We start from the raw sequence: 57,023 nt of genomic DNA, 5'->3' as shown, positions 1-57,023 counted from the left end.
CTGACTGGAACTGGAAACGATTCTTCACGGCAGCCTCCTCGGATGGAATGTGCCGTGATTATATGAACCACCTACGACGTAATATGTCGCGCTTGTCTTCCAGCGGAAGATTGGCGCTAATCAGGAAAGGCTTTGGGGGAAAGGCCAAGGCTTTTAGGCACGGGTAACGTCTTGAGGGAGAGGCTAAAGGAACACCGGTGGGGGAGTTAGTCATGAAGAGGACGATTTCGGTAGTGGTGGTGTTGTTGCTGGCAGTGGCGTCGGGTCTTGCGGTCCGCGCCCTTATCTTTGGCGAAGGGGCCTCGCCGGTCCCGTCGGCGGCGGAAGCCTCCGGGATCAGGGTGTATTCGGCCGAGAAAAAGGGGTACGTAATGAGCCAGGAGGTCGTCAAAACCAAGGAAGAATGGAAAAAAAGCCTTACAGCTGAGCAGTATCACGTGCTGAGGGAGAAGGGGACCGAGCGCCCCTTCACCAACAAGTACGCGAACAACCACGAGCACGGCATCTACCGCTGCGCCGGGTGCGGCCTCGATCTCTTCCGCTCCGAGGATAAGTTCGAGTCCGGGACCGGATGGCCGAGCTTCACCGCCCCGATCGCGAAGGAGAACATCAAGACGGCGGTGGACCGGAGCTTCTTCACCACCAGGACGGAGGTGATGTGCCGGCGCTGCGGCGGTCACCTGGGGCATGTCTTCGATGATGGGCCGAAACCGACTGGACTGCGCTACTGCATGAATTCGGCGGCGCTTCAGTTCGTGGCGACCAAGTAGGTAGATATCTCCCATATCCCCCCGCCCCTTTAGGAGAGAGGGGCAGGGGGGAGGGAGGTTTTAAAGGCTTCCCTCACCCGGCCTTCGGCCACCCTCTCCCCCAATGGGGGCGAGGGTATAATGAAGGGCCTTTGGCCACGCGGGCTCATGCGGGCTCATGCGGGCTCATGCGGGCTCATGCTGGCTCATGCTGGCTCATGCGGGCTCATGCTGGCGGCGGGGAATGACGGGACAGGGAGGAGTGGGGTATGAGACGAGCTTGGTGGCCACTTTTGGCCGTTTGCGTTTTTGCTCTTTCGGTCGCGGGAACCGCTTTCGGCGCCACCGCGGCTAAAACGGGGGGGCAGCTTCAAAAGGCCACCTTTGCCGGTGGCTGCTTCTGGTGCATGGAACATCCTTTTGACGAGCTTCCCGGCGTGGTGTCGGTTACCTCCGGCTACACCGGGGGGAGCACGAAGAATCCCACCTACGAGGAGGTCTCGGCAGGGGGCACCGGCCACGCGGAGTCGGTCGAGGTGCTCTACGATCCGACGAAGATCAGCTACCAGCAGCTTTTGACCCGCTACTGGCACAACATCGATCCCACGACGAAGGACGCGGAGTTCTGCGATCACGGACACCAGTACCGGAGCGCGATCTTCTACCACAACGAAGAGCAGCACCGCCTGGCCCTGAAGTCCAAGCAGGATCTCGAACGGGGCAAGCCGTTCAAAGGGGAGATCGTCACCGAGATCGTGCCGGCGGGGCCCTTCTACCCCGCCGAGGAGTACCACCAGCACTACTACAAGAAGAACCCGATCCGCTATCACTACTACCGTTTCGCCTGCGGCAGGGACCAGCGGCTGAAGGCGTTGTGGGGTGATTTGGCCGGAAAATGACCTCCACTTCGGAGAGGTGACATGAAGAACAGGGAGATCGCCCGCATCTTTGCCGACATCGCCAACATCATGGAGGTACAGGAGGGGAATCCCTTCAAGGTGAGGGCCTACCGAAAGGCTTCCCTGAACCTGGAGGGGCTGAACCGCGACCTGGCCGAGATGTCGCACAAGGAGATCCTGGAGATCCCCGGGGTGGGAAAGGACCTGGCCTCCCTCATCGAGGAATACCTCTCCGTCGGCTCCATCGCCGCGTACGAGCGGCTGAAGGAGAGTATCCCCGCCGGGGTTTTCTCGCTGCTCGCCGTTCCCGACCTCGGACCCAAAACCGCCCGGCATATCTACGACACCCTGGGGATCACCAGCCTCGAGGAATTGGAGGAGGCCGCCCGCGAGCACCGGCTGGCGGGAATCCGTGGTATCGGCCCGAAGAGCGAGGAGAATATCCTGAAAGGGATCGACTCGGTCCGCCGCGGGCGTGAACGCCAGCCGCTGGGGAAGATGCTGCCGGCCGCCCAGGACCTGGTGGCCGCCTTGAGGGAAAGGGCACCTTTCGGGCGCCTGGAGATCGCCGGCAGTATCCGACGTCGCCGGGACACTGTGAAGGATATCGACCTGGTGGCGACCTCCCCGGAACCTCTCAAAGCCATGGACGCTTTCGTGGACCTTCCCCAGGTTCGCGAGGTGTTGATGAAAGGGGGGACGCGGGCCAGCGTGGTGATCCGGGACGGGGTGCAGGTGGACCTCCGGATCGTGGAGCCCGAGTCTTTCGGCGCGCTGCTTGGACACCTGACCGGGAGCAAGCCGCATAACGTCCACTTGAGGGAGATGGCGGTCAAGCGCGGCCTGAAGATCAACGAGTACGGTGTCTTCCGGGAGAGCGACAACGTGCGGCTGGGGGGGGAGAGCGAGGAGGACGTCTACCGGATCCTAAAGATCCCCGTCATCCCGCCGGTGTTGCGCGAGGACCAGGGGGAGATCGAGGCGGCGCTGGCCGGGACGCTCCCGCGACTGGTCACCTTGGAGGATCTCAAGGGGGATCTTCACGTCCACTCCAAGTGGAGCGACGGCGGCCACACGATCAGGGAGTTGGCGGAGGCCGCCCGGGAGGCGGGGCTTAGCTACTTCGCGGTAACCGACCACTCGCAGACGCTGGGGATAGCCCGCGGGCTCACGTTGGAACGGCTGGCCGACCAGTCCCGGGAGGTCCGGGCGGTGAACGAGGAACTGGCGGGCTTCCGGGTGCTGCAAGGGACCGAGATGGATATCCTCCCGGACGGCTCGCTGGACTTTCCGGACGGGGTCCTCAAAGAGCTCGACCTGGTGGTCGCCTCGGTACACTCCGCCTTCGGGCTTCCCAAGGACAAGATGACTGCCCGCATCACCGCCGCCATGCGAAACCCCTACGTCTCGATTATCGCCCACCCCACCGGCAGGATCCTGGGGGAGCGGGAGGCGTACCAGGTGGACATGGAGGAGCTGTTGAAGGTGGCGGCCGAGACGGGGACCGCGCTGGAGATCAATTCGTACCCTTTGAGGCTGGATCTCGCCGACCGGTACGTGCGGCGGGCGAAGGAGCTTGGGGTGGCGATTGCCATCAACAGCGATACCCACGTGAAGAACCAGTTCGATACCCTCTCCTACGGGATTTCGGTTGCCCAGCGGGGGTGGCTGGAGAAGAAGGATGTGCTGAATACGCTGGAGGCTTCGGCGCTGATTAAAAGGCTGGCGGAGAAGAGGAAAAGGACCCCATCCTCACCCTGACCCCAAAACCACATTCCCCCTCCCTCCGGGAGAGGGGCAGGGGTGAGGGAGGTTTTAAAATCTGCCCTCACCTGGCCTCCGGCCACCATCTCCCGGGTGGAGAGGGGATGACTATACAAGGGGCAGGGGTTAGGGGGGCATCTACCCTCACCCGGCCTTCGGCCACCCTCTCCCGGGGGGCGAGGGTATGACTACCGAAGGAGGAACGATGTCCATGCGTAACTATTGGCTCTTCAAGACGGAGCCGTCGGCTTTCTCGTTGGAGGATCTCAAGGGGCGGCCTGACGCCACCGAGCATTGGGACGGGGTGCGGAACTTCCAGGCGAGAAACTTCATGCGCCACGAGATGAAGGTGGGGGATCTCGGGTTCTTCTACCACTCCAATATCGCCGAACCGGCCATCGTCGGGATCGTGGAGGTGGTGAAGGAAGGGTACCCGGACTTCACGGCGTTCGATCCGCAGAGTAAGTACTTCGATCCCAAGAGCAATCCTGAAAAGCCGCTCTGGTTCATGGTGGATGTGCGCTTCGTGCGGGAGCTTGCGAGGCCGGTTACCCTGGCGGAACTCAAGGGGGTGGCGGAGCTCAATGGGATGGTGCTGTTGAGCAGGGGAAGATTGTCGGTCCAGCCGGTGCGGGAGGAGGAGTGGAAGATCATCCTGGGGCTGTCGGGGACGGCGGAGGTAAAGTAACGGCTAGAACCATAGAACGCGGATGACGCGGATTTTGCGGATGTACGCGGATAAAGAATTTTAGAGGAACGGATAGCGGTAGGGTGGGCTGCCCTCTGCCCACCGGCCGGACCGCTAAAGGCACCCTCACCCGGCATTCGGCCACCCTCTCCCCCAATGGGGGCGAGGGTATACTGGGAGCGGCCTTCGGCCACCCACTCTCACACCCGTAACGGTGCGAGAGTAATAGGGAGCGGCCTGCGGGCGTCATCCGTAAATAGGGAGGAGAGCCGGCAAAGGCTACAGGATGTTGACGGCGCGGGCGGCGAGGAGGGCGATGACCAGCAGGGAGATGAGGGATTGGGTCATCATCAGCACCTTTGCCCACCGCGAGAGGACCGGGACGTCGGTCGGGGAAAAGGCGGTCGAGGTGTTGAAGGCCAGAAACAGGTAGTCTACGAAGTTTGGCGTCCACTCGTGCAGCCCGGCGGCGTGACGCTTTTCGGTCGGCATGGTCATCTGGGGGAAAAGGAAGGCGCCGTGGGAGTGATCCCCGCGCTGGGCGCGTTTGTGCGGACCGCCGGCATCGAGCCTCCAGTACCAGGAGGCGAAGACGAGGATGTTGGAGAGCCACAGTGCCGCCGCTGACCTGAGGAGCTCTTCGGGCTTTTCTGTATGCAGGGGGAGCGCCTTGATGAGGAGCACCAGCGAGGCGATCATGGCCAGGGTCACTACGCCGTTCAGCACGTAACCGAAGAACTGGTTCACGGTATGGGCTCCCCTGAGGTAGCTGACCACGATGGGAACCAGCAACACGCAGATTACCACCAGCGGCAGCCACCGGGAGCCACCGATCAGCAGGCTCGGCGGGAGGGCGGCATAGAGCCCGCCGAGCGACAGGAGCGCGAAAAGCGCGGGCCAGCGGATCTTGTTCCGGGGGGGAGTGGTTGCCGGTGCGGGGGTCGTGGTTGTCAACTGCGCCCTCCTTTGCGGGGATCTTTTATTGGCTAGCGAAGGTGATACGGGGGGCGAACCGGAAGGGGCGCCCCCTTTCGTCATTTGGGTGCACAAGGTAGCAGGATTAGGGCGTATTTCGAAGGAAAAAATGACGGGGGAATCAACCTCTCCCTCACCCGGCCTTCGGCCATCCTCCCCCCTAAAGGGGCGAGGGTATATTGGGGGCGAGGGGGTGTGCGGTGTTTTAACGGAACGGGGTCGTTGTTTCCCGAAATGGGGCGGAAACGGGGGGCCAGGGGTGTGCTGGCGGCCCGGTGGGAGATCGGTAAAGGCCCGCTGAAAGCCGCTTCACGGGTGGATGACGTTTGCATCGTCCTTTTACTTCCCCTGCTGCACGCGGGCTGTGGGGATGGCTTCGCGCCGGTGGCGACCGTTCCCGCCGGTGATTTAACGGAACCGCCACTACCGGAACGGCGCACTGGTTTAATGCGGCTCATGCCTAGTTTCTAAGGGAATCTCTTATTATCCGCCCGGTTGCCTTAATTTTTCGAGTGACGGGCTGGATACGTGGCACCAGCAGGGCGCACGGGAAATCCAGGTAAATAGAGGGATTCCACCTCGAGCGGGTGAATCCTGTGTCGAAACTTCCTCTATACTTCATTAAACCGTCAGTTTTGCCCGCCCAATTGTCGCTAAAAAAGTAACTGCGGCACCGATTCTGGCACAAAACGGGCAATATGTCTCATTAGACGCACGATTTTGAGGGCAACCTTAACACGCACTGGAGGAAAAAGAGATGCTTACGTTCGTTATCGCTTTCGCCGTCGTCACCATCGCCGTGGTCGCTTATCAGTTCTCCTGCTTCCTGGAGTACCAGGACAACAAGGAAGGGGCTGCCACCCTTTCCATCTCGTCCGAAGTTTGCACCGAGCAGTAAGCGGTTCCAGACGGCTTTTCATAGGCTTTAGCTCATCTCGTGAGAGAGATGTCGTCATGTAATGCAATTCGCCGTCTGTAATGTTCTTTGTGATGATCGCTTTGATACGGCATGTAATTGAAACGGCGGCCCTGGGGGCCGCCGTTTGTTTTTTCGACCGCACTGTTTCGTCAGGCGAGGCTCTTGGCCGCCACCTCGTAGACGTCCCGGGCCAGATCGGGTGCCGCCAGGATCCGGTTCAGCTCCTTTTTCATCTGTTCCTGCCGTCCGGTGTCGAAGCGGCGCCAGCGGCTGAACGGGGTCACCATGCGGGCGGCGATCTGCGGGTTGATGCTGTTGAGCCTCAGCACCTGGTCGGCGAGGAAACGGTAGCCGGCGCCTCCCGCCTCGTGGAAGCGGACCTGGTTCGCCTGGCTGAAGGCTCCCACCAGCGAGCGGACCCGGTTCGGATTGGTGATGTCGAAATCGGGATGCTCGAGGAGCTCCATCACCCGGGAGAGGGTACCTTCCAGCCGGGAGGTCGCCTGCAGCATGAACCACTTGTCGATCACCCCGCGGTCCTCCCGCCATTTAAGGTAGAAGGAATCCAGCGATTCCCCCCGCTCGGGACAGTCGCAGCCGGCCAGAGGCCCCAGCGCCCCGAGGGTGTCCGTCATGTTGTCCGCCCCGCCGAACTGGGCCATGGCCAGGCCTATCGCCTCCCGGTCTCCCGGCGCCATCAGGTAGGCGAGGCAGAGGTTCTTGAGCTTTCGGCAGCCGGCCAGTCCGTCGTCCGGGGCGTAGGGGCCTTTGGGGGCGCAGGCGTCCCGCACCGCCACCAGTTCCCCCCGCAGCCTCCTTCCCACCTCGGCACGCACGAATTCACGGGCGGCGTGGATGGCGGGCGGGTCGATCACCTCCATCTGCTCGGCCAGGTAGCTCTCGCTGGGAAGGGTCAGCATCTCGGCCAGGAAGGCGCGATCCTGGCGGTCGTCCCCCAAGAGTGCCCGGAAGGAGTCGATGAGCCCCTCCCCGAGTTTCAGCTCCCTTCCCTCCTGGTAATCCCCGATCAGTCCCATGATCAGCTTGACCGCCTGGACCTGCCCCGCCTCCCATCTGACGAAGGGATCGCTGTCGTGGGTCATCAGCAGCATCAGGTCGCCGTCGCTGTACGGGTAGTAGAGCTTCACCGGGGCCGAGAAGTTTCGCAGCAGCGACGGTACCGGCCGCGAGGTGAGGCCGGTGAAGCGGAAGGTCTGGGTCGCCTCGGTGATCTCCAGCACCCGCGAGGTCCCCGCCGGGGCCGGTTCCCCTTCCAGCTGGAGCGGGAGCTCGCGGCCGCTTCTGTCCAGAAGCCCCATGGCGAGCGGGAGGTGGAAGGGCTCCTTCTCCGGCTGTCCCGGGGTCGCCGGGCAGCTCTGGCTCACCGTCAGCTTGTACACCCCGCTCTCCTCGAGGTAGGCGTCGCTGACCTCGATAACGGGGGTGCCGGCCTGGCCGTACCAGCGCATGAACTGGGAGAAGTCGCGGCGGTTGGCGTCGGCCATCGCCTGCACGAACTCGTCCACCCGCACCGCCTGCCCGTCGTGGCGCTGGAAGTAGAGGTCCATCCCGGCCCGGAATCCTTCCCTGCCGAGGATGGTCTGCAGCATCCGGATCACCTCGCCCCCCTTGTGGTAGACGGTCATGCTGTAGAAGTTGTTGATCTCCACGTAGGAGTCGGGGCGTACCGGGTGGGCCAGGGGGCCCGCGTCCTCGGGGAACTGCGAGGACCTCAGGAGCTTCACGTCGGCGATCCGCTTGACCGGGCGGGACTGCATGTCGGCCGAGAACTCCTGGTCGCGGAAGATGGTCAGCCCCTCCTTGAGGGAGAGCTGGAACCAGTCGCGGCAGGTGATCCGGTTGCCGGTCCAGTTGTGGAAGTACTCGTGGCCGATCACCTCCTCGATGGCCTGGTAATCGTCGTCGGTGGCGGTCTCGGGGCTCGCCAGCACGTACTTGGAGTTGAAGATGTTGAGCCCCTTGTTCTCCATGGCCCCCATGTTGAAGGCGTCGACCGCCACCACCATGTAGGTGTCCAGGTCGTACTCCCTCCCGAAGGTCTCCTCGTCCCAGCGCATCGCCTCGCCAAGCGAGCGGAGCGCGTGGTGGCACATCCCGAGGTTCTTCTTCTCGACGTAGATCTCCAGGTTGACCTCCCGCCCGCTCATGGTCGTGTAGCGGTCGGAGATGTGCTCGAGGTCGCCGGCCACCACCGCGAAGAGGTAGCTCGGTTTCTTGAAGGGGTCGCGCCAGGTGGCGTAGTGGCGCCCGTCGGGAAGCGCCCCCTGGGCCACCCGGTTGCCGTTGGCCAGAAGGACCGGGAGGGTGGTGCGGTCTCCCTTGAGGGTCACCGTGTAGACCGCCATCACGTCGGGGCGGTCGATGAAGTAGGTGATCCTGCGGAACCCTTCCGCCTCGCACTGGGTACAGAGCATGGGGCCGGAGATGTAGAGCCCGGAGAGGGAGGTATTGGCGGCCGGATTGATCCGGGTGGCGATCTCGAGGGTGAAGGCGGCCGGGACCGAGGGGATGGTGAGGTGGCGGCTGTCCACCAGGAAGCGGTCGGGAGGAAGCTCCTGGCCGTCCAGCTTGAGCGAGAGGAGGGTGAGCTCCTCGCCGTCCAGGACCAGCGGGAGCGATCCCTCGCTGTCGGGGTAGTTGCGGCGGACCGCCAGGCGGGAGACCACCCGGGTCTCGTCGGGGTCAAGGTCGAAGGTAAGGTCCACGCTCTCGATCAGGTAGTCGGGCGGGGCGTACTCCTTGCGGTAAACCGTCTGGTGCAGATTTTCCGGCATGGGCTCTTCCTTTCATCGGGGAGTGACCACAGAAAGGCGCCGGGGCGTGGGAGCTCGCAGCACTCTGTAGAAGAGCCAATTGTACCGGCTGGCGTACCGATTTTCAATCTCTCATGAGTGCTTGGGCGGCCAGGGCGCCCGTCGAGGGCCGTCGGCCGCGGATCCGCGGGATCATTGACTTTGGCGGGAAGTAAAGATATAAACTCCCCGTTATGAAAATATTCTCTCTCTTACTGGTCCTGCTCGCCCTTTCCCTGTATCCGGCTCTCTCCGGCGCCACCGAGGTCTACGCCAGGCAGACGGGAAAGAACTGTTCCTTCTGCCACCTCGATCCCGCCGGCGGCGGCGAGCTGACCGCGGCCGGCAAGGAGTTCTCGGTCACCAAGCGGCTGCCGGCCGCCCCGGGCCCGTCGGCCGCTCCCGGCGTCCCCGCTTCCCCGCAGACGGGAGGCTTCAGCGCCCCTTCACCGGCTCTGCGCGCCCTCCACCTGGTGGTCGGCTACCTTCACCTGTTGACCGCCTTCCTCTGGTTCGGGACCATCCTCTACGTGCACCTGGTGCTCAAACCCGCCTATGCCGCCGGGGGGCTCCCCAAGGGGGAGGTCCGGGTCGGCCTCTTGTCCATGGCGGTGATGGGGGTGACCGGCGTCATCCTGACCAAGTTCCGCCTTGGCCACCCGGCCATGATGCTCGAGAGCCGTTTCGGGCTCCTGCTCCTCACCAAGATCATCCTCTACCTGGTGATGGTGGTCTCGGCCCTGGTGGTGGTGCTGGTGATCGGGCCCCGGCTGAAGGGGAAGAAGAAGGGGGGGGCGCCGCTTCCCTCCGGGGGAGAGCTGAGCGCCGAGGAGCTCGCCTTTTTCGACGGCAAGGAGGGGCATCCCGCCTATTTGGCTTTCGAGGGGAAGGTCTACGAGGCGACCGCGAGCCGGCTTTGGAAGGGGGGGCTGCACATGGGGAGGCACCAGGCCGGCCAGGACCTGACCGAGGCGCTCAAAGGGGCACCCCACGGGGCCGAAAAGGTGCTGGCGCTCCCCGCGGTGGGGACCCTCGTCCGCCAGGGGGCCGCCAAGGCGCCGCTGCACGAGCGGGTCTTCTTCTTCATGGCCTACATGAACCTCACCATCGTCTTCCTGATCACCCTGGTGATCTCGCTCTGGCGCTGGGGGTAGGGGAGCGGCCTCAGTAGCGGTTGCAGCGGTCGACGACCTCGGCGAGCTCCTCGTCCGAGAGCTCCAGGTCGAGGTCGAGGTGGATGGCGTTATCGGCGTCCCTCCTGATGGTCGAGATCCCGGGGTAGGACCTTTCCAGGTACCTGAGCTCCTGAGATTGCCGGCGCACGGTCTTCAGCAGGCGGCGGTTCTCCTCCTCGAGGTCGTATTTCTCCACTGCGCTCCTCAGGGACATCTTCAGCTCCGCCTCGTTCCACGGCTTGGTGAAGAAGCGGTAGATCTCCCCGCTGTTCACCGCCCTCATGGCCGACTGCAGGCTCGCGTGTCCGGTCAGCATGATCCTCACCGTCTCCGGGTAGAGCTTCTTCACCCGGGAGAGGAACTCCGCCCCCTCCATCCCCGGCATCATCTCGTCCGAGATCACCACCTTGAAGCGGCGGTGCTCCATCATGCGGAGCGCCTCGGCTCCCCCTCCCGAACCCTGCAGCTGGTACGGTTCCTCTGCCAACTCGCGGCCAAGGGCCGAGATGACGTGCGGCTCGTCGTCGACGATCAGGATGGTGCTCTCTATGTTCATCGTGCTGCCTCCAGATTAGCTGCCGGCCCCGGGCGCATCAGCTCCCGGCCGGCATGGGGACGATGGGGAGTTTTCCCCAGGATTCACTCCTGCGGCGGTGTGATGTAGACCCCGCCGGAGGGGGGATCGATCCGGAAGTACCTCTTTACGGCCTCGATGCTCCCGCTGTCGAGGACGGTTCCCGCGGTGAGGAGGAGCAGGCCGGTGCCGCTGTAGAGGCTGCGGGAGATCCGCATCCCCTCGCGGAGCCTTTCCGGGGGGAGTTCCCGCTCGCCGGTCCCGACGCCCTTCTCCTCGCGCCCGTCGGAGGCGAGGCGGAGCCCGACGTGGATCCCGCCGGCCGGGGGATCGACCTTGTAGTGGCGCTGGATGACGGCGATGCTGCCGGCGTCGAGCACGGTCCCCTCGCTGACGAGGAGCAGGCCCGAGCCGCTGTAGACGGTGCGGGTGAGCACCATCCCCTCGATGAGCTGGCGGGGGCGCACCTCCATCTCCTCGGCGGGGGAGGAGGCCGCCGCCGCGGTGGCGAGGTAGAGGGCGCGGACGTGCGGCTCCATGACCGGGTAGAGCTCGGGGTCGAGCTCCCTTCCCAGGGCGTCGGCCGCCTTGGCCAGCACCCGGGCCACCGGCGCCTCTCCCCGCTGCCCGTCGAGCTCGCGGTCGATGAAGTCGGCGAAGGCGATGATGCGTGCGCCGAGCGGGATGTCGCCGCCGGCCAGCCGGTCCGGGACCCCGGCGCCGTCGTAACGCTCGTGGTGGTGCCTGATGAATCCCCCCGCCTTCCTGAGCTCCGCCACCGCGTCGATGGCCGTCTGTCCCCGTACCGCGTGCTGGAGGAAGATCTCCTGCTCCTCGCCGGTCATGTTGGAGAGCCTTTTCTGGACGATCTTGGGGGCGATCCCGATCACCCCGATGTCGTGGAGCAGGGCGGCGCTCCTCAGGGTCTCGGTCTCCTCGGCGTCCAGCCCGAGTGCCGCGGCGGTCCGCTCGCAGAGCTCGGTGACGTTTCTCGTGTGTTCCTGGAGGGTGCTCGAGTGGAGCTCCACCAGCCGGGAGAAGGCGACGATGGTCTGGCGGAACGATTCGCTCACCTGGCGGTTTCTCTCCCTGAGCTCCTCGTTTTGCCTCCGGATGGTGGCCGTCTGCTCGAGGACCCTCCCCTTGAGCCCCGCGTTCCACTCGGCGAGCTCCCGGTTCTGTTTCTCCACCAGCGCGTTTAGCTCCCGGTTCTCCTGGATGAGCCGGAACTGCCGGACCCCCTCCCGGATGCTGGTGAGGAGCAGTCCGTCGTCCCACGGCTTGGTGAGGTAGCGCGAGGCGCCCCCCTTGTTGATGGCGTCGATGGTGGCGGTCACGTCGGCGTAGCCGGTCAGCACCATCCGGACCGCCTCCGGTGCGATCTCCCGCGCCTTCTGCAAAAACTCCGCCCCCGACATCCCGGGCATCCTCTGGTCGGAGAGGATGAGCGCCACGTCCGGGTGCGCCTCGAGCACCTTGAGCCCTTCGGGGCCGGAGTTGGCGCTCAGCACCTCCAGCGAGCTCTCCTCATCGAGCAGCAGCCGCGTGATGGCGCGGACGATGTTTTCCTCGTCGTCCACCAGCAGTACCTTGGACATTTCGCCGCTCATGCGCTCTTACTCCCTTCGCGGCCGTCCTCGGCCCACATCATGGCGATCAGCACCATCGGCTCCCCGTCCCGGACCGCCTCGCTCCGCCCGACCAGGAGCTCGTTGGCGCCCACCGTGGTCCGCCAGCGGTCGGCCCCCTCTCCCGGCGGCAGCAGGTACGGGAAGTGGGTGGCGAGCCGGCAGGTGGCGGCCTCCTCCCTGGTCACGCCGAGCATCGCCGCGGCCGCCCGGTTGATCTCCCGCACCGAGCCACCCCGGTCGACGGAGAGGATCCCCACCGGGAGGTCGTCCAGCGCCGGGGCTCTCCCCCCCGCCTCCCCCTTGAGCCGCGCCAGCTCCTCGTCCCTGCGCCTGAGTTCCTCGGCGAGCTCCTGGTTGTGGCGGTGGATGTCGAAGGTCTCCAGCGCCTTGTCCACCGTGAGCCTCAGCTCGTCGTCGTTCCACGGCTTGGGAATGAACTTGTAGATCTTCCCCTCGTTGATGGCGGAGACCACGGCGGCGGTGTCGGCGTAGCCGGAGAGGACGATCCGGATGGTCTCCGGGCGCTGGGCGCAGACCTCCTTGAGGAACTCGACGCCGTTCATCCCCGGCATCCGGTAGTCCGAGATGACCACCCGCACCACGGGTGCTTCGGCCAGCAACCGGAGCGCCTCCTCCCCCGAGGAGGCGGTGAGGATCTCGTAGTCGCAGTCCATGAAGATCCTTTCCAGGGCGCGGAGCACGTTGCGCTCGTCGTCGACGCAGAGGATCCTGATCTTGTTCATGGCGTATCTCCTCCTACCGGCAGCCTGATGGTGAAGGTGGTCCCCACCCCGGGGGTGCTCTCCACTTCGATGGTGCCGTTGTGGTTCTTGATGATGTCGTAGCTGATCGACAGGCCGAGCCCGGTCCCCTTGCCGATCTCCTTGGTGGTGAAAAACGGTTCGAAGATCCGGTTGACCACCTCCGGCGGGATGCCGCACCCGGTGTCCCCGATGGCGACGGAGACCTGGTCCGCCTCGTGACGGGTGGTGACGGTGATGTCTCCCTGCTTCTCGATGGCGTGCGCCGCGTTCACCAGGATGTTCAGGAAGACCTGGTTGAGCTGCTGCGGGAGGCATTTGACCTGCGGGAGCTGCCCGTAGTCCCGCTTGAGGGTGGTCTTGTACTTGAGCTCGTTCCAGGCGATGGTGATGGTGCTCTCCAGGCATTCGTTGAGATCGACCCAGCTTGACTGGGAGTCGTCGATGCGGGAGAAGCTCTTCAGGTTCTGCACGATGGTGCGGACCCGCTCGGTTCCGTCCTGGGACTCCTCGATCAGGCTGTGGGCGTCGGTCAGGACGTGGTCGATCTTCAGCTCGCGCCTCGCCTTGGCCACCTCCTCCCTCTTCTCGGCGGGGGCGTACTCCTCCACCCCGGCCGACTGCAGCGCGAGGAAATTCTCCAGCCGCCCGAGGTATTTCCCCATGGTGGTGAGGTTACTGGAGATGAACCCGATCGGGTTGTTGATCTCGTGGGCGACCCCCGCCGCCAGCTGGCCGATGGAGGCCATCTTCTCCTGCTGCAGCAGCTGGGAGTGGGTCTCCTTGAGTTCCCGGTAGGCGGCGTTCAGCTGGTCGGAGACCTCCTTGATGCCGGTCAGGTCGTGCAGGGTGATCACTTCGCCGCTGCCGTTTCCGTAGGTGTAGCTCTTGAGCGAAAGCCAGCGCCGGCTCGCCTCGTGGTAGATCTCCCCCGTTTCGCTTTCCACCGCCTCCGGGTCGAGCCCCCTCTCCCGCAAAAGGACGCGCCAGTCGTGGTTGAGGACCTCCGGGTAGGCGCGCCCCGCCAGGGCGGCGAAGGCCCGGTTGCAGCGCCTGATCCTCCCCCGGCTGTCGGCCAGGGCGAGCATGTCGTCGATGCAGTCCATGGTCTGCTCCCACTCGAGCTTGGCATGCTCCATCTGCCTGAACAGCGAGGTGAGCTGCTCGTGCTGCAGCACCAGCTCGGCCTGCTTCTTGATCAGCTCGCGCTCGGCATGCTTCTTGGCGGTGATGTCCTCGGTGATCCCGAGGTAGTGGGTGACGTGGCCCCCTTGGTCGCAGATCGGGGAGATGAAGGCGTTGACCCAGAAGACGGTACCGTCCTTGCGCCGGTTGTTGAACTCGCCGTGCCACTCGTGCCCCGCCGCGATGGTTTCCCAGAGTTCCCGGTAGACCTCCGGCGGCTGCCGCCCCGACTTCAGGATCTTGGGGGTCTGGCCGAGGACCTCCCCGGCCGTGTAGCCGGTCACCTCGCAGAACTTCCGGTTCACGTACTGGATGGTCCCGGTCCGGTCGGTGATGAGGATCGAGCTGGCGCTCTGGTCGACGGCCCGCGAGAAGAGGCGGAGCGACTCCTGGGCCCGGACCCGCGGGGTGATGTCGTGCAGGGTCTCCACCACCGCGATCGGTTCCCCGTCCCGGATCACCGGGGCGGCGTCGAAGAAGAGGTAGCGGGTCTCGCCGTTTAAGCGGTGAAACCAGGCTTCCGCCCTCACCATCCCCTCTTTGGCGGGGTCGATGGTGAAGGTGTCGTAGTAGCTTCCCGCGTGGGAGAGCTCGCCGTCCATCACCAGGTCGGCGAGCGTCGGCCGGCTGGTCGGGTAAAACGGCGCCCACTGCCGGGTGGTCCCCATCATCTCTTCCGCGGATACCCCGCACAGCTCGGTCATGGCGCGGTTCCAGGCGATGATCCGGTGCTCGCGGTCGATGGCGAAGAGCGGGGAGGTGGTGCTCTCGAGGATCGCCTCCGCGAGCCTGCGCTGCTCGTCGAGGGTGCGGTAGAGGTGGCATAGCTCCTCCTTCCGCCTGGCCTCGTTCACCAGCTGCTCCATCCCGCACCTGAGCGTCTCCACCTCGGCCCCCACGCCGGCCGCGCCCCCCGGCGGGGCGGCGCCGCCTTCCTCCGCGGCCGCTTCCTCGGGGGAGGCGGTGTCCCTGCCGGTCTCGGCCCGCACCCGCCCGGCCAGCTCGCGCAGCGGCCCGCTGACGTCGCGGCGGAGAAGGCGCACCACCATTAGCCACACCCCCACCAGCGCAGCCAGGTTGACGGTGCAGAAGATGCGGGCCCCGGTCAGGATGACGGCAACCTGGCGCGGCGCAACCGCCCCCTCCAGGTTTACCAGCAGGAACCGGTAGCCGGCCAGCTCCACCAGGGCCAGCAGCGCCATCACGAGGAGGACGGGGGCGGCGATCTTCGCCGTGATGCTTTTGGTTGGTCGAACGGGCAAGTGATATCCTCCGCTACGGCCGGTCCGGTGGCAGGCGCCCCGGGGGCCGATCCTTGCTCTTCACGGGAAGCGGCCGGAGGGTGTCGATGGCTTCTCGCGAGGACTACGCTACTGCACGACCATCGCCCCCTCCCGGGGGAGCCTCACCTTCACCCTGGTCCCGCCTGCACCGCTCGCCAGGGAGAGGTGCCCGCCGTGGGCGGCGATGAACCGCTGAGCTATGGTCAGGCCGAGCCCCACGTGGCTTTCGGGGGTCTTGGTGGTGAAGAAGGGCTCGAACAGGGAGGGGAGATCCTCCGCCGGGATGCCGGACCCGTCGTTGACGATGGTGATCTCGGCGCTGTGCGGGTGGGAGTCGACGGTCACCGAGATGGTCCCGGGGGCGGTGCCGAGCGCCTCGCAGGCATTTTTCAAGAGCGCGACCAGCGCGGTGTTCAGCTGGACCTGGGAGCCGCGCACCATGACCACCTCGTCCGGGGCCCTCCACTGCACCTTGGTGCCGGGGGGGGCGAGCACCGTCAGCATCTCCACCAGCGGTTTCAGGAGCCGGACCAGGTCGAGATCGGTGGTGGCGTGGCCGGCCAGCCCGAGCTCCAGCTGGGCCATCTGCTGGATGATCAGCGCGATCCGCTGCCCCCCGCCCCGGGTCTCCTGCAGGAGGGAGGGGAGGTCGTCCCGGATCTGCTGGAAGCGGTGCACGCGCTCCAATTCGGCGATGATGGCGTCCCCCTGCCGGCTGGCCTGGCGGAGCTCGGCCGAGAGCGCATCGGCATGCTTCAAGAGGGAGCCCACGTACCGCTCGAGGGCGGAGATGTTGCTCATCAGGAACCCGAGGGGGTTGTTGATGTGATGGGCGGCACCGGCCGCAAGCCTCGCCACCGCGGACACCGTTTCCTGCTCGACGAGCTTTTGCTGGGCGCTGGTCAGCTCCGCCAGGGCGGCCTCGGTCTCGTGGCGGGCCTGGGAAAGCGCCCGCTTTTGCTGCACGTTCCTGACCGCCGCGTGGACCCTGGCCAAAAGCTCCACCTCGGTGATCGGCTTGGCGATGTAATCGTCGGCCCCGAGGTTCAGCCCGGCGGCCACCTCCTCCTGCGAGGTGGAGGTGGTGAAGAGGATGATCGAGAAGAGGTGGGGGCTCGCCGCGGCGATCTTCACCACCTCCAGCCCCGACATCCCCGGCATCTCCATGTCGAGCAGCACCACGTCCGGATTATCGCTCTCGATCATCTTGAGGCAGGTGGCGCCGTCGGCGGCCTCGAGCACGCGGCATCCCGCCTCGCGCAGGAGCGTCTTCACGTAGCTGCGGATCGACCTGCTGTCGTCCACCACCAAAACGGTCGGTTTGTCGTTTTCTTTATTCATCGGTCAGCCGCAGTCACCCCGGGGGGTGCTTCATGAAGCAGGAGGCCAAGAGGTCTTAACTATCTATCGGCAGGAGCGGGAGGAGGCTCAAGGACTTTTTGAGGGGGGCGAAGGGCGCTCATTAGTTGATGACACCGGGGCGAGTTAATTGTAATATCGGCCTTTCCACCCATCGTATCCGCCGGGTCGCCCCCCGGCTTGTCACCAAGGAGTCTTCATGCAGATTGACAGGCAGAACCTGCGGCTGGAGGGGATCTACCCCCAGCGTCAGAAAGACCGTTTCATGCAGCGGATCAAGCTCCCCGCCGGTATCATCTCCGCCGAGCAGGCGCTCACGGTGGCGGAGGTGGCTAAGCGCGTGGCCCGCGGCATGGTGCACCTCACCACCCGCGGGAGCATCGAGCTCCACTGGCTTACCGAGGACGACCTGATCGCGGTGGCGGCCCAGCTCGCCCGGGTGGGGCTCGTCAACCGGGGGGCCTGCGGCGGCGCCGTCCGCGGGGTGGTCTGCGGGAGCCTGGGAGCGGCCGGAGCCCCGCGGCTGGAGTCGCTGGTCAGAAAGATCCACCGGTACTTCTCCGGCAACCCCCGCTTCGAAAAGCTCCCCAAGAAGTTCAAGATCGCCGTCGAGGCCGATACCGCCACCGGGCGCCACCTGATCCAGGACCTGGGCTTCGTGGCGGCGCCGGATGCCGACGGGGTCTCCCGTTTCGACGTCTGGGCCGCCGGCGGGCTGGGCCGCGAGCCGTCTCCGGGGTTCCTCCTGGCGAGGGCGCTCCCCGAGGATTCCCTGATCCCGCTCGTGGAGACGGTGCTCAGGGTGTACGAGGCCAACACCCCGCCGGGCAAGCGTCTCAAGCACCTGGTCCGGGAGATCGGGGTCGAGGAGTTCCGCCGCCGGGTGCTGGAAGATCCCGCCACCGCCGAGCTCCTTCCCACCGTGCCGAGCCTGACCGGTGCGCTGGTCCGTCCCCCCGAGCAGCCGGCCGGCCGCCTGGAGGCCCACGTCTTCTCCGGCGAGCTCCCGGCCGCCTCCCTGGCCGCTCTCGCCGAAGTGGCCGCCCGCTTCTGCGGCGGGGTCCTCATGATCACCGGCGACCAGAACGTGGTGCTGCACGTCGCCCCCGGCAGCGACCCCGGTGAGGCCCGCGCGGCGCTCGCCGACGCCGGCTTCGCCGGAGCCGACCCCCGGGAACGGGTCGTCATCCGGGTCTGCCCCGGTACCCACGAGTGCATGATGGGGCTCGCCCCCACCCGCGAGGTGGCCCGGGCCATCGCCGACGCGATGTCCGAGGCGGGGATGGCCCTGAGCTGGGCCATCTCCGGCTGCCCCAACTCCTGCGCCCAGCCGCAACTCTCCGAGGTGGGGATCATCGCCTCCCGGCTGGTGAACGACCCTGCCGGGCGGACCCCCCGCTTCGACCTCTACCGCAAGGGGGACCGCCCCTTCGGCATCCCGGTCCACCAGGGGCTCACCCTGAACGAGCTCTTGGACGAGATCCGGCGCATCGGGTGACGGCCCCTCCTCCTCGCCGCCTTGGAACCGGCAAGGGGAGGCGCAACGCGGAAGAAAAGGGAAGGAAACGGAAGCAAAACGAAGAAGGGCGGTCCCGCTACGGGTACTGCCCTTTTTTGTGCCCTCAGTAAGAAGCCCCCATTGAGGTCGGGGACAGGCACCTACGGTGCCAGTCCCCTCTGCCATTGACTAACGCCCCCTCCCCCGAAGGTGGGGGACTGGCTCCGCCAGGTGCCTGTCCCCTCTGCCACTAACGCCGCTCAATCGGGCTTTTAATGTGGGTGCTTCCCGGCTGGTCCACATTAAACCCCTTGCCGAAGCGGTGGATTTTCTGCCACCAGCGGGGAGGGGGTGTCAGAAAAACCGTCACAAAATTGTCGATGCTGCATCGCGCGGGGTAAAAGTGGACAAAATCGGAAGTTTAGCGGGCGCCTGGTCCTAGAGGTCAGCCAATGCAGGCGCTTCTATCCACGGGTGCTGTGGATAACCATGTGGAAAAGGGCGGGGCAACCGGGAAAATTATCGCCTGCGAGGGGACTTTCTAGCGAAATGCCTGTTTTTTAGGCAAGTGGAGGGGCGCAAAAACGGGGGGCGTCACATTATTGGCGTTCCCCCCGGAGAGTGAAAAAGAGGGGGGCGGTCCCGCGCAAGGAGCCGCCCCCGGTTGGTCTAGGCCATCACGAAGAGGAGGTCTTCCTTCTCGACTTTCTCCCCTTCCTTGCAGCGTACCTCGGCCACGGTACCGTCTTCCTTGGCCTTGATGTTGGTCTCCATCTTCATCGCCTCGGTGACGGCGAGGATGTCGCCGGCCTTGACGGTGTCGCCCGGCTTCACGTTGACCTTGAGCACCTTGCCCGGCATGGGGGCGCCGACCTGCTTGGGGTTGTTCTTGTCGGCCCGCTCACGGGAGGCGGTGTCGCTCTGGACCGACTGGTCGCGGACGGTGACGCTCCTCGCGTTGCCGTTCAACTCGAAGTAGACCTTCCTGGTGCCGTCGGCCTGGATGCCGCCGATGGCGTTGAGCTTGACGATGAGGGTCTTGCCCGGCTGGATCTCGATGGAGGTCTCCTGCCCCGGCTCGAGGCCGTAGAAGAAGATCGGGGTCGGGATCACCGAGATGTCGGAGAACTCCTGGCGGTGCTTGTCGAACTCGACGTAGACGTTCGGGTACATGATGTAGGACATCAGGTCCTTGTCGTTGACCGGGTGGCCGACCTTGGCGGCCGCGGCGGCCCTTTCCTTCTCGAAGTCGCCCGGCTCGAGGAGCTCGCCCGGACGGCAGGTGATCGGCTGCTCGCCTTTGAGGATGATCTTCTGGAGCTCCTGCGGGAAGCCCTGGTACGGCTGCCCGATCATCCCCTTGAAGAAGCCGACGACCGATTCGGGGAAGGCGAAGTCGGCGCCCGGGACGAAGAGGTCCTCCGGCTGGAGGTTGTTCTTCACCATGAACATCGCCATGTCGCCGACGATCTTGGAGGAGGGGGTGACCTTGACCAGGTCGCCGAACAGCATGTTCACCTGGTGGAACATCTCCTTGCACTCTTCCCAGCGGTCGATGAGCCCCAAGCCCGCCACCTGCGGCTTGAAGTTGGAGTACTGGCCGCCCGGGATCTCGTGGTGGTAGACCTCGGCGGTGCCGCTTTTCAGCCCCGACTCGAAGGGTGCGTAGTAGTCGCGCACGGAATCCCAGTAGTTGGCGAGCTGCTGGAGGCCGCGCTCGTTGACCAGCGGGTCGCGCTCGGTCCCCTTGAGGGTGGCCACCAGGCCGTTCAGGTTCGGCTGCGAGGTGAGCCCGGAGATGGAGGAAAGCGCGGCGTCGACGATGTCGACCCCGGCCTGGGCCGCCATGAGGAGGAGCGCGCCGCCGTTGCCGGAGGTGTCGTGGGTGTGCAGGTGGATCGGGATGCCGATCTCTTCCTTCAAGGCCTTGACCAGCTGGTAGCCGGCGTACGGCTTCAAGAGGCCCGCCATGTCCTTGATGGCGAGGATGTGGGCACCCATCTTCTCCAGCTCTTTCGCCATGGAGACGTAGTAGGAGAGCGGGTACTTGGTGCGGGTCGGATCGGAGATGTCGCCGGTGTAGCAGATGGCGGCCTCGCAGATCTTGCCGGATTTCCGGACGGCATCCATGGCGGTGGTCATGCCGCGGGTCCAGTTCAGGGAGTCGAAGACGCGGAAGACGTCGACGCCGGAAGCGGCCGCCTCGGCCACGAAACGCTCGACGATGTTGTCCGGGTAGTTGGTGTAGCCGACCGCGTTGGCGCCGCGCAGGAGCATCTGGAAGAGGACGTTGGGGACCGCCTCGGAAAGGTCGTGCAGCCGCTGCCAGGGATCTTCCTTCAAAAAGCGCATGGAGACGTCGAAGGTGGCGCCACCCCAGCACTCGAGCGAGAAGAGGTCGCTCCCCAGGTGCGCGGTCGCGTCGGCGATCTTGAGGATGTCGTAGCTCCTCACCCGGGTGGCCAAAAGCGACTGGTGGGCGTCGCGCATGGTGGTATCGGTGATGAGGAGCTTCTTCTGCTCCAGCACCCACTTGGCGAGCCCTTCGGCGCCCTGCTCGCGCAGGATGTCCTTGGTCCCCTTCGGCTTGTTGGTGGAGAAATCACCGGCCGGGACCTGGGCTTCCAGGAGCTGGGAGGATTTCAGCGGGACGGCGACCCCCGGCGAGCCGTTGACGATCACCTCGCCCAGGAAGTTCAGCACCTTGTTGGCGCGGTCCTTCTTCTCCTTGATGACGAGGAGCTCCGGGTGCTGGTCGATGAAGGAGGTGTTGCACTCGCCGGCCTCGAAGACCGGGTGGTTGATGACGTTTTCCAGGAAGCCGATGTTGGTCTTCACGCCGCGGATGCGGAACTCCTGCAGGGCGCGGTTCATCACGTGGGCGGCGGCCTGGAAGGAAAGGCCCCAGGAGCTCACCTTGACCAGCAGCGAATCGTAGTGCGGGGTGATCTGGGCGCCGGTGAAGGCGTTGCCGGCGTCGAGACGGACGCCGCACCCTGCCGAGGAGCGGTAGGTGGTGAGCACGCCGAAGTCGGGGGCGAAGTTGTTGCCGGGGTCCTCGGTGGTGATGCGGCACTGGATGGCGTAGCCGCGCATCTCGATGGAGCCCTGGTTGGGGATGTTGATCTCCGGGTCGGCCAGACGCTTCCCTTCGGCGATCAGGATCTGGGCCTGGACGAGGTTTCTGCCGGTGATCATCTCGGTGACCGTGTGCTCGACCTGTATCCTCGGGTTCATCTCGATGAAGTAGTAGCGCCCTTCCTCGTCGAGGAGGAATTCCACGGTGCCGGCGTTACGGTAGGCGACCTGCTTGGCGATCTTCAGGGCGTCGGTGCAGAGGGCGCGGCGGGTGTCGCCGTGGAGTGCGAGCGACGGGGCGAACTCGACCACCTTCTGGTGACGACGCTGGATGGAGCAGTCGCGCTCGTAGAAGTGGACCAGGTTCCCGTAGGAGTCGCCCAGCACCTGCACCTCGATGTGCTTGGGGTTTTTCAGGTAGCGCTCGAGGAAGACCGAGGCGTCGCCGAAGGCGGCTTTGGCCTCGGAGGAGGCCGACTGGAGACCTTCGAGGAGCTCCTTCTTGTCGTTGGCCACCCTCATCCCGCGCCCGCCGCCGCCGGCGGCCGCCTTGATGATGATCGGATAGCCGTGGTTCTTGGCGAAGATCAGGGCGTCCTCTTCGTGCTGGATCGGTTCCTCGGTGCCGGGGACGGTCGGGACGCCGGCGGCCTTGGCCACCTTGCGGGCCGCCACCTTGTCGCCCAGCGCGCGCTGCATCTCGGCGGTCGGTCCGATGAAGGCGATGCCGTTAGCCTCGCACTTCTCGGCGAACTCGGCGTTCTCGGCCAAAAAGCCGTAGCCGGGGTGGATGGCGTCTACCTCGACCTTCTTGGCGAGCGCGATGATCTCGTCGATCCCGAGGTACGCGTCGATCGGGCTCTTCCCCTTGCCGACCTGGTAGGCCTCGTCGGCCTTGTAGCGGTGCAGCGAAAGCTTGTCCTCTTCCGAGTAGATCGCTACCGTGCTGATCCCCAGTTCGGTGCAGGCGCGGAAGATCCTGATTGCGATCTCGCCGCGGTTGGCCGCCATGACCTTCTTGAATTTCCTTGCCTCCATTGCCTCTCCTTTGATGATGTGAACTGCTTTTTTCGTGGTAATAAAACAGGTATGACACCGATAAAACAGTTGGAACAGGAAAAACTATCGTAAAATCAAATACTTATAAACTATAGAAAATGCGCTATATGAAAGCATGTTCGTATGCATTTGTCAACCCCGCAATGGTGTTATAATGACAATGGGAAACCGTTGATTTGACTGCTCTTTTCTGGGCGCCCTGCCGCGGTTTTCGTAAGGGTAAACCATGTTTTGATCACCGTAGAACGGGCTGCCTGGGTACCTCGATGGGGATTGCTCGGTTTATCGGGGGGGAAGGGGGGACTCGCCGGGGAGCCGGGGGTGGAAAAACCCGGCAAAGAGCGCCCTTTTAAGGGGATGAAACCTTGACAATTCCACTAGCCATCAAATAACATAGCCTCTTTAGCGCCGGGGTCAAGCCACGGCTGAACCTTTTGGAAATTGGATCAGCGGTAAAATGGCCATCTATTAGCCAGCCCTTATCCACAGGGTAGGTCGCGTCGAGGGACGAAACGCGACGCCTTAAGAGGAAATGTTGCGTCTCACGATGAAACCGTTCAACGCAACCTACGTGTCTAGCTCAATGTAGCATCCGGTAGGTCGCGTCGAGGAACGAAACGCGGCGCCTTTGAGAGGCAATCGCCGTATTTCACGACTCCAAGATAGAGCAGGGAGAGCGGTTAAGTTGAACTGGAAAGCAATCGGCATTTTCGACTCCGGGGTAGGCGGACTGACGGTTCTCAAGGAGATCGTCCGGGTCCTTCCCCAGGAGGATACCATCTACCTGGGGGACACCGCCCGGGTTCCCTACGGAACCAAATCGCCCGAGACGGTGATCCGCTACTCGCATCAGATCGCCCATTACCTGCAGAGCCAGGACATCAAGCTCCTGGTGGTCGCCTGCAACACCGCCTCCGCGGTGGCGCTCGCCTCGCTCAGCGCCGAGCTCCCGTTCCCGGTGGTGGGGGTGATCGAGCCGGGGGCGAAAGCGGCGGTCGCGGCGACCAGGACCGGGAAGGTCGGGGTCATCGGCACCGCGGGGACCATCGGATCGAGCGCCTACACCAAGGCCATCAAGAGGATCAACCCGGACATCGAGGTGGTGACCCGCGCCTGCCCGCTCTTCGTGCCGCTGGCCGAGGAAGGGTGGGTGGACAACGAGGTGGCGAGGCTGACCGCCAGGATCTACCTGGGCGACCTCAGGGAGCAGGGGGCCGATACCCTGGTGCTCGGCTGCACCCACTATCCGATCCTCAAGAAGGTGATCGCCGAGGTCATGGGACCCGGGGTCACCCTGGTCGATTCCGCCGAGGAGACCACCCTGACCGTGGCGGGGATCCTGGGGGAGCAGGACCTCCTTCGCCCGAAGGGGGAGCTGGGGAATCATCATTACTACGTCACCGACGTCCCCGCCGGCTTCATCAGGGTCGGCAACCGCTTCCTGGGGGGGAACCTCGGCGACGTCTACCAGGTCGACCTGGAGCAGGATCTCCAGTCCGGAGGCAGCCTTGAAGAAGCGTACTAGCAAAGCCAAGGGCATCCTGCTGATCTCCTTTCTGCTGTTCGCGGTGGTGATCGGCGGGCTGCTGGCCAGGAAGTACCAGGCCACCACCCATACCGCTCCGCCGGCCGCCGCGCAGGAGGAGCCTGCGGGGAGCGTGGTGGCGACCCTTTTCTTCGCCTCCCCGGACGGCAAGAGCCTGGTCCGCGAGGGGCGCGAGATCGAGATCGAGGAGGGGGTCGAGGACGGCATCGAGAGTGTGGTCGACGAGCTCATCAGCGGTCCCCTCGGTGGACTCTCCGCGACCCTCCCCTCCAACGTAAGGGTGATCGGGGTGAAGCTCAACGGGCCGGTGGCCCAGGTGGATTTCACCGGCGAGCTCAAGGAATTCATGGCCCAGCCCGGGCAGGCGGTTCCCACCGTCTATTCAATAGTGGATTCGGTGACCGCCAACTTCCCGCAGGTGAAGGCGGTGCAGATCCTGGTCGACGGGGCACCGCTCGACGCGGTCGGCAAGCTCGACCTGAAAGGGCCGGTGGCGCCGGAGTACGAAAAGAAGTTCTAAACAAGAACAAGTTCTAGGTTCTACGTTCTATGTTCTACGTTGGAACCAGGGACTCTGTGAATATTTAATGCCGGCCTCTCACGGTCACGGCAGGGCTCCCTGCCTCGACAAAGAGAGTGCCGGTTTCGCTTTATCCGCACGTACCACATGATGCAACAGTCAATCGGGTTTCTAACTTAGAACCTAGAACATAGAACTTGGTTTAGAACTTGTTTCTTTGGAGGTTTACATGATGCCGTTCATGAAGGCGTTGGAAGAGCGGGTGCTGGTGCTGGACGGGGCGATGGGTACCATGCTGCAGGCGCGCGGCCTGAAGCCGGGGCAGTCCCCCGAAGAAATGAACCTGGCCGCACCGGAGGTGGTGGCCGGGGTGCACGCGGCCTACCTGGAGGCGGGCGCCGACATCATCGTGACCAACACCTTCGGCGGCTCTTCCGCCAAGCTCGAGCACTACGGCCTGGGCGACCGGGTGGCGGAGATCAACAAGGCGGCGGTGAAGCTCGCCCGCGAGGTGGCGGGGGAGAAGGCCTACGTGGCCGGCTCCATCGGACCGACGGGGCGCTTCGTGGAGCCGGTGGGGGATCTCTCCTTCGACGCCATGGCCGGCATCTTCCGCGAGCAGGCGGCCGCCCTCATCGAGGCGGGCTGCGACCTGATCACCCTGGAGACCTTCCTCGACATCAAGGAGATCCGGGCGGCGGTGATCGCCATCCGCGAGATCGATGCCGACATCCCGGTCATCGCCATGCTCACCTTCGAGGAGAAGGGGAGAAGCGTGCTCGGCTCCCCTCCCGAGGCGGCCGCCATCACCCTGGAGGCCGCGGGTGCCTCCATCATCGGCTCCAACTGCGGCCTCGGGGTGGACGGGATGTACGACATCCTGACCGCCATGCGCAAGGTCACCACGCTGCCGCTCATCTGCCAGGCCAATGCCGGTCTCCCGATCCTCAAGGAGGGCGTCACCGTCTTCCCGGCTACCCCGGAGGAGATGACCGCCTACCACGCCCGCTTCGTCGAGCTCGGTGTCCGGATCATCGGCGGCTGCTGCGGCACCACTCCCGCCCATATCTCCGCCATGAAGAAGGCGCTTTCGGGAAGGGAGGGACGCTTCGAGCGCGCTCCCGGTAACGGCACCACCTGGATCTCCAGCCGCGGCTCCTTCGCCCCCATCGGGCGCGACTTCCCGCTGGCGGTCATCGGCGAGCGGATCAACCCGACCGGCAAGAAACTCTATTCCCAGGAGCTCAGGGAAGGGAAGGTGAGCTACATCCGGCGCGAGGCGCTGGAGCAGACCACCCTGGGTGCTACCCTTCTGGACGTCAACGTCGGGGCCCCCGGCGTCGACGAGCCCGCCTGCATGGAGCGGGCGGTCTTCTGCATCACCGGTGCCGTCCAGACCCCGCTGGTTCTCGACTCCTCATCGCCGGTGGCGCTCGAGGCGGGACTCAAGGCCGCCGACGGCAAGGTCCTCATCAACTCGGTGAACGGTGAGGAGAAGAGCCTTGCCGCCGTCCTCCCGCTCGCCAAGAAATACGGCGCCGCCCTGGTCTGCCTGACCCTCGACGAATCCGGGATCCCGGCCACCGCCGACGGCCGGGTGGCCGTCGCCGCTAAAATCGCCGCCCGCGCGGCCGAGTACGGGATTCCCAAGAGCGACCTCGTGGTCGACTGCCTGACCCTCACCGTGAGCGCCGAGCAGAAGGGTGCCCTGGTGACCCTGGAGGCGATCAGGCGCGTGCGCGAGGAGCTCGGTCTCAACACCGTGCTGGGCGTGAGCAACATCTCCTTCGGCCTTCCCTGCCGTCCGCTCATCTCCTCCACCTTCTTCTCGATGGCCATGCTCTCCGGGCTCACCGCCGCCATCGTGAACCCGAAGGAGGAGGCGATGATGGCTGCCTGGCGAAGCGCCATGGTCCTTTTGGGGAAGGACGTGAACGCCGTCCGCTACATCGACGCCTACAAGGGAACCCAGCTTCAGGCTGCCGCCGCCCCGGCGGTCGCCGAGCCGGAAGGGATCCGCGGCCGGCTCGCCCGCGCCATCATCGAAGGGGAGCTGGAAGGGGTGAGCGCCCTGGTGGAGGAGGCGCTCGCCGAGGGGCTTACCCCGATGGAGATCAGCACCGAGGGGCTCTTGAAGGGGCTCGAGGAAGTCGGGCGCCGCTTCGGGAGCGGGATCTTCTTCCTCCCGCAGGTGATGGTCTCCGCCGACACCATGAAGGCCGCCTTCGTAAGGCTCAAGAAGGAGATGAAGGCCGGCTCGATGGTGAGCCTAGGGAAGATCATTATGGCCACCGTCGAGGGGGACATCCACGACATCGGCAAGAACATCGTCTGCACCCTGCTGGAAAACCACGGCTTCGAGGTGATCGACCTCGGCAAGAACGTCTCCTCGGGGCGCATCCTCGAGGAGGCCCGCCGCCACCAGGTGGACGCGGTGGGGCTCTCCGCCCTGATGACCACCACCATGGCCCAGATGGAAGTGGTGGTGAAGCTCCTGAGGGAAGAAGGGGTGAAGACCTTCACCATGGTCGGGGGCGCGGTGGTGACGCAGGAATACGCCAACGAGATCGGCGCCGACCTCTACGCCAAGGACGCCATGGAGGCGGTGGAGCGGATCAAGAAACTGCTGGCAAAATAAACGGTTTTGGGAAAAGGCAACGAAGTTTTCCACATCGAATATCGCTTGCAACACCGCGTGCGCTGTGCTAACTTGCGCTCGGTACGCCATTTGGCGTAGAGGGTAGAGTGATGGTGTTAGGATTCAACCACAACATCGGCTACAAAGGGGAGGTTTTCCACGTCCAGACCGAGGACAGTGGCAAGGCCAATCCGCATATCATCACCCTGCTATATCGCAAAGGGACCATCATCGCCTCGTCCAAGACCAGCTACGCGGACATCATCAAGGTGGACCAGTTGGAAACCGTGGTCGAGTCGATCATGAAGGAGCAGCACAAGGACATGATGCGCCGCCTTAAAAGCGGCGAGTTCGATGCCCGCATCTTCGGACAGGCAGCGCAAAATGCCGGTGAGGCGCCGGCCGCGGCCGAGGCCCCTGCCGCCCAGGCTCCTGCCGCAAAGCCGGAGGCCGCACCCGCTGCCCAGCCGGCCGCCGTGCAGGAGAAGGGCGCTCCCCATGCCCATCACGCGCCGCACCTGACCAGGTCGGCATCCGCTCCCGCCGCTTCCGCCGGCCAGGGAGCAGCTCCGGGCCATCTGGCCGCTTCCCAGCCGCCCGCCGGAGCCCGGACGGCGGCAACCCCTCAGCAGACCACTCCCTCGCCTTCCCCCTCCAAACGCAGCCTCGATGAGGTGATCCTCGATTACCTGATCACCGGCGAGGAAAAATAAAGCCATCCTGAAAGGAATCTTCGTGAAAGAAAAGATTGCAGAGCTGGAAGAGAAGGCGAGGCGGCTGCGGGTCGCCATCGTGAAAACCCTGCACAAGTCGCAGTCCGGCCACACCGGCGGATCGCTCTCCGCGATCGACATGGTGTGCGCCCTCTATTTCCACAAGATGCGCCACAACCCCGCCGACCCCGCCTGGGACGGCAGGGATCGCTTCGTGCTCTCCAAGGGGCATGCCGCCCCGGCCCTCTACGTCACCCTGGCCGAGTGCGGGTACTTCCCGAGCGAGGACCTGATGATGCTCCGCCGCCTGGGGAGCCATCTCCAGGGGCACCCGGATTCCAAGGGGACCCCGGGGGTCGACGTCTGCACCGGCTCGCTCGGGCAGGGTCTCTCCATGGCCAACGGCATGGCGCTGGGACTTAAGCTGGACGGCAAGGAGAACCGGGTCTACGCGGTCCTGGGCGACGGTGAGCTCCAGGAAGGGCAGATCTGGGAGGCCGCCATGGCCGCCGCCCACTACGGCAGCGACAACCTCTGCGCCATGATCGACGCCAACGGGCTGCAGATCGACGGCCAGGTCTCCAAGGTGATGAACGTCGAGTCCATCGCCGCCAAGTTCGCCGCCTTCGGCTGGAACGTGATCGAGATCGACGGCCACGACATGGGGCAGATCCTCTCGGCGCTGGACGAGGCCGAGGCCTTCAAGGGTGCCCCCACCGCCATCGTGGCCAAGACCGTCAAGGGCAAGGGTGTCCATCTCTTCGAGAACAAGGCCTCCTACCACGGTGTCACCCCCAACGACGAAGAGCTTCCCGAGGCCCTCAAGTGCCTTGGCTGCTTTGACTAGAGAAAGGATACGACGACATGATTGCAACTAGGGACGCTTACGGCGAGGCTCTCGCGGAGCTCGGCGCCGAGAACGAGAATATAGTGGCACTGGACGCCGACCTTTCCGGCTCCACCAAGACCGGGGTCTTCGCCAAGAAATTCCCCAACCGCTTCTTCAACATGGGGATCGCCGAGGCCAACATGGTCGGGACCGCCGCCGGGCTCGCCTCGGTCGGCAAGATCCCCTTCCTCTCCACCTTCGCCATCTTCGCGGCCGGCCGCGCCTGGGAGCAGATCCGCCAGTCGGTCTGCTACCCGAAGGCCAACGTGAAGATCGTCGCCACCCACGGCGGGGTCACCGTCGGCGAGGACGGCGGGAGCCACCAGTCGGTCGAGGACGTCGCCATCATGCGCGCCATCCCGAACATGACCGTCATCGTGCCGGCCGACGGCGAGGAGACCAAGGGGGCCATCCGGGCCGCCGCCCAGTACAAGGGGCCGGTCTACGTCCGCCTGGGGCGCAACAAGGTCCCCAACGTCTTCCCGGCCGGCCACCAGTTCGAGATCGGCAAGGGGGTCCAGCTGGTCGACGGCAGCGACGTCACCTTGGTGACCACCGGCCTCATGACCGCCCAGGCGGTGATCGCCGCCGAAAAGCTCCAGGCCGACGGCATCTCCGCCCGCGTGGTGCACATCGGCACCGTGAAGCCGCTCGACAAGGAGCTCGTCCTCAAGGCCGCCCGCGAGACCGGCGCCATCGTCACCGCCGAGGAGCATTCCGTGGTGGGTGGCCTGGGCGGCGCGGTGGCCGAGCTTTTGGGCGAGGAGTGCCCGACCCTCATGAAGCGGGTCGGCATCCACGACCGCTTCGGCATCTCCGGCAAGTCGGACGAACTCCTCAAGTACTTCGGCCTCAACGCCGAGACGCTGGTCGAGGAAGCCAGGGAGATCGTTTCGAGGAAGAAATGATCCGGCGTACGCTGGCATCCTCTTCCGGTGTGACCTACATCGGCGCCTTGGTCATGGTGGTGATCCTGGCGCTGATGGCGTCCCGCACGGCGATGGTCTGGAAGACGCAGATGCAGCGTGAAAGGGAGACCGAGCTCCTGTGGCGCGGTCACCAGTACATGGAGGCCCTCAGGCGCTGGTACTGGCCCAACGGCGTCCCGAGCACGCCGACCGGCACCGCGGGACAGCCCCAGGGGACCTCGTCCACCACCGGCTATCCCGTCTACCCCCAGACCATCCCCAACGATGCGCCGCGCCTGACCGACCTGAAGGATCTCCTGAAGGGAACCGGCCTCAAGCCCAAGCCGTGCATCCGGAAGCTCTACAAGGATCCGATGTTCCCGGGGAAGGACAAGGAGTTCGACGTCATCAAGGACGCCAACCAGCGGATCATCGGCGTGAAGAGCACCTCCGCGGAAAAGCCGATCAGGCAGGGGCGGGAGAACTTCTGGCTCGACTTCGACTTCGCCGATTTCGAGGGGAAGAAGAGCTACAGCGAGTGGGAGTTCATCTGCATCCACTGGCCCAAGCCGATCGGCGCCGGCGGCCAGATCAAGGGGCTTTCCACCAGCAGTCCCGGCGGGCTGCCGACCGGCTCCGACTCCACCGGGTCCCAGCCTAACGGCCCCGGATCCCAGAACAGACCGTGACCGGCGGGGCCGGTCGTTTTCATGCCGCCTGACGCGCGGACAATCCGAGACTCTTTCCGGAGGCATCACTGATCTTCAAGAGCCTGACAACTCGCGTCATCGTGCTATCGATCTGCCTTTTGGTCTTCGGTATCAGCACCTTCGCCTTCCTCACCCTGCGGCGTGAGCAGCGGCAGCTGTTGAACTCCGCCCGGGAGTCCAGCGAACTCCTCCTCAACACCATCGAGCGCAGCGTCTACAACTCCATGCGGATCGGCAACACCGAGGACGTCCAGGTCATCCTGGAGATGGTGGGGCAAAACGAGAAGCTGGTCGGCGTCCGTATCTTCCATCCCCACGGGGTGATCCTCAAGTCCTCCCAGCCCGGCGAGGTCGGGCACATGGTGGACGAGCGCGACTTCAAGCTCTTCCTCGAGAACAAGCGGGAGGGGGTCTTCAACCTGGACGGGCACGGCGAGGTGCTCGGGATGGTGAAGCCGATCTACAACGACCGCCAGTGCAACCTCTGCCACGGCGACAAGAGCCGTATCATCGGCCTTCTGAACGTCAACTACTCGCTGGTGGAGACCCGCAAGAGGATCGTGGAGCTCACCAACCTCTTCATCCTTTCCACCCTGGCCATCATCTCCTTCCTCTCGCTCGCCATCTCGTTCGTCATGGTGAAGTTCATCAAGAGGCCGCTGGTCCGGATGAGCGACAACATGGCCAAGGTCGAGGCGGGAGACCTCTCGGTCCGCATGACCTCCCACGGCAAGGACGAGATCGGGCAGCTGATCAAGAGCTTCGACTCCATGGTGGGGAGGCTCGACAGCGCCAAGAAGGAGCTGGAGGCGTTCCACTTCCAGCAGATGGAGCGCGCCGACCGGCTCGCCTCGGTGGGGGAGATGGCGGCCGGCATCGCCCACGAGATCAAGAACCCCCTGACCGGGATCGCCGCCGCCATCACGGTCTTGAAGGACGACTTCACCTCCGACGATCCGCGGGCCATGATCATCAACGAGGTGCTGGAGCAGATCTCCCGGCTGGACAAGACGGTCAACGACCTCCTCTTCTTCGGGAAGCCGACCGCCCCCGAGCCGTCCTGCACCGACCTCAACCACACCATCCAGAAGACCCTGGTCTTCGCCGCCCAGCACCGCGGGGGGAAGAACATCGAGAAGGTCCTCCAGCTCGATCCCGACCTCCCGCCGGTCTACGTCGATCCCAAGCAGATGCAGCAGGTCTTCCTGAACCTCTTTTTGAACGCGGTGCAGGCGATGCAGCAGGGGGGGACCCTGACCGTGAAGAGCGGGATCACCCGGGTGGACGGCGTCGACATGGTGCAGATCCTGGTGACCGACACCGGGCAGGGGATCCCTCCCCAGATCCTGGAAAAGATCTTCACCCCTTTCTTCACCACCAAGGCGCAGGGAACCGGCCTTGGGCTGCCGATCTGCCACCGGCTGATCGACCAGCACGGGGGGCGCCTGTCGGTGGTGAGCGAGGACGGCAAGGGGACCACCTTCACCGTAGAACTTCCCGCCTTCCACCCGGAAGGAAAGTGCGGCATTACTCCCGTCAAGGAGCTTCCCCCCGGGGAGGATGCCATCGACCCGGCAACTGCCGGGCGTCCCGACACCTCGGCGACGACTCCAACCTGACCAAGATCAAGCCAAGGAGCATCAATGCGCAAGACGAAGATCATGGTAGTTGACGACGAACACCTCATCCGGTGGTCGTTGGAGCAGAATCTCAAGAAGCAGGGGTACGAAGTCTGCACGGCGGGAACCGGCGAGGACGCGCTGAGGCTCGCCCGCGAGGAACAGCCGGAACTGGTGCTCTTGGACTATCACCTCCCCGGGATCAACGGGCTGGAGGTGCTGCAGCGCCTGAAAGAGTACGACGAGGACATCGTGGTCATCATGGTCACCGCCCAGGGAGGGCTGGAGACCGCGGTGAACACCATGCGCCACGGCGCCTACGACTACATCAACAAACCGTTCAACCTGGACGAGATGTCGATCGTCATCAGGAAGGCCTTGGAGACCCAGGACCTGCGCCGCGAGGTGGTGCAGCTCAGGAGCGAGCACAAGAAGCTCGGCCCCCCGAAGATCCTCGGGAGCTCGAAGCACATGCGCAACGTGCTCGACATGATGGCCAAGGTCGCCAAGAGCGACGCCTCCACCGTGCTCGTGCAGGGCGAGTCCGGGACCGGCAAGGAGCTGGTTGCCAAGTGGATCCACTACGAGTCGGCCCGCTCCGACAAGCCGTTCGTGGCGATCAACTGCGCCGCGGTGCCGGCCACCCTTTTGGAGAGCGAGCTCTTCGGCCATGAGAAGGGCGCCTTCACCGACGCCAAGACCTCCAAGAAGGGTCTCTTCGAGCTGGCCGACGGCGGCACCGTCTTCCTCGACGAGATCGGGGACATGGAAATCGGGATGCAGGCCAAGCTCCTGCGCTTTTTGGAGGACAGGACCTTCCGGAGGATCGGCGGGACCAAGAGCATCCCGGTGGACGTCAGGATCATCTCGGCGACCAACAAGGACCTCCTGAAGGCGATCGAGGATAAGAGCTTCAGAAACGACCTCTACTACCGTCTGCAGGTCATCCCGATCTTCCTCCCGGCCCTGCGTGAGCGCAAGGAAGACATCCTGGTCCTGGCCAACCACTTCATCGAGGTGTTCGGCAGGGAGTTCAACAAGCAGGTGAAGGGGATCTCCAGCATGGCGGAGAAGCTCCTGGTCGAGTACAACTGGCCCGGCAACATCCGCGAGCTGAAAAACGTCATCGAGAGGGCGATCATCCTCGGCAACGACGAGAACCTGCTGTTGGAGAACCTCCCGCTGGAGATCGTGGCCAAGGCGTCGCAGGTGACCGTCCCGATGGCGACCTTCAAGCTGCCGCCGGAGGGGATCGACATCGAGGAAGTCGAGCGGGAGCTGATCAAGCAGTCCCTGGAGATGACCGACTGGAACCAGTCCAAGGCCGCCAAGAAGCTGAACCTCGGCATCGACGCATTCAGGTACCGGATGAAGAAGTTCGGCTTCCTGAAGTAGCGTTAAGGGCGGATAAGGGCAGAGGGAAAACCAAGGCAATGGAACGCGGATGACGCGGATTGAGCGGATTTACGCGGATTAAACCAGAATCAAGAACGAGGCTTTTGGGGTAAGTTCAAAGGCTGAGAGTCATAACAAAGAAAAGGCACCGGACGTAGTACGCGTCGGTGCCTTTTCTTTTTTGCTGGCATCAGAAGAAATTGCCAAGAGAGCGCGGCAACGAGTCCCCCCCCTTGTTAAAGGGGGGACAGGGTGGATTTGCCTTTAAGCCTGGTCCGCCTTTATCCGCCCAATCCGTGTCATCCGTGTTCTAATCCCTTTCAGATTTTAACCAGTTCGTACTCCCTCACCCCGACTCCTATCTTCTCCGCGTGCTCGAGCTGCACTTCCCAGTCGATCTCCGGGTGTACCCCTCTGAACTTGTCGCCTCCCGGCTCGTGCCCGCTGGCAAGCGCGGTGTCCTGGTTGCCACGGGCGTTATTGACCAGGTCGGCGCAGGCCTGGTCGAGCGCCACCGGATCGGTGGAGGCGCAGATCCCGATGTCGTTCACGATCGGGGCATCGGCGTGCCCGTAGCAGTCGCAGGCGGGGGAAACCTGGGTGATGAAGTTTAGAAAGAGGGTCTTTCCCTTCTTGCCGTGCAACGCCCCGGCGGCATACTCGGCCATCTTCCGCATGACGAGCGAGGCGCTCTCGTTCCACTGGATGTTGATCGCCTTCCTCACACAGGCGGTGATGCAGCGGCTGCAGCCGACGCAGAGCTCGGGGTCGATCTTCGCCTTACCCTCCAGTATGGTAATGGCGGCATGGGCGCAGGATTTGAGGCAGACGGAGCAGCCGTTGCAGTACTTCTCGGCCACCTTGGGCGCCACCGTCGAGTGCTGCTGCATCTTGCCGGTCCGGCTGGAGCACCCCATCCCGAGGTTCTTCAGGGTCCCGCCGAAGCCGGTCAGCTCGTGGCACTTGAAATGGGACACCGCCACCAGGGCGTCCGCCTCCAGGATCTCGGCGCCGATGTTGACCTTCTTCAGGATCTCGCCGTTCACCTCGACGTCGCGGGCGCTATGCCCTTTGAGCCCGTCGCACATGACGAGGGGAGCCCCCACCACGGCGTAGGCGAAGCCGTTTTCGACCGCGCAGGCGAGCGCAGATACCGCTTCCTTGCGCTGCCCCGGGTAGAGGGTCGAGGAGTCGGTCAAAAAGGGGAGGGCGCCGCACCCCTTGATCTCGTCCACCACCCGCCGCAGGAAAATCGGCCTGATGAAGGTGTGGTTACCCTTCTCCCCGAAGTGGACCTTGACCGCCACCAGCTCCCCCTCGTGCACGCAGGAGGCGAGTCCCGCTTCCTTCATTAGTCTCCCGATCTTGTCGAAAAGGTTCTCGCGGGCTCCGGCCCGCATGTCGGCGAAGTACACCTTGCTGGACATGGCTCTCTCCTGCTGAAATTATTGGCGATCTGGGATTGGTAGCATATCTCGCGCCGCATTTCAACCTGGTTAACCTTTTGCTTGCTCTGCCCAGAAAATATGTTATTTATTAAATTCATGAGACCACATGGCGTAAAAACAATCGAATGTGACGAGAGGGAGCTCTGGGTGATGGGGCTGGGTGACCGTCCGGAGCGGGGGAACGTGGTCTGCGGGTACCTCGCCAAGGGTGGGATTCGCTGCCGTACCGCCAAGCTGGAGGAACTCGCGGTCTGCACCCCCCGCGCCGTGCTCCTCGACATCTCACCCTGGTCCGACGACGGCTGGAGTGTCCTCCTATCCCTCAAGGCCAATCCCGCCACCCGCGAGATTCCGGTGCTGCCGCTTTATCTGAGCGAGGCGGGGGAGATCGGCGAGGTGATGAGGGTGGCAGGGTTCTTCACGCTTCCGCTCGAAGAGGGGTACCTCGCCAAGAAGCTCCGCCAGTACGGGTTGGCCGACGAGTCGGAGGATTACGACCTGCAGGCCATGATCGTCACCAGGCGCGGCGAGGAGGGGGTCCAGAAGACGGTCGAGGGGCTCGGCTTCGAGGTGGTGAACGCCTATACCGGCAAGGAGGCGGTGGCGCTCGGGACCCTCATCCATCCCTACATGATCTTCTGCTCGCTCCAGTTGGCCGACATGGCCGCCTTCGACCTCATGCACCGCTTCCTGCTCTACCCGCAGACCCGCAACATCCCGTTCTTCGTGCTGCTGAAAGACTCCATGAAACCGGGCGAGCGCACCGCCATGACCCGCAGCGTCGAGCACCTGGTCAGAAAGGAGTACCTCTCCGGCGAGGAGTTCCTTTCCTACTTCAAACGGGTCGCGACCTGAACTACTCGCGCCCTTTCCCCCGGCACCAAAAAAAAGACCGGCCCCCCGTCGAGGAGGGCCGGTCTTTTTTGCCTTTTGCGGGGTCGTCTTCTAGAAGATCAGGTTGAGACCGGCCACGAGGCCGCGGGTGATGTCGGTGTTCTCGCCGAGACCGTTTTTATTGTACTTGGTGTCGACGTACTGGAGGCGGTAACCGACCTGGACCGACAGCGGCAGAGCCTGCGGCTTGTAGGCCAGGCCGAGCTCGCCGAGGAAGTAGTTGGAGTCGCCCTTGTCGGTCCCGAGGCTCCCTTTGCGGTCGACGTCGAGCCAGCCGAAGCCGCCGGAACCGTAGAAGGCCAGGCCGTACTTGATGTCAGCCTTGCCGGAGATGCCGATGGTGGGCCCGCCGAACTCGTACTTGAGGGAGCCGAACTTCTGGGTGATGCTCTTGTACCCAACGGTCACGGCGACCGGTGACCAGAGGAAATAGCCGACCTGGGCATCCCACTCGGACCGTTTACCGTTGAAGGTGGAGCCGTCGGTGAAGTCGGTGAACTTGAATTCGGTCTCCGGGATGAAGCTGCCGGAAACGAAGGCGTTCTGGTACTTGAGGCTCACCACCGGGATGTTGAGAACCTTCGTGTTGGAGCTGTACTGGTGTCCCGAATAGGCGTTGCCGATGGTCTCCTCGGAGGTCTTCCAGTCGGCGACCCAGGCCTTGTAGCCGATGACGGCGGCGAGCTCGGAGTTGGGCAGGAGCCTGGACATCCCCTCCTCGGCCGAGGCCACACCTGCGAAAGCCACGAGGAATGCGAGTGCGAGCGATAACGTAAGTTTCTTCATCTTTCCCTCCCTTCTTACTGGTTGTACTGGCTGCGATTGAAATAAAGGGTGTCCGCCAATGGCGGCACCGGCCATATACTCTTGGTTGCTGGATCAGAACGCCGGGGGAAGAAAGTCGGTCGCCTTCTTCTCGGTCGCCTTTTCCTGGATGGAGCGTTTGTAATCCTCGAGCTCTCGCCTCTGCTTCTCGAGCTTCAACATCATCTCCGTACGCTGCTGCTCGGCCTGCCTTTCCATGGCCCGCTTCTCAGCCTCCATCCTCCTGGCCCGTTCGGCGGAGACCCGTTCGGCTTCCGCCTTTTCCTGGGCGGCCTGCTGCGCCTTGCGCTCGGCCTCGGCCTTCGCCTCGGCGGCCTGCAGCGCGCGCATCTCGGCTTCTTCCTTCTCCTTGGCCGCCTGCTGCGCCTTGAGATCGGCCTCCTCCTTCTCCCTGGCCGACTGCTCGGCCTGCCGTTCGGCCTCTTCCTTCTCCTGGGACGCCTTTTGGGCCTTTTCGTCGGCCTCCTTGCTCTTTTGGAGCGCGTTGGCGAACTCGTTGCCTTCGCCGCGGGTCATGGCACGAACCATGTGGCCGTAGGTGACGGCACCCGGCGAGGTCTCCAGGGTGATCTCCGCGTAGGAGGTCTTCTCCTTGACCTCGGTGACCAAGAGCTCCCCTATGTTGATGGTCTCGACCTCGAGCACCTCGCCGGTCTTGGGGTGCCTGATGGTCTCTCCTTCCTTGAAGACCTGGAAGCGGATACCCGGCTTGATGCCGTGCATCTTGCCGAGGTCGATCACCACCTTGGACTGGGTCCTTTGCACCACGTATCCTTCGAGCGGGAAGGCCTGCACGATCTTTTCCGCGATCTGCGGGATGAGCTCGTTGAGTTTCGAGGTGTTGGCCGACTTGACCGTCTCGGCTGCCACGATGGAGCCGGTCTCCACGCTGATCAGCCGCGCGTTGATTTCCACGGTCCCGCCGAAGTAGAGCACCGTCCCGGTGACGACCGTCTTGACCCCGAGCAGTTTGCCGAGCTGGGTGATGCTCTGGGTATCCACCAGCCCGGAGGTGGCGAGTTTTCTCTCCTCGAGGATCTTCTGCAACAGGCGGCGTTCGATGACGTCGAAGCGGCCGGTCTCCACCATGCTGGTCACCAGCCATTCGGCGACGATCCTTCCCATGTCGGCCGATTCGGAGCTCCCCTGGGTCTGGAATTCGAGCACCGCGATTTTTGTCTTTTTGAACTCGGCCCGCGCTTCGGTTGATAGAAGTGAGATTATACTAATTAGGGCCAGGACGACGAGGGTTTTGATTTTCATGACGCCACTTCCTTAATTGTCGTTGGCAATAGCAGGATTTCCTCTTTCACGTACTTGCTATTGGCAAAGCCTTATTCAGCGACGCCTGTCGTAAGAAAGTATCACCCAATCGCGGTGAGTCAAGGGATTGAAGGCGTATGAGGATTTATATTGTATACGGTACAGTTTTGGCGTGCAGGTTACTACGAAACTGGGAGCTTGTCAAAAAAAGAAGCAGGCCGAAACACTAAATTTTTGTTCGTTTCCCATCCCGTGTTAGACGGACAGCAGCGCGGTTTTCTTCACCGGGGCTTTTTCGCCAGTTTCACACTGGCTCAATCGTTTTTTCATATATGCGGATCGCTGCCGGCAGAGCTGAGAAAGCACGGCTTGATGGCATTGAGACTGGACGTCGTCTTGTTGAAACAGAAAAAAAGGCAGCGTCCATTGCGGGCGCTGCCTTTCGGGTCAGATCGGATGCAGCAAAACGGTTTGCTGTATTAGAAGCGGTAGTCGACCCCGAAGGTGAGACCCTGGTAGGTCTCGTCAAAGCTGGTATCGGTGGAGTGCTTCTTGATCATGTAGAGCCCCTGGTACTTGTACCCGAGGTTCGCAGAGAGCCCGGCGATGATGCGGTAGCCAAGCCCGGCCTCGACTGAGAAGCCGTAGTAGTCCCGGTCGAGTAGGTCGGTCTGGAAGTTGGTATCGGTGTATTCCTGGGTGAGGTAGAGGCCGCCGAGGTTGCCGTACACGGCAAGCCCGAGCGGCAGCGGCACGTTGCCGGTCACGCCGAGCACGCCACCCTGCTTCTTGAACTTCTCGGTGCCCCCGGGGTACTTCCCTTCCAGGAAGATGGCCTTGTAACCCCCGACGATGCCGAACTGGGGGATCAGCATGTAGCCGACCAGGACGTCGATGTCGTCGCGGCTCACTTTCTCGGTGCTGTTCTCCAGCTTGTAGTCGGTGGCAGAGGTGAGGTAGGTTACGCCCGCGAAGTACTTGCCGTAGCCGATCTTGGCGGTGGGGCCGATCATCAGGGCGGGGTCCTTGGTCTTCACCGTGAAGTTGTTGCCGGAGTTGTTGGCGGCGAATTTGAAGTCGTTGTACCACCCCTTCACGCCGAGACCGAAGGAGAGGTCGTCGGCCATGGCCGTGCCTCCCAAGGCCAGAAACGCGCATGCGACAAAGACCAGTAACAATACCTTTTTCATTCCCCCTCCTGTTGATTGGTGCACCACATTGCAATTGCCGCCCGGCCGGTCTTGGTCTTCCCGGCGGGCGGTGAAAAACTCTAGAAGCTCGGCAGGATGACGTTGATGTTGTTGTTCTCCTTGTCCTTCGCCTTCTCTTCCTCGGCGGCCTTGCGCTCGGCCTCGGCCTTGCGCTCCTTCGCCTTGCGCAGCCTCTCGCGCCAGTCGTCGTCGGACTTTTTCCGCTCCCGGGCGGCCTTCTCGGCGGCGGCGACCCGCTCCTTCTCCGCCTTCTCGGCGGCCACGGCCCGCTCTTTTTCGGCCCGCTCGGCGGCGGCTGCGCGTTCGGCCTCCTGGCGCTCCTTGGCCTCACGCTCCTCGCGCTCCTTGGCGAGCGCCCGGCGGCGTTCCGTGATGGCGTCGTCGAGTTCCTTGCGCTCCCTCTCCTCCCGGGCCTTGCGCAGCTCCTCCTCGGTCTTCTTGCGCTTGAGAAGCTCCGCTTCCCGCTTGCGGCGGGCCTCCTCGAGGGCGGCTTTCTTGGCCTCCTCGAGATCCTTCTGGCGCTGGGCCTCCTCGGCAGCCTTCCTGGCGGCTTCCTCTTCGGCGGCCCTGATGGCGGCTTCCTTACGGCGGAGCTCCTCCTCGGCCGCCCGGGCGCGCAGCTCTTCTTCCTTCTTCTTGCGGGCCTCCTCGGCAAGCCGCCTGTCGGTCTCGGCCTGCTTGATCGCCTCCGCCCTGCGCTTTTGCTCCTCCTGCTCCTGGATCCGGTTCTCGGTCTCCAGCCGCTCGTCCTCGTCCTTCTTCAGGCCGCGGACCTGGCAGAGCTCGTTTACGCAGTTGTATTCCTTCTCGTTGGTGACTTCGCCGATGGAGGCCTTCTCCTTGACCTCCTTGATGACGATCTGTCCCTTCTCGATGATCTCCTCGTCGATCACCTCGCCGGTCTTGCTCCGGATCGGCTCCCCCTTGATGTAGACGAGCATCTTCATCCCCACCTTGACGCCGTGGACGCGCCCGAGGTCGATGGTGACCGTCTTCCCCTGGCGCCTTACGATGTAGCCGTAGAGCGGGAAGGCCTGGTTGATCATGTCGGCGATCTCGTCGACCTTGGAGCGGAGGTCGCTCACCGAGCCGCCGATCACCTTTTCGGTGGCGAGGATGGAGCCCGTTTCCACACTGATGATGCGGGCGTTGATCTCGATCTTGTTGTCGAAGCTCATGACCGTGCCGGTGACGACCGTCTTCACCCCGTACATTTTCCCAAGCTGGGCGGCGCTGGTGTGGTCGACGAGCCCCGAGTTGCTCATCTTCTGCTCTTCGATCAGTTTGGTGAGGAGGCTGCGCTCGATGGTGTCGAAGCGCCCGGTCTCGACCAGGCTGGTGGTGAGCCATTCGGCAACCATCTTCCCGATGTCCTTGGGAAGATTGCCGCTCTGCTCGAATTCCAGCACGGCGAGCTTTTGCTTGCTGAACCCCGCGGCCTGAGTCTCATTAGATACCACCAATGCGACCAACAGGATCATCACGGTGAGCAAAATGTGTTTTATGGTCTTTCCGGTTGCCATGCCTGTACCTGCATCTTGAGTGAAATATTGGGGAATATAGTATATAAGTCAGCGTTGGTCAACGATTTCCTGAATTTCGACTAGGAAAAAGTTGGGGTTTATATCTCTTGGAGATACCGCTTTTGCCGCGACCGCCAAAGCCCCACCTGCCGAGGCCGCAGGGGCTGCAAGTCCCGGTGTAGCAGCCTTCATTAATTTAGTGTTTTTGGGGCGTTGCCGGTCGCTCTCCACTTGCTGGATATGACGGACAGAACCGAAGGTCCCCTTGCAGATATCTCCCCGGACAAACTGTCTCAGGGAGAAGCGAGTAATGAGAGACGACTCCCGTTCATGGGCGGAAGGAGGATGGCGGACCGCAAAGGCGCAATGAAACAAACGGCATTAGATTCTTTCGTGGACCGCCTGAGAGAGTGTGTGGTACAATGCCTGCCAAAATCGCGACTTTGCGCGGGAGTTGTTGCAGTGGTAAAGGAGGGTAGTGTCATGATCGGGAAGAGATTTGCGGTACGTTTTGTCAGCATGGTGAGCTTGTGCCTGTTAGTGAGCTGCGGAGGTTCAGGCGGCTCTTCAGCCACTGCCAATGTTCCTCTTACCAGTGACAGTTACGCGATTTCGACTCTTGCCCGTAACACAACTCCGGCCGTGGTGGCTACCGATTATTCGACTGCCGTGTCGGGGACCACCCAGTTCGCGCTGCGGGCATTCCCGCTGCTTGACTCAAACCTCAACCACAACACCTTTTTCTCCCCTTACGGCATCACGGAGAACTTCCTGCTGCTCGCCCCCGGCGCCAACGGGATGACCTTTACCGGGATCCAGCAGGCCCTCTCCTTCTCGCTGCCGCCCGACTTGCTCTATCCCGCCTTCGATCAACTGGACCTGTTGGTCGCCAGCGAGACCTCCGGCTCGACCTTGAGCAACGGGCTCCACACCCCGAGCCTGGTCACCGCCAACGCCATCTGGACCCAGAACACCACCAAGGTGCTTTCCGCCTATCTCAACACCCTGGCGGTCAACTTCGGGGAAGGGGTGCACCAGCTGAACTTCGCCGCCCCCAACGCCAGTACCGTCATCAACGACTGGGTGGCTCAGAATACCAACAACCTGGTGCAGAACCTGATCCCCGCCTCTTCGGTCTCGGCGGCCACCAAGATGGTTCTCACCAATGCGACCCTGTTCGAGGCCGACCTCGCCTCTCCCTTCAACCCGAGCAACACCGCTAACAAGACCTTCTACAACCGTGACGGCTCCACCGTCTCGGTGCCGCAGATGCAGACGGTCTTTTCGTCGATGCCGTACACCGGTACCACCACCTACAAGGCGGTCGAGCTCCCGTACGCGGGAGGGCTCCTGTCGCTGGTGGTCATCGAGCCGGCCGCCGGCACCTTCGATACCTTCGCTAATTCCTTCACCCCCGCCGTGCTGAGCAGCATAACCTCGGGGCTTTACTCGACCACCGTCGATCTCACCCTGCCCAAGTTCTCCTTCAGCCAGTCGCCGGCCATGAAGAGCATCCTGCAGAGCCTGGGAATGACCAGCGCGTTCGCTCCCGGCCAGGCCGACTTCACCAAGATCGACGGCGCCACCGACCTCTACCTCGGCGACATCTTCCACCAGGCCTACGTCTCCGTCTCGGAGGGGGGGACGGTCACCGCGGTGGCCACCGGGACGCTTCCCCCCAGCCGCACCACGGTCGCGCCCTCCTCCTTCCCGGCAGGAGGGGGCGTTTCCCTGACCCAGAGCATGGTAGTCGACCACCCGTTCATCTTCCTCATTCGCGAGCGCTCCACCGGCCTCATTCTCTATCTCGGCAAAGTGGTTCACCTCTCGTAGAGGTAGATAGCGATTGGGAGGAACACGAAAAGGCGGGGATCTTTCCCGCCTTTTTCTTTTTTTTGCTCGCAAGATCTTCACGTTTGCTTTCTGATTCGGCATTTGATAGGAATGCAAGTACTGAGAAGCCGGTGTTGACTGACAAACACGGAGAGCGCCCTGTATGAAATTGAGAAACGTACTTGTACCGGTCCTGGTAGCGTTGTTGATGGTCGTCACGGAAGTAAAGAGTTTCGCAGGTGTGTACTCCGACGACCTCGCCAGGTGCATGGTGGGGGCCACCTCCGTAGAGGACCGCCGGGCCTTGGTCGTCTGGCTATTCTCGGCGGGCTCCCTGCACCCGGCGGTGAAGTCGATCACCGCGGTCTCTCCGCAGCGGCTCGACACCGCGAACAAGCTGGTGGCGGACATCGTCATGCGGCTGCTCACCGACTCCTGCGTCACCCAGGCGCGCGAGGCCATAAAGTTCGAAGGGAAGTCGGTCCTGGAAAGCAGCTTCGGCGTGCTCGGCCAGGTGGCCGGCCGGGAGCTCTTTTCCAGCCCCGAGGTGGGAGTCGCCATGCAGGGCATGGCCAAGTATCTCGACGCGGCAAAATTGAAGCAGTCGCTGGTGGAGAAATAGCCTCGCTATGTGCGTCTACCAAAGGACCTCTGTAGGCCTGACCGTGGCCGGCGGCAAAAGCTTCATCCTGCTGGTGGGCGCTGTCCTCTCGCTTGCCGGCTGCGCGGCGGGACCTCCCCCGGTGAAGGGGGACCTGCCGTGGGAGCGTGGCGGCGACTTTGCCAAGGTGAGTTCCGGCAATCGCGCCATGGTCAGAACGAGGGTCGCCCAATTCGGGGACGCGCCTGCCGCCGAGAAACCGGTCGACGCGCAGGCTCTCAACCTCGCCCCGCCGGAGGACAAGGTTCCTTCGCCCCCGCCCCCGCCTGCACTGCCGGAACCGGCGATCGCGCCACCTCCCGCGGCGGTGATCCCCCCAAACCTGATGCCGGCCACCATTCCCGCCGAAACGAAGCCCGGCTACGATTTCGCCCTCCGCGATGTCGAAGTCAAGCGTCCAGCTTTCCTGCTGAATGAAACGTCCACCACCTTCCACGATCTCATGGCATGCAACCACGGCGTGGCTCCCGTTTCCGTCGCAATGGACGTCCAGCCGGACAAAACGGAGAACGTCGAGTTGGATAAACCGATGCCGCTCGATATGGCGGTGCCCCCCAACACGGACCAGGTGATCCTTCGTTCAGGTCCCAAGGACAAAAGCGGCGCGGCAAGGCTTTCCTATACCTATTCGTGGAGTATCGGCCTTTACACCGCCGAACATCGCTGTCCGGAGGGGTACCGGTTCCCATTCGGTACCAAGGTCCATGCCTATGCGTCGGTGGCCGATAAGGCTCACACCTCCGCCTATGACCGTAACGCGATCAGTTTCGACCTCCCCAGCGGCACGGAGGTCCTGGCGGCCAGGAAGGGAACGGTCGTCGGGATCTCCCACGACAGTATCGATCTCCTGCACGATGATTCGACGATCGCCACCTACTCCCATCTCGGCAAGTTCGCCAAAGGGCTTAAGGTCGGGAAGGAGGTCGCCGCGAAAGCCCCCCTCGGTGTGGTGAAGCCGGTCGGCGCGGGAGCCGCCTATCTCTACTTCGTCGTCTGGCGCCCGGAGCCAAGGCACACCAGGACCCCCGGGTCTGGCAGGCCCTCGGCCACCTTCGAACGCGTCTCCTTCCCCGCCGAATTCTGCCCGGAGTCAGGCACCTGCTCGGTCATCACCAGCGACCAGGCCGTCCCGATCCCGGCGCCCAAGAAACGAAATCACAAAAAGCGCGGGTAACCGGAGAGCCGGCCTCGATCCCGGCTTCCCAATGGCAGGCTAAGGCAGAGGTGCCGCCGCGCCCGCCAAGGCGGATTCGCCAGCAGGTTCACGGCCGGTAGGCTACACTGTTAATCGTGGAGTGGGTGCGTCCCATTCGAAGACACAGGAGGCCTTCCACGTCGAAACTACGCGTGAATAGCTTCGCGATTTCCATCGATGGTTACGGCGCCGGACCCAATCAGGATCTCCAGAACCCGCTTGGGGTGGGTGGCGTCGATCTCGTGGAGTGGTTTTTTCAGACCCGGGTGTGGCGGGAAATGCATGGGCAGGACGGCGGGGAGACCGGCGTCGATAACGGGATGGCGGAGAAGGGATTCGCCGGTGTAGGTGCCTGGATCCTCGGCCGGAACATGTTCGGTCCCGTCCGCGGCCCCTGGCCGGATGAGAGCTGGAAGGGGTGGTGGGGTGAGGAACCGCCGTACCACGTCCCGGTCTTCGTGCTGACCCATCACCCCCGCGCGCCGTTGAAGATGAAGGGGGGAACCGAGTTCAGGTTCGTCACCGAAGGGATCGACGCCGCCTTGCGGGAGGCGATGGTCGCGGCCGGCGGCCTCGATGTCCGCCTGGGAGGCGGGGTGTCCACCATCCGCCAGTACCTGCAGGCGGGGCTGGTCGACGAGCTCCACCTGGCAATCCGCCCCGTCCTCCTCGGCAGTGGGGAGCACCTGCTGAACGGCATCAACATGCGGGCCCTCGGTTATGACTGCGTGGAGTCGATAGCCGGCGAGCGGGCGACCCACGTCATCCTTCGCAAGCGGACAGAGACCTGACCGGGCACGACCGGCGAGAATGATCCGGCGACCCCGGCAGGCCAACCTCCCGGCTAGATCCTCACGGTCTTGTAAAGGAAGTTCTTGAAGCGGAAAAAGCGTTTGCGCTCTTCCTCATCGGTCTGGGGATCGCCGGTCACCGCTTTCAGGTGGCGGGCGATTTCCGGCATGCTCTTGCCGTTGGTGAGGCGGCTCTTCTCCACCACCAGGCAGACCACGTCCCGCGAGATTCTACTCTGTGAGTACGGTTCGTACACCGCTTCCCAGAAGTCCTTCCCCTCGGCGATCTCCTTCATGATCGAGCCGGCTACCTCGTCCGCCAGCCGCTCCGTCGGGGGGGCGCCCTGTCCCCGCATCCCGTCCCGGATGGCCCGCCTGATGTCTTCGCCGGTCACCACTTTCCCCGCCCTGAAAAAGAGCGCCCTCAAGAGAATGCTTCGCAGCTCGCGGATGTTCCCCTGGTAGTTGTGGCTGACCAGCGCCTCCTTGGCCTCCTTGGAGAGGCTGGGGGCGTCGTCGCGGCTCTCCTCCTCGCGGCTTCTATAGGTCCGGTAGAGCTTGCCTAAGAAGTGGGTGGAGAGGTCGGGGATGTCCTCGCGCCGCTCGTTCAGCGACGGGACCACCACGGAGAGCTCGGAAAGCCGGTGGTAGAGGTCTTCGCGGAAGTTCCCGAGCGCGATCTCCTTCTGGAGGTCCTTGTTGGTGGCGGCCACCAGCAGGACGCGGCTGATGCGCTCGCGGTTTTCCCCCAGCCGCACGAAGCCGCCGTTGTCGAGGAAGCGGAGGAGCTGGACCTGGGTCTTGGGGTCGGCGTCCCCGATCTCGTCCAGGAAGACGATCCCTCCCCGGGCCTCCTCGATGATCCCGCGCCGGTCGCTGTAGGCGCCGGTGAAGGCCCCCTTGGCGTGGCCGAAGAGTTCGGAGTAGGTGAGTTCCCCGCTGTAGGCGGCGATGTTGGTCTTTTTCACCGGCAGCTCGCCGTCCGGGTTGACCTCCTGGCGGTAGAGCTCGTTCAGCTTGTTGTAGAGGTTGTTGAAGAAGAACTCCTTGCCGGCGCCGGTCGGCCCCAGCACCAGGATGGAGGGGAGCCCGATGGTGGCCTCCTGGAGGATGTTCTTGCTCCAGAGGGTGATGCGGTTGGAGAGCGGGCGCGACACCGTGTTGATGAAGGCGACGATCTCCTGGGCCTTGCGGCTGTTGCCGATGATGTTGCCCAGCCGATAGGAGGAGACCTTCGGGTCCTTGTAGGCGATGTCGCTCTGGAGTCTGGTGACCTCGTGCTGCAGGCGGTCGATCCGCTGGATGTCGGAGATGTGCCGCGAGGTCAGCCGGTCGATGATCTGCAGTATCCGCTTGTGCTCCTGGGTGAAGTACCCCTCCTGCAGCGAGTTGAGGCAGATGACGGCGATCACCACGTCGTCGCTCACCACCGGCACCGCGATCTCGCTCTTGATCAGCTCGCTCATCGGGCGGTGAAAGCCGCTGTGCTGGCTGTAGTCCGCCACCCGGCCGATGATCTTCGGCTCCTTCACCCATGCCACGTACCCGGTGAGACTCCGCTCCTCGGGAGGGAGCTCGGGCCCGCCGATCTTGAAGGGGGGGATCTTCTTCTTGATCCATTCCTTGTTCTTGGCGCCGATGATGTTCCCCTCCTCATCCTCGACCACGAGCCACTTGTCCCCCTCGCGCTCCTCCACGATGGCGATGCTCCCGGTGTCGGCGCCGATCAGCTCGGTCGCCTTGGAGAGGACCTTGGTTAGGAACTGGTGGAGCCCCTCGTTTCTCTCCTGAAGCAGGTCGGAGATCTCGGAGAGGACCCGGATCTCGAGGTGCTCGCCGCCGACCTCGTTGATGACCCGCTCCACCATCTCGGCGTGGGTTTGCAAAAGACCCATCTCGAATTCGGTAAACCGGGTGGCCTGGCGGGTGAAGTAGTTGATGAGGCAGATGAGCCGGCGGGAGTCGGGCTCGTAGCGGGGGACCATGTAGAGGCTTCTAAGCGACATCTCCTCGGTCAGTGCCCGGCGCTGGATGTTCAGCTCCGCGAGGTCCTCGAAGAAGATCGGGGAGAGGAGCCGGTCGTCGGCGATCACCCCCGCCTCGTTGACGTAGCGGGAGACGAGGGAGCTCCCCTGCTTGAGATCGACGCTCCCGACGGTGTCGTACAGGCGTTTGAGGTCCGGATCGGCGGCGTGGCTTGCCAGCACCTCCATGATCCCGTTCGAGGGTACGAGCACCGAGGCGAGCGTCAGCCCGTCGATCAGACGCACCGCGGAGCGCACCATGAAGCCGGCCGCCTCCCTCCTCTTGTAGAGCTCGACCCGCCTGGTCAAAAGGAGCTGCTGGTGATATTTGCGCGCCATGTCCACCCGCTCCCCGGCCCGGCCGAGGAAGGGGGTGAGCCGGGCGATCTGGGCCGGGGAGAGAAGGGCGCCGTCCACGCAGACGACCCCGATCGACTTGCCGGAGCTGGTGATGGGAACCAGGGTGGTGCCGTCGATCCGGAAGCGGTGGGAAAAGTCGCGGTCCAGGGGGAGGCCGGTCTCGGCGGGATGGTGGTACTGCGCCATCCTCTGCCCGAGGAAGGCGATGGAGACACCGCTCTCCTGGGAGATGATCGGGAAGGTGACCTCGCGGATCTCCCCAGCGAAGCTGCCGCAGGAGTAGGCGCAGGAGAGGGCGCCGCGGGTAAGGTCCTCCAGGTAGATCCGCACCCGCTCCTGGGAGGAGACCAGCCGGGTCCCCTGTCCGACCAGGTGCAGCATTTCGTCCAGGTTCTCTTTCCCGAACGTCTCGATTTTGTCGCTGATCCTTGCCAGCTGCTCGGTTATCGCGGTCATCGCTCCCTCTGAGTACAAAATTTACACACCTGGGTAGATTAGAGAAAAAGTGGCAGGGTGTCAAGGCTGGGGAGGAGGATGGGAGGAAAGCGGGCGAGAGTCAATCTTCCCTCTCCCCGGAAGAGGGGCAGGGGTGAGGGACGGGGTAGGGGGGAGACCTCCCTCACCCGCCCTTCGGGCCCCCTCTCCCCTGAAGGGGCGAGGGGGATAGGGGAATGGGTTAGTTGAGCCCTTTGCGGATCTGGTAGAGCTCTTCCAGGTTGAGGCCGTTCAGCTCGAAGAACTCGCGCTCCAGTTCCTCGACGTAGAAGCGGTCGAGGCCGGAGTTCTCCAGGAAGTCTTCGCGCAAGGAGCTGTCCTTCTCGGCGATGATCTGCGGGAGGAGGTTGTGGATGTAGACCGCCTCCTTCTTGATGGTGAGGATCACCTCGTGGAACAGGTACTGCGGGATCTCCCCTTCCAGGAGCTTCTTGTGCTGCAGCTCCTCGGTGAGCTCCTGCTTGAGGGCCTCCTGGTCGGCCTTGGTGTGGTACTTCGAGTAGAAGTTCCTGATCCTCTCCTTCACGTGCTCGAGCAGGGTCAGGTAGATCCGCTCGTCGCTGTCGATCCTCTGCAGATGGTCGAGGAGCGCGTGGGTGGTCATCCGGTTCTCCTCGATGAGCTTCAGCCCCTCCGCCAGGTGGGTGACCTTTTTCCTGCCGTAGATCCCCAGGTACTTGTCCTCGAAGATCCCCGAGAGGAAGAGCTTGGTGAAAAGGTCGGGGGCCAGCATGTCGAAGGCGCTCTTGTTCCCCAGGAGGCTTCTGATCATCTCCTCGGTCACCTTGACGTTCTCCATGAAGGCGAGCCGGTTGATGGCGGAGGAGGTGGCGTCGTAGCGGTCGAAGTAGGTGATGATGTAGGAGTACCCTTCCAGGATCGAGATGTCGGCGCCGTCGCGGATCTTCTCGTCGCAGGCCTTGCTGGCATCCAGAAGCATCTCCTCGAAGGCGTGGTCGCGGTTTTCGGCGGCCTGCTTCTTCGCGTAGAGGAGCTTCAGCATGTCCTCGGTGTCGATGGTGCTCTCGATGTGCCGCTCGGAGAGGAACATCCCTTCCAGGATCTGCCTCGTCTCGGAGATGTAGTTGCTCTCCTCCAGGTCGACAAGCTTCTTGTCCTTCTTGAGCATCTCGTCCAGGGTGTAGAAGAGCGCCCCCGGGATCTTGTTCCTGACCGAGAGGGTCTTAAGCCGCGTCAAGCGGGCGTTTTCGAGCTTGTTGATCTCCCCCTTGCGGTTGCAGGCGATCAGGATGTTCTTGTACTCGTCGACGATCCGGCGGTTGTCCGGATGCTTGTACATGACGTCGATCCGGATCCGCTCCTGCTGGTAGCGGTCGATGCCGTAACGCTCGGCGAGGACGGCCAGCATCTGGAAGTCGGCGTCGGTGATTTTCTTGTTGTTGAAGTAGAGGGTGCGGAAGATCTCGCAGTACTCGCGATGGCGGGTGTTGATCAGCTTGAAGAGGAAGAGGTGGGCGGTCGGCTCGTCCAGGATGCTTAAGACCTCCTGGATGATGGCGTTGTCGTCCTCCTGGCCGACCGCGAAGCTTCTCTTGAGCGCCTTGCCGAGCACCCGGACGATCCGCTCCTGCTGCTCGTGGAGAAGCCCGGTGAAGTCGGCGCCGGTCAGCGCGAAGAAGTAGTTGAAGACGGCGTTGCCGTCGAAGAAGATCTTGTCGTAGCTCAGGTAGCCGTCGGTGCGGTCGGAGAAGCGCAGCGTGCCGGACTTGTGGTCGTAGTGGGTGCCGTAGACCACCAGCCGGTTGGAGACCTCCTCCTTGGCGAGGTCGGCGATCGGCTGGTCGACGCCGAACATGTACTCGCAGAAGATGCCGCCGTTGCCTCGGTGGCTGATCCCGTCGCGCCCTATGATGAACTCGTTGCCGGGGGAGAAGAAGCGGATCTCGTTGGAGTCGGCGTGGTCGGTGTTGAAGAAGTAGCGGTTGTAGGCCTCGTTGCCGGCTGTGATGGCATAAAACTCGATGTGGTCGTTGGCATAGCCGTGCAGTCGAATGTCTCTGAACATCAGGTTCCGTCCGTTTCTTGGGTGGCTTGCCCCTTGGCTTGGCACGTCGATCAAAGTTCCACCGCCATGCCGTCATACGCCAGCTCCACGCCGTCGGGGAGCTTCTCGCCGTCTTTGTGGTGCACCTCGTGGGTGAGGTGGGTGAGCAGGGTCCGCCGCGGTTTGAGTTCCCGCACCACCTGCAGCGCCCCCTCGATGTTGAAGTGGTTGGGGTGCGGCGAGTAGCGCAGGGCGTCGATGATCAGCAGCTCGAGCCCGTTGAGGAGGGCCATCGAGCTCTCCGGGATGCTGCTGCAATCGGTCAGGTATGCCGCGTCGCCGAACCGGTAGCCGGTGGTGGCGAAGGATCCGTGTCGCATCGGGATCGGGACGATGCGGCAGCCGAAGAGCTCGAAAGCCTCCTCGACCGAAAACGGCTCCATGAGGGGGGCGTACCCGTCGGTCTGCCTCCCCTCGAAGATGTAGCCGAAGCTCGCCGCCACCTTATCCATGGTGTCGGGGCTGCCGTAGCATGGGATCACCTTGCGGTGCAGGAAAAAGAAGCCGCGCAGGTCGTCGATGCCGTGAATGTGGTCGGCATGGGTGTGGGTCAGCAGCACCGCGTCGATCCGCGGGATCGCTTCCCTGAGCGCCTGCTCGCGCAGGTCCGTCGAGGTGTCCACCAGGATGCGGCTACCTCCGCACTCGACCAGGATCGAGGCACGGGTTCGCTTGTCGCGCGGGTCGGTTGAATCGCAGACCTGGCAATGGCAACCTACCATCGGGACACCCGTCGAGGTACCAGAGCCGAGGATGGTAATTTTCATGTGTGGCACCTCGGAATGGCGTAAATTAGCATGATTCAAGCGGGTGAGGCAAGGGTTATCCCTTGACTGCCGTGGGAATCTTGGCCATCATGCGGCGTCGATCTGGTATGATTTTTAACCGGGGGGCTCTCATTGGCGAGAGGGGCCCGTTCGCCGGCAGTTCGAAACGAAAGAAGAGCTGGAGGATTCCATGCGGGTAGCGATGATCGCCCCAAACTACACATCCGGAAAAACGGGGAACTTCGTAACCGTGAGCAGGCTGGAGCGCCACCTGCGGGACCTGGGCTGCGAAGTGAAGGTCTTCGGCGTCGACCGGTTGACCGCCGAGAAACTCCTGCAGGGGGTGAATGATTTCGCCCCCCAGCTGCTGCACGCCTTCCACGGCTACTCAGGGGGCAGGGTTGCCCACGCGCTGGCCGAGGAGCTGGGGATCAGGTACCTGGTCACCATCACCGGAACCGACGTCTACCAGACCCTCATCGACCAGCGCAGTCACGAAACCCACCTGGCCCTGCGGGGCGCCGAGCGGCTGGTGGTCTTCGACTGCGCCATCAAGAGAAGGCTTGCCGAGCATCTCCCCTCGCTTGAGCCGAAGACCACGGTGATCGCCCAGGGGGTGGATCTTTTGGAGGGTTGTCAGGGCGCGGCCGAGGACAAGGGGGACGCCTTCACCTTTCTCTTCCCGGCGGGCCTGCGCCCGGTCAAGAACGTCCTCTTCCCGCTGGCTCCTCTGCAGCTCCTCCACGCCGTCTATCCCCAGATCCGCCTCCAGCTGGTCGGCCCGGTGATGGACTCCGCGTATGCGGAAGAGGTGCTCAATGCCGTCGAGAACTTCCCCTTCGCCCGCTACCTCGGTGAGGTGCCCCACCACTCCATGGCGGCCTTGTACCGGGGGGCCGACGTGGTCCTCAACTGCTCTTTCTTCGAGGGGGGAATGGCGAATGCCCTGCTGGAGGCGATGGCGTGCGGGAAGGCGGTGCTCGCCTCCGACATCGAGGGGAGCCGATCCATCGTGAAGGAGGGGGTGACCGGCCTTCTCTACCGCGACGAGGCGGAGTTTCGTCACAAGGCCGAGCGGCTTATCAACGACCCCCATCTGCGGGAGCAGCTGGGGAACAACGCCTGCGAGCTGGTCGCGGAGAAGCACTCTCCCGAGGCGGAGGCGCAGGCGTACCTGGAGCTCTACCAAAGTATCCTCGCCGACTAGCCCCTTCCCCACCCCTTACCCAGAGGATTTCCTCCCCTCACCCCTTCAGGGGGTGGCCGAAGGCCCTTAAAAATATACCCTCGCCCCTTCAGGGGAGAGGGTGGCCGAAGGCCGGGTGAGGGATGTTTTCTGCCGCCCCCTTCCCGTTACCCCTCGTGTTCCCCATCCTGCTGAACACTCTCAAGCCCCAACAACCCCTTCGCCTCCTGCTCCGGCAGCTGCTCGATGCCGTGCATCTTCTTCTGGATCCTGCGGGTCCTGGTCGCGGCGGTGTCGATGCTGGAGGATGCCTCGTCGAGCTTCTTCCTGGTCTTGTCGAGCAGCGAGCCGAAGGTGGCGAACTCGCTCTTGATGGCACCCAAAAGGCGCCAGACCTCGCTGCTGCGTTTCTCGATGGTGAGGGTTCTAAAGCCTAAGCTCAGCGAGGAGAGGAGGGCGGCCAGGGTGGTGGGCCCGGCGATGATCACCTTGTACTCCCGCAGGATGCTGTCGAAGAGACCGGGGCGCCCGAGCACCGTGGCGTAGCTTCCCTCGTTGGCGAGGAACATGACGGCGAAGTCGGTGGTGTCCGGCGGCGCGATGTACTTGTCGCAGATCAGCTTGGCCATCCCCGCCACCGTCCGCTCCAGCTGGCGGGAGGCCTCCTGGATCTGGAGCTGGTTCCCGTGCTCCTGGGCCTCCACGAGCCGCAGGTAGTCCTCCTGGGGGAACTTCGCGTCGATCGGGAGCCAGAGCGGCCTGTCGTCGCGCCCCGGGAGGCGGATGGCGAACTCCACCCGGGCGTCGCTCCCCGGCTTGGTGGCGACGTTGGCGTCGAACTGGTCCGGGGTCATGATCTGCTCCAGGAGGTTGTGGAGCTGGACCTCGCCGAGGGTCCCGCGGGTCTTCACGTTGGAGAGGACCTTCTTGAGATCCCCCACCCCGGCGGCCAGGTTCTGCATCTCCCCCAGCCCCTTGTGGACCTGCTCGAGTTGCCCGCTCACCTGCTTGAACGATTCCCCGAGCCGCTTCTCCAGGGTCTGGTGGAGTTTCTCGTCCACCGTCGCCCGCATCTGCTCGAGCTTTTGGGCGTTGTCCTCCTGGAGCCACTTGAGCCTGAGATCCACCGTTTCCCTCAGCTTGTCGAGCCGCTGCTCGTTGCTCGCGGTGAGGGTCCCCAACTGCTTGCTGAAGCCCTCCATCTGACCCTTTTGCAGTGACGCGATGTCGATCATCCCGCGCTGCACCGTCTCCCCGAACTGGCGAAGGGTGCCGGAGAGCTCCTCCCGGTTTCTCCCCAGTTCGGCCTGGAACATCCTTTCCAGCCTCTCGACCGATCTCTCCAGTTCATCGAACCGGCGCTGGCCGGAGGCGTTGCGCAGCGCGCTGACGAGCGTCCAGACGGAGACCGCCAGGGTGGCGCCGCAGACAAGGAGCAGGATCAGCGGGAACTCCTGGCTCATCCACGCTCCTTGAGGCCGTTGAGGAAGTTCAAGAGGATGGCGTTGAACTCGGCGGGGCGCTCGAGGTTCAGCATGTGCCCCGCCTTTTCGATGGTGACGCTCTGGCAGTCGGGGAGATGGGAGCTGAAGATGGAGACGGCGTCCGGGGAGGCGGCCCGGTCCTCGCGGCCGGAGAGCACCAGGCAGGGCCGGGTCACCTCGGGGAGGAGGGTGGTGTAATCCTTGCGGTCGCGCATGGCGAGGAGCCCCCCGGCGAGCGCGTGCGGGCTCGTGTCGCGCATCCAGGAGGTGACCTGGGCGATCAGTTCCGGATGCTCCTCCGAGGTGCCGGGGGCGAAGAGGAGCTCGGCGAAGATCTTGGTGATCGGGTTGGCCCCCATCCGCTCGGCCTCCGCCGCCATGACCGTCCGGCGGGCGCGCCCCGTCTCGTCGTCGGCGGCGCTCTTGGTGGCGATGAAGCAGGCGGCGCGGACCCGCTCAGGGTAGCGCTCCAGGAGGTTCAAAAGTATGTACCCTCCCATGGACATACCCCCGATGGTGGCCTGCTCGATGTCCAGCGAGTCGAGAAGGGCGATGATGTCGTCCGCGAAGCGGTCGATGCTGTAGCCGGAGGAGGGGACGTCGCTGGCGCCGAAACCCCTCAGGTCGGGGGCAAGGAGCCGGTAGCCGGCGGCGGCCAGGGGCTCCAGTTGCGGCTGCCACATCTGCCGGTTGAGGGGGAAACCGTGGATCAGCAGGACGGCCGGCCCTTGGCCGCAATCGTCGTAGGCGAGGTTTATGTCGTCTATTCTCAGTTTCATGGTCAGGTCCTCTCCGAGCGTGAATTGGTGTCGCGGCCCCGTCCCGGCCGCTTTGGGGTGGCTCGGCGCGGGGTAGTATAGAGGAACGGCGGGGAAAATCAAAGGGAAAGGGTGGCCGGGGGGCGCTTTGCAATGGTTAATGATAAAGGTATATTAATATAAAAACCTGAACTGTCGATCCTGATCTCCCCGGACGGAGCGGCGAATTCGACACCCAACTCGCCACTTCGGCCGGTCAAACTATGAGGAGCGATCGCTATGGAACTTCTGAACGAGGAACTGGTGGCAAGGCTCTACTACCACGTGAAGCCGTTCATCCCGCGCAGGATGCAGCTCGGTATGCGGAGCCTGGTGGCGCGGCAGAAGCGCTACGCCCACCGCGACGACTGGCCGATCGACCAGCGCGCGGCAGCGACCCCTCCCGGCTTTTTCGGGTGGCCGGACGGCAAGCGTTTCGCGCTGGTGCTCACTCACGACGTCGATACCGCCCGCGGGGTGGCCCGCTGCCAGCCTTTGATGGAGCTGGAAAGGGAGGCGGGCTTCCGCTCCTCCTTCAATTTCGTCGCCAGGGATTACTACCTTCCCACCGATCTCAGGAGGCGGCTGGTCGCGGAGGGGTTCGAGGTGGGGGTGCACGGCCTCGAGCATGGGCGCCAGCTGTACGAGTCGGCGGCGGCCTTCGCGGAGCACGCCCGGGGGATCAACCAATGCCTGGCCGATTGGGATGCCGTGGGGTTCCGCTCTCCCTGCATGTACCACAACTTCGACTGGCTGCATGCGCTCGAGATAAGCTACGACGCGTCGTCCTTCGACACCGACCCCTTCGAGCCGCAGTCCGACGGCGTGGCCACCATCTACCCCTTTTATCACCGCCAGCCGGACGGGGAGGGGTACGTCGAACTTCCCTACACCCTGCCGCAGGACTTCACCGTCTTCGTGCTCTTCGCCGAGGGCGACATCGAGATCTGGAAACGAAAGCTCGCCTGGCTTGCCGAGTGGGGAGGGATGGCCCTCCTCATCACCCATCCCGACTACATGAGTTTCGACCATCCGCCGCGCTTCGACGAGTACGATGCGGAACGCTACCGGGAGCTGCTCGCTCACGTAAGAGCCCGATACCAAGGTGAATTCTGGCACGTCCTACCGCGGGAGATGGCGGCCTTCTGGAAGGAACAGGTGGTGGGGTGAACGCTAACGGTCCCCATAGCATTGCACTTTTTGTAAACGCGTGCTAAATTGCCCGCTTCGGCCGATAGGGCCAGAGGTGGACCGTAACATGCTTATACTCACGCTCAATTGCCGCAGGTTCTCGCTCCAGTACCAGTTGTACGACTGGGGAAGACGGGTTTCGCTGGCCAACGGGAAGGTGGAACGGATAGTGGTGGGGGATTCCTTCGTGACCCACCGGGTTCCCGGCAGCGCCCCCCAGCACCGCGACCGGGACTGTGCCGATCACCGGGACGCGTTGAGGCTGGTGCTCGACGTTCTCACCGACCCGCAGATCGGCGTCATTCCCGAAGTTTCCCGCATCGCCGCCGTCGGCCACCGCGTCGTTCACGGCGGCGAGAAGTTCACCCAGTCGGCCCTCATCACCGAGCCGGTCACCGACGCCATCCGGGAGATGGCCAGCCTGGCCCCCCTCCACAACACCCCAAACCTCGCCGGCATCCGCGCCGCCGGCGAACTCCTTCCGGATCTCCCCCAGGTAGCCATTTTCGACACCGCCTTCCACCAGACCATGCCGGCCGAGGCCTACATGTACCCGATCCCCTACGACTGGTACAGAAAACATGGCGTCCGGCGTTACGGCTTCCACGGGCAGTCACACCTCTATGCCGCCCGACGGGGCGCCGCCCTGGCCGGGGTGCCGCTGGGCAGGGCCAACATGATCACCGTCCACACCGGCAACGGGGTTTCCCTCTGCGCCCTGCGTAACGGCGTCTCGGTCGATACCAGCATGGGGTTGACCCCGCTGGAGGGGGTGATGATGGGGACCCGCTGCGGCGACATCGACGCCGGCATCATCCCGTTCATGATGAACGAGGCCGGTGTCTCCGCCTCCGAGCTCGATCTTTTCATGAACCAGAAGAGCGGGGTGGCCGGGATCACGGGGCGGAAGATGTCGCGGCGCGAAGTGGTCGAGGAGGCGGAGCACGGGGACGAGCGTTCCCGGCTGGCGCTCGAGATGGAATGTTACCGGCTCAGGAAGTACCTTGGCGGCTACTTCGCGGTGGTCGGCAAGCCGGACGCCATTGTCTTCACCTATGGGGAGGGTTGGGAGGATTGGCCGGTCCGCGGGCTGACACTGCAGGCGATGGAGCATTTCGGGATCAAGGTCGATGTAGCGCGGGACGTCGAGGCGGTCCGCAGGCGGGAGGAGGTCGAGATCAGCGCCGACGACTCGGCCATCAAGGTCTTCGCCGTTCCCTCCGGCGAGGATATGGTGTTGAACGAAGACGTCGCCCGCATCCTCGGGTGGAACAGCTAGCACCCCTTGCCCACTCGTACCCCCTCGCGCGGGGGTAAAGAGATCCCTATCTCCTCCCTTCTTTAGGGAAAGGGCAAAGAAATCCATGTCCCCTCGCCCCTTTAGGGGAGAGGGTAAAAGTTAGGTTCCCTCCCCTTCAAGGGGAGGGGCAGGGTGAGGATGGGGTTCATAACAGAAAAGGCCTCCGACGATGATCCAAGCCGTTTACCTAACGTGTTGAAAAAATCTTGACAATTACCCGTACCCCCCTAGTCTAAGCGGCTAGGGGGGTTTTGTTATGTCTGTTTCTACAAACGGAGAGGGGCCACCGCGTATCCCGTTGGAAGCCGCTGGCATCCAAGTCAACTTCTGCAAGAATCCGAACTGCTTAAACTTCGGGGTCC

At 63.6% G+C, this 57,023-nt stretch carries 43 protein-coding genes; 25 read left to right on the top strand and 18 right to left on the bottom strand.

The genetic code is table 11. The features are described from left to right. Positions 1-212 precede the first annotated feature (212 nt). The 4 genes from msrB to ACYVL5_RS18945 all read left to right on the top strand — a co-directional run bounded on the left by msrB (position 213) and on the right by ACYVL5_RS18945 (position 4,100). Entirely contained in the window at positions 213-770 is a 558-nt protein-coding gene (gene msrB, locus ACYVL5_RS18960) for a peptide-methionine (R)-S-oxide reductase (RefSeq protein ID WP_460597141.1), read from the top strand. Positions 771-1,018: 248 nt separating this feature from the next. After that, positions 1,019-1,648: a peptide-methionine (S)-S-oxide reductase gene (msrA, locus tag ACYVL5_RS18955; RefSeq protein WP_460597140.1), complete on the top strand. Its 630-nt coding sequence runs from the start codon at positions 1,019-1,021 to the stop codon at positions 1,646-1,648. Positions 1,649-1,669: 21 nt separating this feature from the next. Beyond that, entirely contained in the window at positions 1,670-3,409 is a 1,740-nt protein-coding gene (gene polX / locus ACYVL5_RS18950) for a DNA polymerase/3'-5' exonuclease PolX (protein WP_460597139.1), read from the top strand. Between the two features lie 214 nt (positions 3,410-3,623). Beyond that, the gene (locus ACYVL5_RS18945) at positions 3,624-4,100 is read left to right on the top strand and encodes an EVE domain-containing protein (protein WP_460597143.1); all 477 of its coding nucleotides are present in this window, start codon (positions 3,624-3,626) and stop codon (positions 4,098-4,100) included. A gap of 279 nt (positions 4,101-4,379) precedes the next feature. Here ACYVL5_RS18945 and ACYVL5_RS18940 read toward each other — a convergent pair whose 3' ends face one another. Beyond that, positions 4,380-5,054 (bottom strand): hypothetical protein, encoded by a 675-nt coding sequence (locus tag ACYVL5_RS18940; protein WP_460597138.1) that lies wholly within the window; start codon positions 5,052-5,054, stop codon positions 4,380-4,382. Between the two features lie 778 nt (positions 5,055-5,832). On the opposite strand from ACYVL5_RS18940, the gene ACYVL5_RS18935 reads away from it, so the two are divergent. Further along, the gene (locus ACYVL5_RS18935; RefSeq protein ID WP_460597137.1) at positions 5,833-5,973 is read left to right on the top strand and encodes a hypothetical protein; all 141 of its coding nucleotides are present in this window, start codon (positions 5,833-5,835) and stop codon (positions 5,971-5,973) included. Between the two features lie 170 nt (positions 5,974-6,143). On the opposite strand, the gene pepN is transcribed toward ACYVL5_RS18935, so the two are convergent. Then, the gene (gene pepN / locus ACYVL5_RS18930) at positions 6,144-8,789 is read right to left on the bottom strand and encodes a M1 family metallopeptidase (RefSeq protein WP_460597136.1); all 2,646 of its coding nucleotides are present in this window, start codon (positions 8,787-8,789) and stop codon (positions 6,144-6,146) included. Positions 8,790-9,001: 212 nt separating this feature from the next. On the opposite strand from pepN, the gene ACYVL5_RS18925 reads away from it, so the two are divergent. Next, a complete protein-coding gene (locus tag ACYVL5_RS18925) occupies positions 9,002-9,961 on the top strand; it encodes a cytochrome b5 domain-containing protein (RefSeq protein WP_460597135.1) in 960 nt (319 codons plus the stop codon). A gap of 10 nt (positions 9,962-9,971) precedes the next feature. On the opposite strand, the gene ACYVL5_RS18920 is transcribed toward ACYVL5_RS18925, so the two are convergent. The 5 genes from ACYVL5_RS18920 to ACYVL5_RS18900 form a co-directional block, all read right to left on the bottom strand. Next, positions 9,972-10,538 (bottom strand): response regulator, encoded by a 567-nt coding sequence (locus ACYVL5_RS18920; RefSeq protein ID WP_460597134.1) that lies wholly within the window; start codon positions 10,536-10,538, stop codon positions 9,972-9,974. Between the two features lie 83 nt (positions 10,539-10,621). Then, complete coding sequence (locus ACYVL5_RS18915; RefSeq protein WP_460597133.1) at positions 10,622-12,154, bottom strand: HD domain-containing phosphohydrolase; 1,533 nt, start codon at positions 12,152-12,154, stop codon at positions 10,622-10,624. A gap of 8 nt (positions 12,155-12,162) precedes the next feature. After that, positions 12,163-12,930: an ATP-binding response regulator gene (locus ACYVL5_RS18910; protein WP_460597132.1), complete on the bottom strand. Its 768-nt coding sequence runs from the start codon at positions 12,928-12,930 to the stop codon at positions 12,163-12,165. Then, the gene (locus ACYVL5_RS18905) at positions 12,927-15,395 is read right to left on the bottom strand and encodes a PAS domain S-box protein (RefSeq protein ID WP_460597131.1); all 2,469 of its coding nucleotides are present in this window, start codon (positions 15,393-15,395) and stop codon (positions 12,927-12,929) included. Before ACYVL5_RS18905 ends, ACYVL5_RS18910 begins: the two co-directional genes overlap by 4 nt. Before the next feature lie 108 nt (positions 15,396-15,503). Next, positions 15,504-16,757 (bottom strand): sensor histidine kinase, encoded by a 1,254-nt coding sequence (locus ACYVL5_RS18900; RefSeq protein WP_460597130.1) that lies wholly within the window; start codon positions 16,755-16,757, stop codon positions 15,504-15,506. 217 nt (positions 16,758-16,974) lie between these two features. Between ACYVL5_RS18900 and ACYVL5_RS18895 the strand changes: the two genes are divergently transcribed. Continuing rightward, a complete protein-coding gene (locus ACYVL5_RS18895; RefSeq protein WP_460597129.1) occupies positions 16,975-18,273 on the top strand; it encodes a nitrite/sulfite reductase in 1,299 nt (432 codons plus the stop codon). A 669-nt stretch (positions 18,274-18,942) separates the two neighbouring features. Here ACYVL5_RS18895 and ACYVL5_RS18890 read toward each other — a convergent pair. Beyond that, complete coding sequence (locus tag ACYVL5_RS18890; RefSeq protein WP_460597128.1) at positions 18,943-22,389, bottom strand: pyruvate carboxylase; 3,447 nt, start codon at positions 22,387-22,389, stop codon at positions 18,943-18,945. A 706-nt stretch (positions 22,390-23,095) separates the two neighbouring features. Between ACYVL5_RS18890 and murI the strand changes: the two genes are divergently transcribed. The 9 genes from murI to ACYVL5_RS18845 all read left to right on the top strand — a co-directional run bounded on the left by murI (position 23,096) and on the right by ACYVL5_RS18845 (position 33,348). Next, positions 23,096-23,935, top strand: a complete 840-nt coding sequence (murI, locus tag ACYVL5_RS18885) for a glutamate racemase (RefSeq protein ID WP_460597127.1) — start codon at positions 23,096-23,098, stop codon at positions 23,933-23,935. Then, positions 23,919-24,476 (top strand): GerMN domain-containing protein, encoded by a 558-nt coding sequence (locus ACYVL5_RS18880; RefSeq protein WP_460597126.1) that lies wholly within the window; start codon positions 23,919-23,921, stop codon positions 24,474-24,476. The genes murI and ACYVL5_RS18880 overlap by 17 nt, the downstream gene beginning before the upstream one ends. 232 nt (positions 24,477-24,708) lie before the next feature. Beyond that, positions 24,709-27,114 (top strand): homocysteine S-methyltransferase family protein, encoded by a 2,406-nt coding sequence (locus ACYVL5_RS18875; protein WP_460597142.1) that lies wholly within the window; start codon positions 24,709-24,711, stop codon positions 27,112-27,114. 110 nt (positions 27,115-27,224) lie between these two features. After that, positions 27,225-27,827, top strand: a complete 603-nt coding sequence (locus ACYVL5_RS18870) for a hypothetical protein (protein WP_460597125.1) — start codon at positions 27,225-27,227, stop codon at positions 27,825-27,827. 22 nt (positions 27,828-27,849) lie between these two features. Further along, complete coding sequence (locus ACYVL5_RS18865) at positions 27,850-28,674, top strand: transketolase (RefSeq protein WP_460597124.1); 825 nt, start codon at positions 27,850-27,852, stop codon at positions 28,672-28,674. 17 nt (positions 28,675-28,691) lie between these two features. Beyond that, positions 28,692-29,624: a transketolase family protein gene (locus ACYVL5_RS18860; RefSeq protein ID WP_460597123.1), complete on the top strand. Its 933-nt coding sequence runs from the start codon at positions 28,692-28,694 to the stop codon at positions 29,622-29,624. After that, complete coding sequence (locus tag ACYVL5_RS18855) at positions 29,621-30,313, top strand: type II secretion system protein (RefSeq protein WP_460597122.1); 693 nt, start codon at positions 29,621-29,623, stop codon at positions 30,311-30,313. The genes ACYVL5_RS18860 and ACYVL5_RS18855 overlap by 4 nt, the downstream gene beginning before the upstream one ends. 101 nt (positions 30,314-30,414) lie before the next feature. Further along, on the top strand, positions 30,415-31,953 hold the full coding sequence (locus ACYVL5_RS18850; RefSeq protein ID WP_460597121.1) for a sensor histidine kinase: 1,539 nt from the start codon (positions 30,415-30,417) through the stop codon (positions 31,951-31,953). A gap of 24 nt (positions 31,954-31,977) precedes the next feature. Continuing rightward, positions 31,978-33,348 carry a sigma-54-dependent transcriptional regulator gene (locus ACYVL5_RS18845; RefSeq protein ID WP_460597120.1) on the top strand — a complete coding sequence of 457 codons (1,371 nt, stop codon included), beginning with the start codon at positions 31,978-31,980 and terminating at the stop codon, positions 33,346-33,348. Positions 33,349-33,668: 320 nt separating this feature from the next. Here the strand turns inward: ACYVL5_RS18845 and ACYVL5_RS18840 are convergent, their stop codons facing one another. Next, on the bottom strand, positions 33,669-34,775 hold the full coding sequence (locus ACYVL5_RS18840; RefSeq protein WP_460597119.1) for a DUF362 domain-containing protein: 1,107 nt from the start codon (positions 34,773-34,775) through the stop codon (positions 33,669-33,671). A 171-nt stretch (positions 34,776-34,946) separates the two neighbouring features. Between ACYVL5_RS18840 and ACYVL5_RS18835 the strand changes: the two genes are divergently transcribed. Continuing rightward, positions 34,947-35,651, top strand: a complete 705-nt coding sequence (locus ACYVL5_RS18835; RefSeq protein ID WP_460597118.1) for a response regulator — start codon at positions 34,947-34,949, stop codon at positions 35,649-35,651. Positions 35,652-35,741: 90 nt separating this feature from the next. Here ACYVL5_RS18835 and ACYVL5_RS18830 read toward each other — a convergent pair whose 3' ends face one another. Both ACYVL5_RS18830 and ACYVL5_RS18825 read right to left on the bottom strand, forming a co-directional pair. Next, a complete protein-coding gene (locus ACYVL5_RS18830; RefSeq protein WP_460597117.1) occupies positions 35,742-36,476 on the bottom strand; it encodes a hypothetical protein in 735 nt (244 codons plus the stop codon). A gap of 93 nt (positions 36,477-36,569) precedes the next feature. Further along, positions 36,570-37,778, bottom strand: coding sequence for a FlgO family outer membrane protein (locus tag ACYVL5_RS18825; protein ID WP_460597116.1), 1,209 nt, complete (start codon positions 37,776-37,778; stop codon positions 36,570-36,572). 150 nt (positions 37,779-37,928) lie between these two features. On the opposite strand from ACYVL5_RS18825, the gene ACYVL5_RS18820 reads away from it, so the two are divergent. Then, the gene (locus ACYVL5_RS18820) at positions 37,929-38,261 is read left to right on the top strand and encodes a hypothetical protein (RefSeq protein ID WP_460597115.1); all 333 of its coding nucleotides are present in this window, start codon (positions 37,929-37,931) and stop codon (positions 38,259-38,261) included. On the opposite strand, the gene ACYVL5_RS18815 is transcribed toward ACYVL5_RS18820, so the two are convergent. Continuing rightward, a complete protein-coding gene (locus ACYVL5_RS18815; protein ID WP_460597114.1) occupies positions 38,258-38,968 on the bottom strand; it encodes a hypothetical protein in 711 nt (236 codons plus the stop codon). The two genes, ACYVL5_RS18820 and ACYVL5_RS18815, sit on opposite strands and share 4 nt — an antisense overlap. A gap of 80 nt (positions 38,969-39,048) precedes the next feature. Next, complete coding sequence (locus tag ACYVL5_RS18810; protein WP_460597113.1) at positions 39,049-40,512, bottom strand: FlgO family outer membrane protein; 1,464 nt, start codon at positions 40,510-40,512, stop codon at positions 39,049-39,051. Positions 40,513-40,995: 483 nt separating this feature from the next. Here ACYVL5_RS18810 and ACYVL5_RS18805 point away from each other — a divergent pair, with 483 nt between their 5' ends. The 4 genes from ACYVL5_RS18805 to ACYVL5_RS18790 all read left to right on the top strand — a co-directional run bounded on the left by ACYVL5_RS18805 (position 40,996) and on the right by ACYVL5_RS18790 (position 44,992). Continuing rightward, positions 40,996-42,345 (top strand): serpin family protein, encoded by a 1,350-nt coding sequence (locus tag ACYVL5_RS18805; protein ID WP_460597112.1) that lies wholly within the window; start codon positions 40,996-40,998, stop codon positions 42,343-42,345. A 163-nt stretch (positions 42,346-42,508) separates the two neighbouring features. After that, positions 42,509-42,967: a hypothetical protein gene (locus tag ACYVL5_RS18800; RefSeq protein WP_460597111.1), complete on the top strand. Its 459-nt coding sequence runs from the start codon at positions 42,509-42,511 to the stop codon at positions 42,965-42,967. A 7-nt stretch (positions 42,968-42,974) separates the two neighbouring features. Further along, positions 42,975-44,180: a M23 family metallopeptidase gene (locus ACYVL5_RS18795; protein WP_460597110.1), complete on the top strand. Its 1,206-nt coding sequence runs from the start codon at positions 42,975-42,977 to the stop codon at positions 44,178-44,180. Between the two features lie 173 nt (positions 44,181-44,353). Then, positions 44,354-44,992 carry a dihydrofolate reductase family protein gene (locus tag ACYVL5_RS18790; RefSeq protein ID WP_460597109.1) on the top strand — a complete coding sequence of 213 codons (639 nt, stop codon included), beginning with the start codon at positions 44,354-44,356 and terminating at the stop codon, positions 44,990-44,992. A 53-nt stretch (positions 44,993-45,045) separates the two neighbouring features. Here the strand turns inward: ACYVL5_RS18790 and ACYVL5_RS18785 are convergent, their stop codons facing one another. The 3 genes from ACYVL5_RS18785 to ACYVL5_RS18775 form a co-directional block, all read right to left on the bottom strand. After that, positions 45,046-47,832 (bottom strand): GPMC system transcriptional regulator, encoded by a 2,787-nt coding sequence (locus tag ACYVL5_RS18785; protein ID WP_460597108.1) that lies wholly within the window; start codon positions 47,830-47,832, stop codon positions 45,046-45,048. A 220-nt stretch (positions 47,833-48,052) separates the two neighbouring features. Continuing rightward, positions 48,053-49,897 (bottom strand): TIGR04442 family protein, encoded by a 1,845-nt coding sequence (locus tag ACYVL5_RS18780; RefSeq protein ID WP_460597107.1) that lies wholly within the window; start codon positions 49,895-49,897, stop codon positions 48,053-48,055. Positions 49,898-49,947: 50 nt separating this feature from the next. Next, a complete protein-coding gene (locus ACYVL5_RS18775) occupies positions 49,948-50,703 on the bottom strand; it encodes an MBL fold metallo-hydrolase (protein ID WP_460597106.1) in 756 nt (251 codons plus the stop codon). 190 nt (positions 50,704-50,893) lie between these two features. Between ACYVL5_RS18775 and ACYVL5_RS18770 the strand changes: the two genes are divergently transcribed. Further along, the gene (locus ACYVL5_RS18770; protein ID WP_460597105.1) at positions 50,894-51,910 is read left to right on the top strand and encodes a glycosyltransferase family 4 protein; all 1,017 of its coding nucleotides are present in this window, start codon (positions 50,894-50,896) and stop codon (positions 51,908-51,910) included. A gap of 146 nt (positions 51,911-52,056) precedes the next feature. Here the strand turns inward: ACYVL5_RS18770 and ACYVL5_RS18765 are convergent, their stop codons facing one another. Both ACYVL5_RS18765 and ACYVL5_RS18760 read right to left on the bottom strand, forming a co-directional pair. Continuing rightward, complete coding sequence (locus tag ACYVL5_RS18765) at positions 52,057-53,352, bottom strand: DNA recombination protein RmuC (RefSeq protein ID WP_460597104.1); 1,296 nt, start codon at positions 53,350-53,352, stop codon at positions 52,057-52,059. After that, entirely contained in the window at positions 53,349-54,152 is an 804-nt protein-coding gene (locus ACYVL5_RS18760; RefSeq protein WP_460597103.1) for an alpha/beta fold hydrolase, read from the bottom strand. Before ACYVL5_RS18760 ends, ACYVL5_RS18765 begins: the two co-directional genes overlap by 4 nt. A 258-nt stretch (positions 54,153-54,410) precedes the next feature. Between ACYVL5_RS18760 and ACYVL5_RS18755 the strand changes: the two genes are divergently transcribed. Further along, positions 54,411-55,340: a polysaccharide deacetylase family protein gene (locus tag ACYVL5_RS18755; RefSeq protein WP_460597102.1), complete on the top strand. Its 930-nt coding sequence runs from the start codon at positions 54,411-54,413 to the stop codon at positions 55,338-55,340. A gap of 88 nt (positions 55,341-55,428) precedes the next feature. Beyond that, entirely contained in the window at positions 55,429-56,640 is a 1,212-nt protein-coding gene (locus ACYVL5_RS18750; RefSeq protein ID WP_460597101.1) for an acetate kinase, read from the top strand. Positions 56,641-57,023 lie beyond the last annotated feature (383 nt).

Source organism: Geomonas sp. Red276, from assembly GCF_054784495.1.
Note: the sequence above shows the minus strand (reverse complement) of the source record. Positions and strands in the feature narration are given on the sequence as shown.

Bases quoted from the DNA above. Each gene is read 5' to 3' on its own strand.
- ACYVL5_RS18825 (WP_460597116.1), bottom strand. From the start codon at position 37,778: ATGAAAATCAAAACCCTCGTCGTCCTGGCCCTAATTAGTATAATCTCA.
- ACYVL5_RS18760 (WP_460597103.1), bottom strand. From the start codon at position 54,152: ATGAAACTGAGAATAGACGACATAAACCTCGCCTACGACGATTGCGGC.
- ACYVL5_RS18805 (WP_460597112.1), top strand. From the start codon at position 40,996: ATGATCGGGAAGAGATTTGCGGTACGTTTTGTCAGCATGGTGAGCTTG.
- msrB (WP_460597141.1), top strand. From the start codon at position 213: ATGAAGAGGACGATTTCGGTAGTGGTGGTGTTGTTGCTGGCAGTGGCG.
- ACYVL5_RS18810 (WP_460597113.1), bottom strand. From the start codon at position 40,512: ATGGCAACCGGAAAGACCATAAAACACATTTTGCTCACCGTGATGATC.
- ACYVL5_RS18945 (WP_460597143.1), top strand. From the start codon at position 3,624: ATGCGTAACTATTGGCTCTTCAAGACGGAGCCGTCGGCTTTCTCGTTG.
- ACYVL5_RS18765 (WP_460597104.1), bottom strand. From the start codon at position 53,352: ATGAGCCAGGAGTTCCCGCTGATCCTGCTCCTTGTCTGCGGCGCCACC.
- ACYVL5_RS18795 (WP_460597110.1), top strand. From the start codon at position 42,975: ATGTGCGTCTACCAAAGGACCTCTGTAGGCCTGACCGTGGCCGGCGGC.
- ACYVL5_RS18890 (WP_460597128.1), bottom strand. From the start codon at position 22,389: ATGGAGGCAAGGAAATTCAAGAAGGTCATGGCGGCCAACCGCGGCGAG.
- ACYVL5_RS18835 (WP_460597118.1), top strand. From the start codon at position 34,947: ATGGGGCTGGGTGACCGTCCGGAGCGGGGGAACGTGGTCTGCGGGTAC.
- ACYVL5_RS18875 (WP_460597142.1), top strand. From the start codon at position 24,709: ATGCCGTTCATGAAGGCGTTGGAAGAGCGGGTGCTGGTGCTGGACGGG.
- ACYVL5_RS18870 (WP_460597125.1), top strand. From the start codon at position 27,225: ATGGTGTTAGGATTCAACCACAACATCGGCTACAAAGGGGAGGTTTTC.
- ACYVL5_RS18860 (WP_460597123.1), top strand. From the start codon at position 28,692: ATGATTGCAACTAGGGACGCTTACGGCGAGGCTCTCGCGGAGCTCGGC.
- ACYVL5_RS18775 (WP_460597106.1), bottom strand. From the start codon at position 50,703: ATGAAAATTACCATCCTCGGCTCTGGTACCTCGACGGGTGTCCCGATG.
- ACYVL5_RS18750 (WP_460597101.1), top strand. From the start codon at position 55,429: ATGCTTATACTCACGCTCAATTGCCGCAGGTTCTCGCTCCAGTACCAG.
- ACYVL5_RS18755 (WP_460597102.1), top strand. From the start codon at position 54,411: ATGGAACTTCTGAACGAGGAACTGGTGGCAAGGCTCTACTACCACGTG.
- ACYVL5_RS18840 (WP_460597119.1), bottom strand. From the start codon at position 34,775: ATGTCCAGCAAGGTGTACTTCGCCGACATGCGGGCCGGAGCCCGCGAG.
- ACYVL5_RS18815 (WP_460597114.1), bottom strand. From the start codon at position 38,968: ATGAAAAAGGTATTGTTACTGGTCTTTGTCGCATGCGCGTTTCTGGCC.
- pepN (WP_460597136.1), bottom strand. From the start codon at position 8,789: ATGCCGGAAAATCTGCACCAGACGGTTTACCGCAAGGAGTACGCCCCG.
- ACYVL5_RS18915 (WP_460597133.1), bottom strand. From the start codon at position 12,154: ATGTCCAAGGTACTGCTGGTGGACGACGAGGAAAACATCGTCCGCGCC.
- ACYVL5_RS18935 (WP_460597137.1), top strand. From the start codon at position 5,833: ATGCTTACGTTCGTTATCGCTTTCGCCGTCGTCACCATCGCCGTGGTC.
- msrA (WP_460597140.1), top strand. From the start codon at position 1,019: ATGAGACGAGCTTGGTGGCCACTTTTGGCCGTTTGCGTTTTTGCTCTT.
- ACYVL5_RS18830 (WP_460597117.1), bottom strand. From the start codon at position 36,476: ATGAAGAAACTTACGTTATCGCTCGCACTCGCATTCCTCGTGGCTTTC.
- ACYVL5_RS18910 (WP_460597132.1), bottom strand. From the start codon at position 12,930: ATGAACAAGATCAGGATCCTCTGCGTCGACGACGAGCGCAACGTGCTC.
- ACYVL5_RS18900 (WP_460597130.1), bottom strand. From the start codon at position 16,757: ATGAATAAAGAAAACGACAAACCGACCGTTTTGGTGGTGGACGACAGC.
- ACYVL5_RS18785 (WP_460597108.1), bottom strand. From the start codon at position 47,832: ATGACCGCGATAACCGAGCAGCTGGCAAGGATCAGCGACAAAATCGAG.
- ACYVL5_RS18920 (WP_460597134.1), bottom strand. From the start codon at position 10,538: ATGAACATAGAGAGCACCATCCTGATCGTCGACGACGAGCCGCACGTC.
- ACYVL5_RS18800 (WP_460597111.1), top strand. From the start codon at position 42,509: ATGAAATTGAGAAACGTACTTGTACCGGTCCTGGTAGCGTTGTTGATG.
- ACYVL5_RS18770 (WP_460597105.1), top strand. From the start codon at position 50,894: ATGCGGGTAGCGATGATCGCCCCAAACTACACATCCGGAAAAACGGGG.
- ACYVL5_RS18780 (WP_460597107.1), bottom strand. From the start codon at position 49,897: ATGTTCAGAGACATTCGACTGCACGGCTATGCCAACGACCACATCGAG.
- ACYVL5_RS18925 (WP_460597135.1), top strand. From the start codon at position 9,002: ATGAAAATATTCTCTCTCTTACTGGTCCTGCTCGCCCTTTCCCTGTAT.
- ACYVL5_RS18845 (WP_460597120.1), top strand. From the start codon at position 31,978: ATGCGCAAGACGAAGATCATGGTAGTTGACGACGAACACCTCATCCGG.
- polX (WP_460597139.1), top strand. From the start codon at position 1,670: ATGAAGAACAGGGAGATCGCCCGCATCTTTGCCGACATCGCCAACATC.
- ACYVL5_RS18895 (WP_460597129.1), top strand. From the start codon at position 16,975: ATGCAGATTGACAGGCAGAACCTGCGGCTGGAGGGGATCTACCCCCAG.
- ACYVL5_RS18855 (WP_460597122.1), top strand. From the start codon at position 29,621: ATGATCCGGCGTACGCTGGCATCCTCTTCCGGTGTGACCTACATCGGC.